The following is a 57,671-nucleotide window of genomic DNA, read 5'->3' as shown; positions in this document are numbered from 1 at the left end:
CGTGAGGACGCCTACAACGACTCGCGCGTCAAGTTCCGCAACGACCGCGGCAACTACGTGACCGTGCAGCAGTGGTTGCGTGAGAAGAACATGAGCAAGGAGACCTACCTCTCCCCGAAGTGGGACAACACGCTGGAGCGCATCGCCGTGCAGCGCGCGCTGGAATCGGCGTATACGCTGAACCATCTGCGCACCGGCAACGATTCCAATATCTGGAGCGCGACCGTCGACGGCAAGGGCTCCTACGGCGAAGTGCTCGCGTGGCGGTGGAATACGAACTTCTCCGCGGCCTTCGACCAGTGGATGGGCGAGAAATCGGATTACATCCGCTACACCAGCGGTGAAGACGTCGACGCAAACGGCTACGGGCACTATATGAGCATCATCGATCCGAGCTCGGGCAACATGGGCTTCGCGATGATCAACGGAGTGGCTGCCGGCGAAATCAACGGCGGCAACGGCGACACGACGCCGCTGAAGCTCAAGGGCAGCTACATGCTGACGATGCCGGTGAGCGACGACGTCGCGCGGAACGCGCAGTTCGACGGGCTGCCGAGCCACTTCGCCGTGGGCAAGACGACACCGGTGACGCTGTGGGCCAGCAGGGGCTCGTGGAATCCGCAGGGCGCCTACTATGCTCCGAGCGATGTGCTCATCATGGGCGCCTGGACCTCCGAGAACACCAACGTGATCACGGCGAGCGGCTACGAGCTCACAGCCGCCGGCCCGGGCACTGCGCATGTCGTGTTCGATTCCACCGCCGGACGCAACTGGTCCGGCGATCTCACCGTCTATCGTTTCACTGACGTGTCTGCGTCGGCGCCGCATGAGACCGATATCAACTGGCTGGCGGATTCGGGCATCACCAAGGGCTACGCCAACGGCGACGGCACGACGCGCTTCGAAGGCATGACGCGCGTCTACCGTCAGGATATGGCCGCGTTCCTGCGCCGTGAGGCGGTCAAGCGCAACATCGGCGACGCCAAGACGTGGAAGCCGTCGGCGGCCGACTGGGCGACGTTCCGGGACGTCAACCACGGCACGCCGCACGCCGAGGACATCCTGTGGCTGGCCCACGCCGGCATCTCGACCGGTTGGAAGGAGGTGGATGGTACGAGCACGTTCCGTGGCATGAGTCCGGTTGTGCGTCAGGACATGGCCGCTTTTCTGCGCCGTCTCGCCAAGTTGGGCGGCAAGGACGGCGGTGTGGCGCCGAAGTATGATTTCCGTGACGTGCGTTTCGCCGATCCGGGCAAGACGCCGCATGCCGACGATATCGCGTGGCTGGCCGGTTCGGGCATCTCCGAAGGCTGGAAGGTCGGCAACGCACGCGAGTTCCGTGGCATGAGCGCGGTCGTGCGCCAGGATATGGCCGCCTTCCTCCACCGGCTCGACAACCAGCTCGCCAAGTAAGGTGGGCGGCATTCCGGGCACGGATTGATGGGGCGTCCCCTCGCGTGGTTCGCGACGCGAGGGGACGCCCCAACCATGTCCGGCCCCCAGATATGGCCCATAAGCGTCCCGATCCGTCGACGCAGTCGGCAAGCCAACCCTCAAACTGGCTAGTTTCCGTCCCGTTCCGTCGACGTGGTCGCCGAACCGGGACGCGGACGGCCCGCTGAGCGTCCCGATCCGTCGGCATGACGGAGGAACGCACCCGCTATGTCCCGGATCGTCGGCGCCGTCGACGACCCGGGACGTAAACTGGCTGTTGAGCGTGACGGACCGTCGACCCGTCCGATGAATCGGCCCGTTACGTCCCGAATCATCTGCGGAGTCGACGGACCCACCCGCACCTCCGCCGACCGGCCCGGCCGGCCCTCCACGGCGACCGCTTACCGCGCCTCGTACAGCGGCGCCACCTGCCGGCGGATCTGGTTGCGGTACATGAACCGCACGTCGGGGTCGGTGAAACCCGGTCCCGGCGCGGGGATGTCCCGCTGGCCAATGTACGTCTGCGTCCACCTCGAGCCCATGCGCAGCACGGCGGCGTGCTTGACGTCGTAGTAGCCTTCCTGCACCGAGATGAACGACCCCGAGCATCCGCGCGCCGCGGCGAGCAGATGCGGATGGTAGCGCGTCGACAGCCAGCGCTGCCCGGGCTGCGCCGGGAATCCGCGTTCGAGCAGATCCTGCAGCGGATACAGCCACGGCTCCCACCCATGCGAAGCGAGCATATGCATCGCGTCCTGCGAGTCGTAGGGGATGCATTCGACGACGCCGATGCGTTCGCCCTGCGGGACGTCCCACGCTTCGAGCACGGCGACCATATGCCCGAGCAGCGCCTTCGGGTCGTCGACCAGATCGAGCTGCATGCACACCATCGTCTGCGGCAGCGGCGCGTCGTCGGGCAGATAGACGCCGTCCAACGCGTTGACGAAGCAGTCGTCGGGCGCGAGCGTCGTCGTCCGGTGTTCCGGGTCGATCGCGTCGCGGCTCGGCACGTCACGGCATGAGAACGCCGTGATATCGCGTGCAATCGCCGCCACATAGGCGCGGTCGCGCTCATCGAGCGGTTCGAGACCGACGCCGCTGACGACGGCCGGCATGCCGTGCCTTTGTGCCCACTGCGCGGCGCTCAGGCGTGCGAGATTCGCGTTCCAGAAGCTGCGCATGTAGCCGCCGCCGATGATGTGCAGATCCTGCGTGCGCTCGTTGAGCAGCCGTATGCCGGCGGCGTAGCGCGCCGCGTAGCCTTCGTCGTCGAGCGCCTGCGTCATCTCGTCGCCGATCGCCGTGACCGGAATCGACTCGATCGGCGTCGACGTGCGTTCGTCGTCGGGCAGCGCTTTGAACAGCCGTTCGCGATCGACGATGCACAGCTGCGCGATTGTGTCGACGACGGTGAGCTTCGGGTGCAGCCCGTAGAGGATCGCGGCAGCCGGCCCCGCGCATAGGCAGTCGAAGATCACTGGAACCTCGGGGTCGACTTCGGCGAGATATTTCACCCATTCGCGCGCGATGAGTTCGTCGCCGTAGTTCGGGAAGCCGGCTTCGCCGATCAGATAGTGTGCGCGCGACCGCCGCGCCAGTTCCGCATCCGACGGCGGCGTGATGCCGTTGTGCCGGTTGTACATCCGCGTGACGCCGTTCCAGAACGTGCGTTTCGCATCCGCCCAAGGGTGCAAGCCGGTGCCGCTCATGTCGACTCCTTATTTATTCCATCTGACTTACTGTGCCGTGTGCTTCTGCGCCGGCGTCGTCGCGCCCGCATGCTCATGCGCGCGCTGTTCGGCGGCGCCCGCCTCGGCCTCCTGCTCGCTGATCGGCGTGATCGACAGCGCACGGTTGTTGATCAGCGCGTAGTTCGTGTTGCGTGGGTCGCGGATCACGAAGGTGCACGCGTTGTCGTCCAACGCGACGGCGACGGCGTCGGTCATCGCGTCGTCGCCGGGGATCGGCGTGCGCAGCGACGTGATCAGCCGGAACTCGCCGTTGTTGAACAGGTCGAGCGGCATCTCGAAGTACACGGTGTGGTGGCCGGGCTTCGTCAGATGCATCCGCGGATTGCGTGCGCCGGTGTCGAAGGTGATGCCGCCGCGGCGGATGTCGTGCAATGCGATCGCCAGATAGAAGTCGTCGGTCTCGTCGAAATCGTATTCGACGGCGAAGCGGAAGACGTCGTCGCTCGTCAGCATCAGCGGCGAGACGCCGTAGGTGCGCAGCAGCGGGCAGCGTTCGTTGAGGCCGTTCGGATACTCCTCACGGCCGTGCGCGCGCGCCTCCTGCTGCTTGCGTTCGTTCTCCTCCTGCGCGGCCTCGAGATTCGCGAGCGTGTAGCTTTCCGACACCGTCTCGCGATCGCCGATCGCGGCGACCTCGCCGTCCTGGATGAACATCGCGCGCGTGCAGTAGCGTTTGACGGCGCTCATGTCATGCGTGACGAGGATGACGGTCTTCGTCGGGTCCTGCCGCACCTTCGTGAAGTAGTCGTCGCATTTGCGTTGGAACGCCTCGTCGCCCACCGCGAGCACCTCGTCGAGCACGAGGATGTCGCCCTGCGCCTTGATCGCCACCGAGAACGCGAGACGCACCTGCATGCCGCTCGAATAGTTCTTGAGCTTCTGGTCCATGAAGTCCTCGAGCTCGGCGAATTCGACGATGTCGTCGTACATCGCGTCGACCTCCTCGGGAGTGAAGCCGAGCAGCGCGCCGTTGAGATAGACGTTTTCGCGGCCGGTGAGCTCCGGGTTGAAGCCGACGCCGAGTTCGATGAACGGCACGAGCTTGCCTTCCACATGCACCGAGCCGCTGTTCGGATAGTAGATCTGCGAGATGATCTTGAGCAGCGTCGACTTGCCGCCGCCGTTGCGGCCGACGATGCCGAAGAACTCGCCGCGGTGCACCTGGAACGTCACGTCCTTGAGCACCTGCTGCTTCTTGTAGCCCTTGATGCCTTTCGTCCAGTTGATGAACGCCTGCTTGAGGCCGGTGGCCTGCTCGGTCGGCAGTTTGAACCATTTCTCGACGTGGTTCACGTCGAGCACGACCGGCTGCTCCATGTAGTTGTCGATCGTGACGACCTGCGCGGCTTCGTCGGCCGCGGCGTCGTGCTGTTCGATTGCCTGCGTCAATTACATCACCTCCGCGAATCGACGGCTGTTCTTGCGGAAGACCCACACGCCGAACCACAGCAGCAGCGCGGTGACCGCGACCGGGATCAGCTTCACCCACCATGAGCCGAAGGTGTTCCAGACCGTCGGCTGCGTCGCCGGCGCGATGAAGTTGTGGCGGATGTCCTGGATCGTCTGCGCGATCGGGTTCATCAGCTCGAGATTGGCGATCGTGCTGTATTCGGGATGGTTCTTCGTGATGAAGCTCAACGGGTAGATGATAGGCATCGCGTAGAAGATGATCTGCTGCAGCACCTCCCAGATGTGCAGCACGTCGCGGTAGAACACGTAGAAGGTCGACAGCATCAGCGCGAGCGCGAGCGCGATGATGTACAGTTCGAGCACGTTGAGCGGCAGCCACAGCACGCGCCACGTGAATTCGACGCGCATGAAGATCGCGAAGATGAGCACGACGACGTAGTTGATGGCGAGCGAGATCAATGAGCCGATCGATGCGGAGACGACGACGATGTAGTTCGGGAAGTGCACTTTGCGCAGCAGGTCGCCGCGGTCGACGATCGAGCGCAGGCCGATGCCCACCGTCTCGGTGACGAACTGCCATGAGCTGATGCCGAGCAGCAGCACGACCGGGAAGGTCGGCGTGCCGTCGGTCATGCGCATGAACTTCGCGAACACGACGTACATGACGGCGAACAGCATCAGCGGCTTGAGCACCGACCACGCCACGCCGAGGAACGATCCCTGGTAGCGCATCTTGAAATCGGTCTTCACCAGGCCGCGCAACACGGTCATGGCGTATCCGTAGCGGTCCTTCAACCGTTGCTTCAACGTATTCACTCGCACCTTCTTCGTTTCGGGTCCAGTCGCTTCATTGTAGCCGTGCCACGGCGCCAGCGTATGCGACCATCATAGGAGGCCGCCTCGGCAGCGGCGGTCCACCCTCGGCGGATCGGCGCCTTTTTCGCTGCACGGACTATGCTGAAGCGTGATTGAAGGCTGCAAACGACCAAGTGACGACTAGCAAGTGAGGACCCATGTCATCGATTCGATTCGCGAACGTGTTGCTGGAGACGAAGCCGCGTGCGCTGAGCTATCCCACGATGTATTACCACACCGACCAGCTGCTGACGCCGGATCCGCGCACCGGCGACTGGACGATCGCGGGCGCCGGCACCGTCGATTTCACGACGTACTTCAACGCGCTGTCCGTGCTCAAGCTGCTCAAGTACACGCGAGCGACGGCGTTCCGCCTGCACATCGACGTCAGGAGCGCGAAGCCGGCCACGGTGACGCAGACGCGCGCCGAGCGTCTGTCGATGCAGCCGCAGCTCGTCGAATCGGTCACGGCCAACGTGCCCGGCGACAACAAGTGGCATGAGGTGACGCTCGACATCACTGTCGACCCGACGACCGTCATCGCCGGATTCCAGATCGCGACGCAGGCGAAGACGACGATCCGCAACGGCTGGTACGAGGTCGAGTTCGACGGCGATCCGCGCGACGTCGAACTGGCGATCGCGACGACGACGTTCCGCAAGGAGAAGTTCATCGAACGCAACATCGAGCTCGTGAAGACCGAGCTGCTCGGCTCCGACCATGATATCGCCAAGCATCTGACGATGCATGTCATCGACAACGGCAGCACGCTCGACGCGGCGGCGCTGAGCGACGAACATGTGACGGTCACGCCGAACGAGAACGTCGGCGGCGCCGGCGGCTTCGCGCGCGGCATGATCGAGTCGCTCGAGCAGTCGACGCCGGCGACGCATGTGCTGCTGATGGACGACGACGTCGAAGTCTCGCCGGAAAGCATCCTGCGCACCTACAACCTGCTGCGCATCGTCAATGACGAATACGCCGAGGCCTTCGTCTCCGGCGCGATGCTCAACATCGAGGACACGCAGGACCAGAAGGAGGACACCGGCTTCATCTCGACGTACGACGGCTCGTGCGTGCCGGCGAAGCCGCCGCTGCAGGTGACGAAGTTCGTCGACGTCGTGTACAACGAGTGCTACGACGAGCAGCTGAGCGTGCCCGCGGACGCGCACCGCTACGCCGCGTGGTGGTACTGCGTGATCCCGACGGCCGTCATCGAGCGCAACGGCCTGCCGCTGCCGGTCTTCGTGCGCTTCGACGACGTCGAGTACGGCATCCGCTGCAATCCGAAGTTCATGACGATGAACGGCATCTGCGTGTGGCATGCGAAGTTCGACATCCGCTACAACGCCGGCGTCGAACGCTACCAGACGATCCGCAACCAGATGATCGGGCAGATGACGACCGGCCTCGTGCCCGATACGAAGACGATGCTGCACAGCCTGCACCATATGGTCGATCTCGAGTGCCGCAAGTTCAACTACACCGACGCCGAGCTCGCGCTGCAGGGCTTCGAGGACTTCCTCAAGGGGCCGAAGTTCATCATGCAGCCGGTCGCGCAGGAATGCTTCATGCGCGCGAACCGCGAGAAGGAGCAGCTTGTGTCCTTCGACGAGCTGCGCGCGCAGGCGCGCCAGCTCGGCATCGACGATTTCGATCCGGACATGCTCACCCGTCAGGTCATCGACTTCGACGAGCCGCGCACGCTCAAGCAGCGCGCCTTCGATTTCCTGACGCACAACGGCCAGCGTTTCGGGGCCGGGACGCTCGCCGCCAGGAAACTCGAAGGCGACGCGGCGGCCGACCATGTCGAATACACGGTCATTCCGAGCGCCGGATGGCTGTATCCGGCCGGCATGATCCACAACGAGAACATTATCGTCGCGATCGACTGGGCGACGCGCAAGGGCGTCATCCGCGTCAAGGACGTCAAGCGCTACCAGGAGGTGCAGAAGCGCTACAAGCGCGATCTGGCCTACTACAAGAAGCACGCCGACCGCCTGTCGCGTGAGTATCTGGCGGCGGCCCCGCGGATGGAATCGGTCGAGTTCTGGAAGGCCTATCTGCAGATGGACTGAGTCTCCGGGGCGCAGCGCTCACAGGAGGATGACCACATCTGCCGGCGGAATCCCTGTACTCGTGAGCGGAGCGCCGATCCGTGGGTGGAGAGCTCCCCATCTGGCTCAGGCCCTTTCGCGCTGCGGTACGCTACGGAGCCCCTCACCGTACCGGAGTGCGTGAAATTCCGCACTCCGGTACGGTGAGGGGCTCCGTAGCGTACCGCAGCGCGAAAAGGGTGGGCGCGCGCGGCGTGGGGTGGTGCCGGGAGACAGAAGGGCGTACCGCACTGTGGTATTTTATGCACTCCGGTACGGTGAGGGGTGCGGTTCATACCGCAGTGCGGGGGGGCAAGATGGGGCAATATAGGTCAAAAGGGTTATAGGCCAAAAAGTGTGTCTGGAATCGTGCCTCAGGCCCTGAGTGGCTATACTCGGGTGCTCGACAACGCCGAAGGCGGGAACCTGTGATCAGGTTCTCGCCTTGCTTGCGAGCGGAGGATGCGAGATTCGAACTCGCGAGGCTGTTACACCAACACGCTTTCCAAGCGTGCGCCATAGGCCACTAGGCGAATCCTCCATCGTTCGATGCCATACTAAAGCGGTATGACATGCAACTTGCCTAGGATATATCATCTTGGCTCATGTATGCAAGTCCGGTGTGTCGTGTGGCCGGGGATTGTGAGCGGTGCCGCGATTGGTCGCTCGATTTCGCCGCAAGATCACGTCCCAGGATGAACCGGTGTACTGAATGTGCCATCATGCATGATAGGAATTTGCGTACACGATGACGCCGTGGATATGTGGCGGCGATTTGATGGATCACGAGGATGGGAACTTACCTGAGTCGATCACATATCAGGTAATATTGTATTGATGTTTGAATATGTATTGTTCTGATTTGACAATCCTCGCGGGGGGGGGGGGGTACGCTTTTTTACTGCCTGAAACCATTGGGGGAGTTTGCACGATGGCTTTGGAGTGGTGGGTCACTAATAGAGGAACAATGAGATGAGGAGACATATCCCGTGGAAATGGGGACGTGGGCCGATTGGGTGAGTGCGATTGGAGGACTCCTGGCGGTTATCGCCGCGGTCATTTCATGGAAGGTAAGCGATCTGCGCTGCAGGTGCAGCAGGATCAGAACGAACGTGAAAAAGAGGAGCAGCGGCTCGACATGGTTCGTCGCCGTCGCGAACAGGCCTCGCTCGTCGTGGCGTTTGGCGCGAAGCTGCCTGAGCGTGGCGATGACGAGGTATGGAGCCTGTTCCTCTACAACGGTGCGGAGCGTCCGGTGTTCGACGTCGTTGTCGAAAGCCAGCATCTGAAAGGCGGCGCGAAGAACTACAAGCTTGAGCTGGGCATTCTGCCTCCCGGCACGTACGTCGTCCCGTCGCATCCGAAATACCATTGGGGTTCGCTCATCAACCTCGACCACACTGATGAGCGCGTGGAGTATCTCGTCAAGGGTGAAGGCATGAAGATGGTCACGTCGATCAGCTTCGTCGACGCCGAGGGCACCCATTGGATCAAGGAAGGCCGCGAACTTCGCGAGCTGCCTGCGGGTGAGTGACCGGCGCGTGGCGTCTGCCGTGCTTGGCTCTGCATGGTGTTGTTGGAGCGCCGGACGGCGCTCCAACAACACCGACCATTATCAATAACGCAATATAGCAAATAGAAAGAGAGGGAACACCGATGAGCAGGATAAGGAAGTCCGGTCGTGGCATCGCGGTGTTGTCCGCCATCGGGTTGTCGTTGGGGTTGTTTGTGCCGTCGCCGGCGATGGCGGCGGTGCAGTCGCCGTTCCGTGATGTGGATCTGACGACGCCGCATCTTGATGACATCCGCTGGCTTGCGGATGCGGGCATCAGCACCGGTTGGCCGTTGGGTGATGGCACGAGCGTGTTCCGTGGCATGAGCACGGTTGTGCGTCAGGACATGGCCGCGTTCCTGCGGCGTGAGGCGAAGCGGTTCGATATTGCGAACGCGAAGGCGTATACGCCGTCGCAGACGGATTGGCGTCGGTTCAAGGATGTCAACCGCAGCACGCCGCATGCCGAGGACATTCTGTGGCTTGCATCCACAGGTATCACGACCGGGTACGCGGATGGCACGTTCCGTGGTATGACGCCGGTCTATAGGCAGGATATGGCTGCTTTTCTCAAGCGGCTTGCCGATAAAAGCGGCAAGGACCTGTCCTATGTGACGCCGAAGACGGATTTCACGGACGTGTCCTCGCGTACCCCGCATGTGTCCGAGGTGCAGTGGCTTGGCGGTTCGGGAATCAGCCAAGGCTATAAGAACGCGGACGGATCATGGCGTTTCGGCGGTATGACGCCGGTGTATCGTCAGGATATGGCAGCGTTCATCCATCGGCTGGACAATCACATTAACTGTGAGGCGAAGGTTACACCCGTCGTCGTGCAGGAAGCATGGGACGAACAGGTTGTGGATACACCTGCATGGGATGAAGTAATTCCGGCGGTGACCAAGGTTGTGCATCATGATGCAGTAACTCGTGAAGAACCTGTGTACGAGATGCAAACTGTACCTTGTGTTGTCTTTACTGATGGATATAAACTTCCGTATTCTACATTTATGTCCATGTCAGCCAAAGAACAATTTGCACTTGGTATGGCACATGGCACATGGACTGCATACGATGACACCATTCAGGTCCAAGTCGGCACCAAAACAGTCGTCGTCACTCCCGCATGGGATGAAACCGTGGTCATCACTCCGGAACAAACCGTGCATCACGAGGCGACATACAAAACCGTCCATCACGATGCAGTTATCGAAAACCGTACCGAATTCTCTAACTGCAGAATTTGATAACGAGGGTTGGTGATCAACCCTTTTGGGACGAGGCCTCCACCTTTAGGCGGAGGCCTCAAAATTGTTGTCGTAGTTATCCACATTTCTCCGTAGGATGTGGATAACTACGGCCATAGCCGACCGACCTATCGAACATCAGGAATGGGGACCTCATCCATGGCACAACACTCCCATCGCAGAGCGGCCTCGTTCGCCGCGTGCATCCTCGCGGGCGCATTGACATTGACCGGGACATCTGCCGGTGTCTCGGCCGCCTACGCCGACGATCCGGCCGCCGCTGACACCGTGCGGACGATGCCGACGGACACCGGCGCAGGCGCGGCCGCCACGCCGCAGATGGAGGTGCCCGACGAGGACGTGCCGCCGAATCCGGAACATATGTGGAACAACGCCGATACCTCGCAGGACCCGGGTGCGGGGGACGGCACGGCGCCGCAGTCCGGTTCGCGACTGCGCCGTGCCGCGCCGCAGGCGCAGTGGGGCTGGGGGACGACCGGTCCGAACAACGCCTATAAGACCTTCCGCCAGTCGGACGGCACGGTGATGAACCCGGTACTCAAGGTGATCGACGTCTCCGAGCATCAGGGGAGCATCGATTGGAACAAGGTAAAGAACTCGGGCATCGACGGCGTCATCCTGCGCATCGGCTACGGCTACGGCTATGAGGACGCCCGGTTCGCCCAGTATCTCGCGCAGGTGCGCGCACTGAAGATCCCCTTCGGCATCTACCACTACAGCTACGCCTACGACACCGACTTCGCCCTTGAGGAAGGCAGATGGACGGTGGAACTGCTGCGCAAGTACGGGGTCACCGACAACGCGTTCCCGATCTTCTACGACCTAGAGCAGGATGATTGGGGCGGCCATAAGATGCCGACGGCGGCCTCGCAATACGAGCGCATCGCGCGCACTTACTTCGGTGAACTGTCCACGGCCGGTTACCGGGACGTGTACATCTACAGCTATCTCAACAACATGAACACGCGGCTCAACACCACATGGCTGCAGGCGCGCACGAAGTGGATCGCCCAGTACAACACGGAACTCGACTACGAGTTCCCCAACTACAACGGCACGCGTGGATGGCAGTACACGTCCAAGGCCTCGGTGTCCGGCATCGGCGGCGTCGTGGACATGAGCGTCTTCGATCGGTCGCTGTACCGTGACGTGACGTTCCGCACCCCGCATTATGACGATGTCGTATGGCTGTCGCAATACGGCGTGACGACCGGTTTCCCCGACGGCACCTTCCGTGGCATGAGCGCAGTCGTGCGCCAGGACATGGCCGCGTTCCTGCGCCGTGTGGCCGCGAACCGCAACATCGGCGACGCCAAGACGTGGAAGCCGGGCACCGACGACTGGAAGACCTTCACCGATGTGAACAGCCAGACGCCGCATGCCGAGGACATCCTGTGGCTCGCGCACGCCGGCATCGCCGACGGCTACGCCAACGCCGACGGCACGCAACGCTACGGAGGCATGACGACCGTCTACCGTCAGGATATGGCCGCGTTCCTCAAGCGGCTCGCCGATCTGGCCGGCAAGTCGGGCGGCGTGACGCCGCGCACCGATTTCACCGATGTGCATGCGGACACGCCACATGCCGCGGAGATCCAATGGCTCGGCGGCGCGCGCATCACCGACGGCTACCGCAACGCGAACGGCTCATGGCGCTTCGAAGGCATGACGACCGTCTACCGTCAGGACATGGCCGCGTTCCTGCACCGTCTGGACAACCGTCTCGCCTGAGCCGGTGAACGACGACGACAAAGAACGCGGACGGCGACGGGGTAGTGATCCCCGTCGCCGTCCGCGTTCGTCTGTGCGTACATCCGCGCACTCAGCCGCGGAAGATCCGCTCCCACATCGCGACGCTGCCGAGATCGGCGGCCTTGTAGTCGGCGGCCAGCTGGTCCCAACGCTTGAAGAACTCCTTGGACAGGAACAGGCCGCGTTTGAACTGCTTGCGGAACAATGCGTTGTCGCGGCGGCACCAGGCGGCCGAGTTGCCGTCCGCCGACGTCACGAGCACCGACGACGCGCCGCGGAACGCGCGCCATGTGGCGTCCTTCGCCGTGATCGCGCGCTGCGGACGCTTGTCCGCCGTGCCGTTGCGCCTCGTCGTCAGCGATTCGAAGACGGCGCGGAAGCATTCCTGCTGCACCTGCCGCTTGCTTTTCGGCTTGCCGTGCGGCTCGTATTCGACGGCCGCTTCGGGGAAGTCGGTGAGGTTCGCGCGCGTATCGGTGTCACTGAAGCCGCGGCGCGCCTCGCGTGCCGTGGCCAACGCCGTCGGCAGCGCATCGATCATGTACTGCGGTCCGCGCATGACGTCGCGCATCGCCAGATGCCGCAGTTTGACGCCGGAGTAGACGAGCCGCAGCCCCAGGTTCGCGTCGCCGTAGGCCATCTGGTACATCATCTGCCACGTCGGACGGTCGATGTGCAGCAGCGCGCAGACCCAGCGGTTGCGGTTGTTGAAATACTCTTCCCAGGAACGTCCAGGATCCTTGTCATGCCAGGCCTGATGCCATACCGCGACTCCCGGCAGGCTCACCGTGGCGTAGCCGTGCTCCTTGGCGCGCAGGCCGTATTCGATGTCGTCGAATTTGATGAAGGCCGGCATCGACAGGCCGATCTCCTCCATGACTGCGGTCGGGACCAGACACAGCCACCAGCCGTTGAAATCGGCGTCGAAACGGCGGTGCAGCTTCGGGCAGTCGCGCAGCGGGAACTGCGCGTAGTCATGGTTGTATTCGGCGCCGACGCACGGGAACATGCGCACTTCGTTCTTGTCGAAACGCTCGCCCTGCGCATACATGACGGTGCGGTTGTCGAGATGCAGCATGCCTCCGCCGACGATCGTCGGCGTCGAGCAGTAGTCGGCGAACTGCACGGCGCGGATGACCGATTCCGGCTCGCTGATCGCGTCGTCGTCGAGCAGCATCGTGTAGGCGGCGCGTCCGGCCTTGAGCGTTTCGAACATGCCGCGCGAGAAGCCGCCGGAGCCGCCGAGGTTCGCCTGCCGGATATAGGTGAGCTGGTCGCCGAGCGCGGCGCTCACGTCGGCGAATCCCGGCTGGTCGCAGACATGGTCGGTGCCCTGGTCGGTGCAGTAGATCGTGTCGAGACGCGCGCGCACGTTGCCGTCGGCGGCGATCGCGCGCAGCTGGCGCAGGCAGTAGGGGGCGCGGTTGAACGTCGCGATCGCGATCGAGAACGGTCGCGTCCCGGCTTCGCGGCGAGCCGACTTCGGCACCGCCCACTGCGCGTCGGCGACGTGCAGGTCGGCGTCGATGTCCGCCTTCGCGTCGAACCAGAAGAAGCCGCCGTCGAGCAGGCCGTCCATCGCGATGTCGACGCTGACCGTCGTCGCCTTGTCCGGTGCCTCGACTGGGATCTCGCGTACCGGGTGGATCAGGCCGCGGCCGGTGGAGCGCATCAGCTGCAGCATGCCGGCACCGCGCACTTCGGCGGTGAAGCGGACCGTGTCCACCTTCGTCCAACGGCGCCAGTAGCTCGCCGGGAACGCGTTGAAATACGTGCAGAACGACGCATGATGGCCCTTATGGACGGTGACGGCGGTGCGGCCGTCGACCGAGAACACCTGCGACGATGTGTCGGCGGGCGTGCGCCGGTTCGCGTTGAGCAGCCGTCGCAGCTCCGCCTCGTTCATCGCGTCGAAGTCGAGCGAATAGAAATCGGCGAACGCGTTGACGACGTCGTCGCTGAGCGCCGGCCGCGTCCACGCGATCGCGTACAGCGGCATCGTCATGTCCGCGTCGGTCGTCGGGAACACGACGCGGTCGACGGTCTCCCAATCGCGTTCGTCGTGCCGGTCGTCGTGCTGTGGTGAAAGTGTCACTGCCATACCCGCCCATAGTAGTAGGGGAGGCGGCCGTCGGCGGCGCGCGGACTTCGCCGTGCGCCGCCGGCATGCTCATCGCTTCGGCAGATCCATGAATCCCATGCCGCGCAGATAGTTCCTGCCCATCATCATGTCGTACTGCACGACGCGGTAGTCGTTGAGCAGCTGCTTCGCCTTCTTCGAGAAGTGCTTCGGATCCATCTCCTTGCCTTCGGCGTCGAGATAGGTGATCGACGCGTCGGCCGACCATGTGCCGCCGTTCGTCACGGCGCGCGACAATGCAGGTATCTCCTTGTGCAGCTCGGTGAGCAGCGCGAGATATGGCGAGACGCGCGCGTTGAGCTGCTGCGCCGTCTGCGCCATGAAATAGTTCGACGACGAATACGCCGCGTCCGCCGCCGGCAGTTGCACGTCGCGCGCCGCCGACGCCTTGTTCGACCAGATGAAGTAGTCCGTCTCGTGCAGGGCGAGGCTGTTCTTCGGGTCGTCGACGGCCGTCGTGTAGATGCCGGGCAGATGGTCGCCGTAGAAGACGACGGTGATCGGCTTATCGATCATGTCGAGCTCGTCGAGGAACTGCCGCGTCGCCTCGTCGGTGCGCTGCAGGCCCTTCGCGTAGTTGGCGATGACGCCCTTCTCGCCGTCCGGCACCTCCGATTCGTTCGCGGCGAAGAACTCGTTCTCGTCGCCGTAGATGCCCGGATACGGCGCATGGTTCTGCATCGTGACGAGTTCGATGAACTGCGCTGGCTTGTCCGCGGACGCGTTCTTCTTCACTTCGTCGACGACGTTGCGGTACGCCTGCTCGTCGGTGACGTTGCCCGACTTGCCGCTCTTGCCCTCGTAGGTGCCGGCGTATTTGATCTTCGGGTTGCTGTCGAGCGTGTACAGATGCGAGAAGCCGAACTTCCTGTAGTTCGCGTTGCGCAGATAGAAGCGTTGCAGGAACGGGTGGAAGGCGACCGAGCAGGAGTCGGAGCCGCAGGCGTCGTTCCACATCTGGTTGAAGGAGAACACCTCCGGACGCGTCGGCAGCAGCTGCTGGTACGGCGAGAGCAGCGACCCGTTGAAGTTGGCCATCGACAGGCCGGTCATCTGCTGGAACTCGATGTTCGCGGTGCCGCCGCCGTAGCCGGGCGACAGCATCAGGCCGCTCGTCGTCGTGTCGCCGAGCGCACGCACGTTCGGCATCGGGTCGACGTTGAAATGGACGCCGGGGACGCGGTTCGGGTCGGAGAAGGTCTCCGAGAGCACGTTGATGACGGTCGTGTCGGTCAACGTCGCGTCGCGTTCGGCGTTGATCGCCTTCGCCTGCTTCGCATAGCGGTCGTTGATCGTCCTCATCATCGCCTCGTCGTAGCCGGGTTCCTCCTCCATCGCCTTGACGCGCGTGAGCGACAGGAAGGTCGTCGCGGCGCCGTTCGCGCGCGCGTCGTCGCCGACGTTCCAGATGATCGGCGAGTAGCCGATCTCATTGACGAACTCACGAATCGACGAATGCGCCGACGACAGTCCGCCGGCGTAGCTGACGATCAGCCAGATGCTCAACACCGGCGCGGCGACGCGGCAGATGTTGCCGAAGACGTTCTTCATGTTCCTGATCGGATGAAGCCATGAACAGTGGATGAACGCGCGCCGGCGGTCGAGGAACTGCAGCACGATGCAGACGACGACGAACCAGACGATCAGCGGCACGCCATGGTCGATGATTGGACGATACTCGTCGGTGACGAAGGACGCGACGTTGTCGCCACCGCCACCGCCGCCGAGGAAACCCAGGTCGGAAGGCAGGATTGGCTCGGTGCGCATCGCGTACTTGATCTTGCAGGCGAAGGCGTAGACGCCGGCGAGCGCGCCGAAGACGGCGGTGCCGACCCAGAAGCGGTTGATGACGGTCACGCATACGAGATAGGCCATCGCGAGCGCGAAGAAGTTGAGGATGCCGGCCGTCGACGACAGGCTGTGGTACGAGCTGTCGAGGATCTGGCGGAAGAACGAATGCTCGAGCTGCGGATCGTACATGTGCTTCGTGTCGATGCTCCACAGCAGCATCATGTCGGCGACGAGCACAAGCGAGAACATGACGCACAGATACGCGCCGTACGAGAACTTCGGACGCTTGTTCCAGACCTGATAGAACTTCGTGTCGGTGAAGCGCTTCCACTGCCGCTTGACCGTCCTGATCGGATGGAAGCCGCCTCGTGCGGATCCATCGTCGGTGGAGGCGGCATCGGCGGATTCATCGGACTTGTCGGACCTGTCGGAGCCGTCGTGTGCGGAGTCTTCGGCGTCCTTCGCGGACGTGTCACCCTTGGCATCGGCGTCCGCGACGACGTCCTTGGAATCGTCGTGCTTTGCGGCCGCGTCGGCTTGCTCGGACTGTTCGTCCGCGTCGTCGTCGGCGTTCGCCTCCGAGGCCTCATCGTTCGCGTCGTCGTCCGGCGTTTCGGCGTCGACGATCGTCACCTCTTCGACATCGTCGTCTGCGGCGTTCGCTTCATCGTCGGCGGCGTCTTCGGCGTCCAGATCGATGATCTCGACGTCGACGGCATCGCTTGCGGCGGCATCCTTGACGTCGCCGCCGGTGTCGGCGTCGCGATCGTCGTCGTCAATACGACGGCTCGTCGATTTCGGCTGTTCGGAATCGCGCATCGTGCTGGGCCTTTCTGAACAAGATCGCAACAGCGAGGACACTGCATGCGGCACAACGGTAACGGGGAACGGCATCCGGGACATACGGCGCGGCGGATCGTACGGCGTCGCACGGGCGCCGCGTTCCCGATTCATGACAGGCCATTGTAACGTCGCCGCCTGATTACTCCGGCCATATTCCGCCGACCCGCATGCGCCGGCCGCCGCACATGCGGGCGGCCCGGCGGTATATCGATGCGCCCATATAATGGCGGCTATGCAATATTCAGTGACCGCGATCGTCGTCTCCCACAACCGCGTGCAGCTGCTCGGGGAATGCCTCGACGGCATCCTCGGACAGACGCGCCGCCCCGACCGCATCATCATCGTCGACAACGCGAGCACCGACGGCGCGCGTCAGGTCGCCCGCGACTTCGCCGACCATTCGCCGATCAGGACAGAGGTCGTCGCGCTGCCGCGCAACGTCGGCGGCGCCGGCGGTTTCTGCGCGGGCATCGCCGTCGCGGCCGGCAAAGGGCGCCACGACTACAGACCGACGCCCGGCGTCGTCGAATACCTGTGGCTGATGGACGACGACACGGTGCCGACGCCGAACGCGCTCGCCGCGCTGCTCGACGCCTCCGACCTGTGCATCGAGACGAACGGATGCGTGCCGACCGTTCTCGGCTCGAAGGCCGTGTGGGTCGATGGCCGCGAACACCGGATGAACCGGCCGCGTCCGCGCGCCGCGCTCGCGAAGGGCGCGCGACGCATGCGCGGCGGCGCATTCCAGGTGCGTTCGCTCTCCTTCGTCTCCTGCCTGATCAACGTCGGCGCCGTGCGCGGCCTGCACCGGCTGCCGATCAGCGCGTTCTTCCTGTGGAACGACGATTTCGAATACACAAGCGCGCTGCTGCGCAACGGCGTCGGCTACTACGTGCCGACGAGCGAGGTCGTCCACAAGACGAAGAAATTCGGTTCGTCCGACGCCGACCCCGGCGCGCGTTTCTACAACGAGGTGCGCAACAAGATCTGGATGTTCCGATTCTGCGGCGGCGACTTCACGCCCGCCGGCAGGCTTACGCTGCTGCTGAAGACGGCGCGCCGCTGGGCCTTCACCTGGCTGCGCGCCGGCGACCGTGCGCAGATCACGCAGTGCCTGCGTGACGGATGGCGTGACGGCTGGGCGACGCGCCCCGAATCGAATCTCGCGATCTTCGCCGGCGCCTATCCGCCGATTGCGACCTACATCGGCTGGATCGAGGACTGAACGACGACTTCGCGATTGCGCTCACGACGTCGCGAGCGCAATCGCGAAGTCAGTGCGTTGTCATGACGATATCGACATAAGAGACGGTGCCGACGTCACCGCGTGGGCGGCGCAGGTGGCTCGGATTGCGCGCCGTCCGCGGCATGCCGGCTCGGTGCCGCGCTGTGGCGGCCGCGCTTCGGCGGCTTCGGCGGTTTCGGCGAAGCCGCGATCTCGGTGTTGTGCCGCGATGTCATCGAACGATATGCGCGCTTGCGCAGCGACGTCGGAATCACGCGGTAGATGGCGCGGATGACCACGTTGCGCAGGAACTGCCACGGCGTCGTGAAGCCGTCGCGCAGGAAACGCCACTGCAGCCGCAGCTCGTCGCGGAACATCTCGCCGCCGCCGCGGCGTTCGTAGGCCGCCTCGTTCGTACGGTAGAGCACGAGCGTCTGCGGCACGTTGAGGAACTGCGCATGGGCGAGCATCAGACGCTCCCACAGCATGTAGTCCTCGAAGCGGCCGGAATCCTCGGGGTAGCCGCCGGCCGCGAGCACCGTCGACTTGCGGAAGACGACGCTCGGATGATGCACCGGCGACTGCATGCGCGCGTAGCGCTCCAGTTCGGGCCCCTCGGCCGGCAGCATGCGGATCTGGCCGGGCTCGTCCTCGTCGTCGCTGAATTCGCGGATCGCGCTGCCCATCACATCGATCGGGCGGCGCCCCCGCGCGCTCGTATGCGCGGCGTTCGAACGGCGCACGAACAGCGGGATGAGCGTCGCGAAACGGTTCGGCAGCGAGACATCGTCACTGTCGGCGCGCGCGACGATGTCGTATTTGCAATGCCGCAGGCCGACGTTGAGCGCATGCGCGAGGCCGCGGTTCTCCTCAAGCGGCACGATCGTCACCTGCGGCACCGGCTCGTCGGGATGCTCGGCGGCGAACCACACGGACATCGTCGACTGCAGTGTATCGAGATAGCGCTGCACCGGATCGGGCACGGCGCCGTCGCGCACGATGACGATCTGCGACGGCGGCAGGATCTGCTCGATCGTGCTCGACTGGACGGAACGCTCCACTTCACGCAACGAATTGCCCCCGTACACCGCCATCAGCAGCGTGAAGGGGGGCATCGTGTCCCGGCGTTCCGTTTGGTTCATGCAACCTATCGTAAACCACGGCCGTGGCGGCGGGTCATGCGGCGGCGGGCGCATGGCGGCCGCGGGCGTGGGAATCGGCGGCCTCGCGCGCCCCGTGCGCGGCGCCGGACCCCGTGTGCATACCGCGTTTTAAGCTGGTGCCGAATGCGCGCCGTGGCTTGCCATGACGGCGTGCGCAACGGGAACGTCCATGCGGCAGCGCCCGCGGACGTCTTCGATTCGTATGTTTTTCGGAAGGACATCTATGACCTCGAACGAGCGCAACGCCATGCCCGACCTCGTGATCGTCGGCGCCGGCATCTTCGGTCTGACGATCGCGCAGCAGGCGGTCGAGAAACTCGGCGCACAGGTGACGATCATCGACGTGCGCGACCATATCGGCGGCAACGCCTACTCGTATATGGATCCGGAGACCGGCGCCGAGATCCACAAGTACGGCGCGCATCTGTTCCACACGTCGAACGAGCGTGTTTGGGACTATGTGAACCGCTTCACCGACTTCACCGACTATGTGCACCGCGTGTACGCGACGCATGACGGCGAAGTGTTCCCGCTGCCGATCAATCTGGGCACGATCAACCAGTTCTTCCATGCGAGCTATACGCCGGCGCAGGCGAAGGCGCTCATCGAGGAGCAGGCGGGCGAGCTCGCCGGCACCGATCCGGCGAATCTCAACGACCAGGGCATCTCGCTGATCGGCCGTCCGCTGTACGAGGCGTTCATCAAGAACTACACGGCCAAGCAGTGGCAGACCGACGCGAGCGAGCTGCCGGCGAGCATCATCAAGCGCCTGCCGGTGCGCTTCAACTACAACAACCGCTACTTCAAGGACACGTGGGAGGGTCTGCCGAAGGACGGCTACACGACGTGGCTCAAGCGCATGATCGACGATCCGCGCATCAGCGTGCGTCTGGAGACCGACTTCTTCGACGAGTCGCAGCCGCTCAACAAGAAGGCGCTGCTCGAAGCCGGCGTCCCCGTCGTCTACACCGGTCCGGTCGACCGCTACTTCGACTACGATCTCGGCGAGCTCAAGTGGCGCACCGTCGACTTCAAGGAGGTGCGCTACGACGAGGGCGACCACTTCGGCTGCCCGGTGATGAACTTCTCCGACGCCGACGTGCCGTACACGCGTGCGATCGAGTTCAAGAACTTCAACCCGGAGCGCGCTGCCGAGCAGAACCCGGATAGGACCGTCGTCTGGGAGGAGTACTCGCGCTTCGCCGACCGCGACGACGAGCCGTACTATCCGATTAACACCGATGAGGACAAGGCGCTGTACGCGAAGTACAAGGCAAAGGCGGCCGAGGAGCCGAAGGTCGTCTTCGGCGGACGTCTGGGCACCTACGCGTACTACGACATGGACCAGGTCTTCGACCAGGCGCTCACGTCCTTCGCAACCGAAGTCGCACCGCTGATCGCGCAGCAGTGAACGGCGCGTTCCTGACGTCGGCGTCGTTCTCAACCCAAGAGAACCGGCGAGGGCCGGGCATGATCCATTCCGAATCGTGCCCGGCCCTCGCCGTTTTGGCTTCAGCCCCGCCACTGTTCGCCGTTCGCTCGTCGCCGCGTCACTGCGATGACATCACCGTGATGACGTCACATCGATGACGAAAGGGCTCGCCGGCGGGTCGCCGTTGTACAGCAGCCGCCGCTGCCGCGGATCGTTCGCGAGCGCATGCACCGGCGTCGAGCCATCGCGGAACTCGATGACGTACGGCGTCGTCGACCCCTCGGTCGGCGTGAACTCGGCGGTGAAGGAGCCGTCGTCGCCGACGTGGGTGACCGCCTCCTTCACGCCGTCCGCGCTAATGGCGCGCACGTTGAAGGCGTCGAAGACGGCACGGCGCGTGCGGTCGCCGGCGTGCGTCGACGGCGCCGCGTCGATGCTGCCGCGCACCGTGAGCGGCTCGTCGCGCTGGAAGACCATGTTGTCGCCGTAGAAGCCGGGCAACGTGACCGTCATGCCGCTGCCGCGCTGCGTCGCGACGACCAGCGGTTCGCCGTCATGCGGGTCGTCCTCGCCGCTGTGCGCGAGCACGCCGATGACGACGCCGCCGATGACGGCGACGACGGCGAGCACGGTCCAGACGATCGCCGTGCGCCAACGTGCGCGCGTCGCGTCGGTGTTCGCTTCCGCGGCGGAGTCGTCGTTCGTGGACGCGTCGTTTGTTTCGTGTTCCCCGGGCTGCTGTCTGCTCATGTCTCCATAGTGACTCACCGAGTTGACGATGGAGGATGCGCCGTCCATGTCGGACGACGACCTTGTCCGCCGCCGGGGATTCGGTCGTCGTGTGATGCTTTGCGGTGCGGCCTGCACCGCTGATGTTCGCCGATGCGCGGCTTCGCGATTACGGGCGGTGCATGCCGCGCCGATGGCGTTCGCTCGGTCGCGTTTTGCGATAACGACTGGCGCGGTTTGTGACCGGAGCGTTCGCCTGCATCGAGTTTTGTGAACATGCGCGGTGCGATTTGTGCCGATGATGGTCGCTTACGGGAGCTCCGGCGATCATGGGCGGTGCAATTGATGACCGGGATGGTCACTGGAGCTGGATGGTGCGGGATCAAAGCGGGGAGATTTGTGTCGGTTATGTGATGGTTGGCAGCTGAATGGGTGTGGTTGGGACGGCCGATGGCGTTCTACAGGGTTTCGCGACACGCCGTAGAGGTATTGGAATCATTGAGTTTTAGAGAAGTGGTTTGTGTTTGGTGCGGTGGTGGTGTAAGTTTTCTTCTTGCTGCCGCTCACGGCTTGCCGGTCTGGTTGATTGGTGTGGTTGTGGGTGTGTGTGGTGGTTTGAGAACTCAATAGTGTGTACTGTACTACTTCATCACATGGCCTTTGTTGGTTGTGTGGTGGTCTTTGATTGCCAGTCCGATGCCCGCCCGTGTGGTACCCGAGGGGGTTTGATGGGTGTCGGGGTTTTTGTGTGACCGTCCTTCCTTATTGGATGGTCCGTCTTTTTCTTTTGGGGCCGTTTGGCTCTTCATGAAGGTTTTTTGTGGAGGGTTCGATTCTGGCTCAGGATGAACGCTGGCGGCGTGCTTAACACATGCAAGTCGAACGGGATCCGGCCGGGCTTTGCTTGGCTGGTGAGAGTGGCGAACGGGTGAGTAATGCGTGACCAACCTGCCCCATGCACCGGAATAGCTCCTGGAAACGGGTGGTAATGCCGGATGCTCCGCACCTTCGCATGGGGGTGTGGGAAATGCTTTTGCGGCATGGGATGGGGTCGCGTCCTATCAGCTTGTTGGCGGGGTGACGGCCCACCAAGGCGTTGACGGGTAGCCGGCCTGAGAGGGTGACCGGCCACATTGGGACTGAGATACGGCCCAGACTCCTACGGGAGGCAGCAGTGGGGAATATTGCACAATGGGCGCAAGCCTGATGCAGCGACGCCGCGTGCGGGATGGAGGCCTTCGGGTTGTAAACCGCTTTTGTTCAAGGGCAAGGCGGGTCTTCGGGCCCGTTGAGTGGATTGTTCGAATAAGCACCGGCTAACTACGTGCCAGCAGCCGCGGTAATACGTAGGGTGCAAGCGTTATCCGGATTTATTGGGCGTAAAGGGCTCGTAGGCGGTTCGTCGCGTCCGGTGTGAAAGTCCATCGCTTAACGGTGGATCCGCGCCGGGTACGGGCGGGCTTGAGTGCGGTAGGGGAGACTGGAATTCCCGGTGTAACGGTGGAATGTGTAGATATCGGGAAGAACACCAATGGCGAAGGCAGGTCTCTGGGCCGTTACTGACGCTGAGGAGCGAAAGCGTGGGGAGCGAACAGGATTAGATACCCTGGTAGTCCACGCCGTAAACGGTGGATGCTGGATGTGGGGCCCTTTCCACGGGTTCCGTGTCGGAGCTAACGCGTTAAGCATCCCGCCTGGGGAGTACGGCCGCAAGGCTAAAACTCAAAGAAATTGACGGGGGCCCGCACAAGCGGCGGAGCATGCGGATTAATTCGATGCAACGCGAAGAACCTTACCTGGGCTTGACATGTGCCTGACGATCCCGGAAACGGGGTTTCCCTTCGGGGCGGGTTCACAGGTGGTGCATGGTCGTCGTCAGCTCGTGTCGTGAGATGTTGGGTTAAGTCCCGCAACGAGCGCAACCCTCGCCGCATGTTGCCAGCGGGTTATGCCGGGAACTCATGCGGGACCGCCGGGGTCAACTCGGAGGAAGGTGGGGATGACGTCAGATCATCATGCCCCTTACGTCCAGGGCTTCACGCATGCTACAATGGCCGGTACAACGCGATGCGACATGGTGACATGGGGCGGATCGCTGAAAACCGGTCTCAGTTCGGATCGCAGTCTGCAACTCGACTGCGTGAAGGCGGAGTCGCTAGTAATCGCGGATCAGCAACGCCGCGGTGAATGCGTTCCCGGGCCTTGTACACACCGCCCGTCAAGTCATGAAAGTGGGCAGCACCCGAAGCCGGTGGCCCAACCGTTTTTCGCGGGGGGAGCCGTCTAAGGTGAGGCTCGTGATTGGGACTAAGTCGTAACAAGGTAGCCGTACCGGAAGGTGCGGCTGGATCACCTCCTTTCTACGGAGTTCTGTGGGGCGCCCGTGTGGCGTCCGTTTCGGGACGATGTGTTTCCCGCCCTTGTGGGGGTGGGGGTCGTCCCTGCTGGTGTGGAAGAGATCAAGGATCTGTTGCCGGCCCTGTGGGTCGGTGGTGGTGCGGTGCATGCTGTTGGGTCCCCGGACCGCCACGCCCCTTGTGTGGGGTGGGTGTTCCGCGCCCATGGGTCCGGTGCGGCGTGTTCGTCGTGTCGTGCGGGCTTGTGGTGTGGTGGTGGTTTGAGAACTGGAGAGTGGACGCGAGCAACGGCCGCATCCGTTTGGGTGTGGTTGGTGTTCGTACTGTGAATGAACCGAGGCGCATCGGTCCGTTGTGGCTGGTGCGGCCTGGACGCATCCCTGTTGTGGGGTGTGTGTGTTCGTTCGTTTGTTTCGTGTCGGCCATGCCCTGTTGTGGGGTGTGGTTGATGTGTGTGATGATCTGATAGTCGAGTGTTCCAGTTGGACACAGTTTTGTGTTTTTCGTTGTGTGTTCGCGATGGCCGCCCATGGGTCCCTGTTGGGGCTGGTGGTCGGGTTGTTGTGAAGGGCGCAGTGGTGGATGCCTTGGCAGACAGTACCGATGAAGGACGCGTGGGGCCGCGATAGTCCTCGGGGAGCCGCCGACATGGCTTTGATCCGAGGGTTTCCGAATGGGGCAACCCGCCAGCCGTCATGGGCTGGCACCGCATGTTGTGCGGGGGGTACGCAGGGAAGTGAAACATCTCAGTACCTGCAGGAGAGGATACTCCGTGAGTAGTGGCGAGCGAAAGCGGATGATGGCTAAACCGTGGTCGTGTGATACCCGTCGGGGGTTGCGGCTTCGGTGTCGTGGGAGCGTGTGTCCCGGTGCCGACGTGCCGGGCGTCAGTGATAAAACCGTGTGTGAGGCGAACCGGGTTGGATACCGGGCCGTAGAGGGTGATGGCCCCGTAGCCGAACGCGCATGGTCTGGCGATCGCGTCTCCCGAGTAGCGCGGGCCTCGTGGAATCCCGTGTGAATCCGCCCAGACCGTTGGGTAAGCCTGAGTATAGCTGTCTGACCGATAGTGGACGAGTACCGTGAGGGAAAGGTGAAAAGCACCCCGGGAGGGGAGTGAAAGAGTTCCTGAAACCGTGCGCCTACGAACCGTCGGAGCCTGGATTCGTCCGGGTGACGGCGTGCCTATCGAAAAATGAGTCTGCGAGTCAGTGGCATGTGGCGAGCATAAGCCGTGTGGCGTATGCGTAGCGAAAGCGAGTCTGAAAAGGCGTTTTTCAGTCGCGTGTCCTGGACCCGAAGCGGGATGATCTAGCCCTGGGCAGGTTGAAGCGTGGGTAAGACCGCGTGGAGGACCGCACCCACTTAGGTTGAAAACTGAGGGGATGACCTGGGGTTAGGGGTGAAAGGCCAATCAAATTCCGTGATAGCTGGTTCTCTCCGAAATGCATTTAGGTGCAGCGTCGGTTGATTGCGCGCAGGGGGTAGAGCTACTGGATGCTTGCGGGCCCGTACCGGGTACCAACAGCAACCAAACTCCGAATACCTGTCGCGTGTATGCCGGCGGTGAGTCGGCGGGGGATAAGCTCCGTCGTCGAGAGGGAGACAGCCCAGACCGTCGTCTAAGGTCCCCAAGCGCGTGCTAAGTGGGAAAGGATGTGGAGTCGCATAGACAGCCAGGAGGTTGGCTCAGAAGCAGCCATCCTTGAAAGAGTGCGTAACAGCTCACTGGTCTAGTGGTTCCGCGCCGACAATGTAGCGGGGCTCAAGCACGCCACCGAAGACGCGGACGCCAGTTTGTCTGGCGTGGTAGGAGAGCGTCCCTTGAGGGTCGAAGCCGCCGGGGAACCGTGTGGTGGACTTCAGGGGAGTGAGAATGCAGACATGAGTAGCGAGAGCAGGGTGAGGATCCCTGCCGCTGGATGACCAAGGGTTCCAGGGCCACGTTCGTCGTCCCTGGGTGAGTCGGGTCCTAAGGCGAGGCCGACAGGCGTAGTCGAATGGATGAACGGGTCGATATTCCCGTACCGGCCGCATGACCGATCAGCGGTCCCTTGACCGATCGCGTGTTTCCATCGGATCCGTCCTTCCTTCGGGTTGGTCGGTGATGTTCGGGTTCGCGCGTGGCGTCCTGGGGTCGAGCGCATGGAGTGACGCGGACGGGTAGCCGGCCGGGGAGGTGGTTTTCCCTGGTCAAGCGTGCGGCCCCGCCCCCAGGCAAATCCGGGGGCAGCATGGGGCGAGGCGTGATGATGGGGGCCTTGATGGCCCGATATCCGGTGATCCCGTCGGCCGAGAAAAGCTTCGGCGCGAGGTGGGCGGCCGCCCGTACCCCAAACCGACACAGGTGGTCAGGTAGAGTATACCGAAGCGAGCGAGCGAATCCTGGTCAAGGAACTCGGCAAACCGCTCCCGTGCCTTCGGCATAAGGGAGACCCCCCGCGGTGGGACGTCCTTGCGGCGTCGAGCGGTGGGGGGTGGCACAAGCCAGGGGGTAGCGACTGTTTACCAAAAACACAGGTGCATGCCAAGACGCAAGTCGCCGTATATGCACTGACGCCTGCCCGGTGCCGGAAGGTTAAGAGGATCCATCAGCGCTTTGCGCGAAGTGGTGAATTCAAGCCCCGGTAAACGGCGGTGGTAACTATAACCATCCTAAGGTAGCGAAATTCCTTGTCGGGTAAGTTCCGACCTGCACGAATGGCGTAACGACTTCCCCGCTGTCTCGACCAGGAGCTCGGCGAAATTGCAGTACGAGTAAAGATGCTCGTTAAGCGCAGAAGGACGAAAAGACCCCGGGACCTTTACTATACCTTGGTATTGGCATCAGGTGCGGATTGTGTAGCATAGGCGGGAGACTGTGAGGCATGCACGCCAGTGTGTGTGGAGTCGGCCAGTGAAATACCGCTCTGTCCCCATCTGATGCCTAACCCGGACAAGTCAGCCTTGTCGGGGAGAGTGCCTGGCGGGTAGTTTAACTGGGGCGGTTGCCTCCCAAAGAGTAACGGAGGCGCTCAAAGGTCCGCTCGGCCCGGTTGGCAATCGGGTGTCGAGTGTAATCGCACAAGCGGGCTTGACTGCGAGATCGACGGATCGAGCAGGGACGAAAGTCGGAGATAGTGATCCGGTGCCGGCGTACGGACGCGGCATCGCTCAACGGATAAAAGGTACCCCGGGGATAACAGGCTGATCATTCCCAAGAGTCCATATCGACGGGATGGTTTGGCACCTCGATGTCGGCTCGTCGCATCCTGGGGCTGGAGCAGGTCCCAAGGGTTCGGCTGTTCGCCGATTAAAGCGGCACGCGAGCTGGGTTCAGAACGTCGTGAGACAGTTTGGTCTCTATCCTCTGCGCTCGTTGGAATCCTGAGGAGGCCTGCCCATAGTACGAGAGGACCTGGGTGGACGAACCTCTGGTATGCCGGTTGTCGCGCCAGCGGCACGGCCGGTTGGCTACGTTCGGGAGGGATAACCGCTGAAAGCATCTAAGCGGGAAGCCCGCTCCAAGATAAGGATTCCTGACACCCCTCCGGGGGTGTGTGAGACCCCACATGAGACCATGTGGTCGATAGACCGGACGTGGAAGCCCCGCAAGGGGTGGAGCCGACCGGCACTAACGGTCGAAGACGACCCCCACCGCGACCCATCGCGCGGCACACGCGTGCGGGACACGCGACCATCGGGAGTCACACGGCAAAGCATCGAACACGCGAACAGACGACGACACATCGTCCCGGTACGAACACGCAGCGCGTCCACCATCCGGTCCCCAAACCAACCACCAACCGGCCCGACGGGTCGGGAACATGGATAACAGAACAACAAGTCTTGCGGCGGTCACAGCCCAGGGGAGACGCCCGGCCCCATTCCGAACCCGGAAGCTAAGACCTGGCACGGCGATGGTACTGCACCCGACAGGGTGTGGGAGAGTAGCACGCCGCCGCACCCACACTTCACACGAAAGCCCCGAATCGGCACACCGGTCCGGGGCTTTCCCATACCCACACCCCGAAACCAGCGGACAACCCAACAACACCCCAACCAACAAACCTTCGCCTTTTTGCGAATGCATGATGCATCGCATGGACCTACAATGGAACACGACTGCATTGTCCTGTCGTGGACGGATCACGGCAGCCATCGAATCGGGGAATGATGCGCAAACGTGTGACGCTCAAGGAGATCGCCAAGGAGGCCGAAGTGTCGCCGGCGGCGGTCTCGCTCGTACTCAACAACAAGCCGTCGCGCATCGCCAAGGAGACGCAGCAGCGCATCCGGGAGATCGCCGCACGGCTCAACTATGTCGTCAATGAGAACGCGCGCGGCCTCGTCACGAACGAGACGCATCTGATCGCGCTCATCGTTCCGGACATCGAGAATATGTTCTTCGCGTCGCTTGCCCGGCATCTCGAGGAGGCGTGCCACGAAGCCGGCTATGCGCTGTTTTTGTCCAATTCGAACGATCTGCGCGCGAACGAAAGTGCGCTGATGACGAACTACCTCGCGCGCGACATCGACGGGATGCTGCTCATCCCGTCACTGGAGTCGTACCGCCATACGCGGCAGCTGCAGCGTCAGATCGCGGACGCGCATTGCCCCGTCACGCTCATCGACCGTCTCGTCACGGCACGCATCTGCGACGGCGTCGCCTTCGACAATACGCAGGGTGGCAGGCTCGCGGCGCAACGACTGCTCGAGGCGCGCCATCGTCGCTTCGCATGCATCAGCGGGCAGGTCGATGACGTCAACGCGGGCAATCGCATGCGCGGATTCGTCGACGTCCTACACGGCCATCACATCACCGATGATGACATCCTGGTGCTCAACGGCAACTACCGTTTCGGCAGCGGCTATGCGCTTGCGGACCGTGTGCTTGATTTCGGCGCGACCGCGCTGTTCTGCTGCAACGACCTGATGGCGATGGGCGTCATGCAGCGGCTCGCCGAGCTCGGCCTGCATGTGCCCGAGGCATTGTCGATCATCGGATACGACAACATCCTGCGGCGCTTCGGCATGGCGTCCAGACTCACGACGATCGAACAGGATGTGCACAAGCTCGCCGTGCGCAGCTGGGAATGCCTGTACCGCCATATCCGGCGGCACGACACCGGGAAGGACTGCGTCACGGCGACGCGGACGTCGCTGCTCACCCCGCAGCTCGTCGAGGGCGAGACCGTCGCATAGGCGCTCCGCGCCTCGGCGGCATCGACACCGGAAGAGAACACGCCACTCCCATTCCTCTTTTGGCGGAACTTCGCACGATGGTCTATGATGAACGTAGTTCTTTGATAAAACGTTTTACCAAAGAGCGGCAGCCAACAGTCCAACTTCGTCGACGACGACGTGGTATTTCAAGGAAGAAGGAAGGACGAAGCGATGAAGAAGCTCATTTTGGATCTGGATACCGGTGTCGATGACGCGCTCGCCATCTCCTACGCGTTGGGCAGCCCGGAAATCGAACTCATCGGCATCACCGGCACCTACGGCAATGTGCTCATGGAGCAGGGCGTGCGCAATGCACTCGCGATAACCGACCTGCTCGGACATCCCGAGGTCCCGGTGTACAAGGGCCTGCCCCATGCGAGCACGAAGGATTCGTTCGAAGTGCTCCCGATCTCCTCATTCATCCACGGGGACAACGGCATCGGCGACGTCGCCATCCCGGATTCGGACCGCGAGGCCGAAAGCGAGCCGGCCGTCGACTTCATCATCGACGCGGCGAAGACCTACGGCGACGACCTCGTCTATGTGCCGACGGGTCCGCAGACGAACATCGCCGCCGCGTTCAAGAAGGCGCCGGAGATCGCCGACCAGCTCGGCTCGATCGTGCTCATGGGCGGCTCGCTGACGGTGCCGGGCAACGTGAACGCGTGGACCGAAGCCAACATCTCCCAGGATCCGGACGCCGCGGATTACGTATTCCGCCACACGAAGCATGCGACGATGGTCGGTCTCGACGTGACGTTGCAGACGCTGCTCACCTACAAGGAGACGCAGACCTGGCGCGATCTGGGCAATGCGGCGGGCGCGTTCCTCGCCGACATGACCGATTTCTACATCAAGGCCTACGAGACCACGGCGCCGCACCTCGGCGGCTGCGGGCTGCACGATCCGCTCGCCGTCGGCGTCGCCGTCGATCCCACGCTCGTCACCGTCCATCCGATCAACATGAAGGTCGACGTCGAGGGTCCGACCCGTGGCCGCACGATCGGCGACGAGGAACGTCTCAACGATCCGCACAAGACGATGGGCGTCGCGCTCGGCGTCGATGTGCCGAGGTTCCTCGACGAATTCATGACCCGCATCACGAACGTCGCGCGTCAGGCCGTCTGAGCCCCGCGCCTACAACCGCCATCATTCCCGTATCAAACAAGGACCAATCATGAGTGCCACAACTGACAATGTCGTCAAGCAGGACGCACCGGATCTCGAAGCGCAGAACAAGATGGCCGTGCGCGCCCTCATCCTGCTGCTCATCACCTTCATCCTCGGCACGCTGTGCCTCCAAGGCTTCAACCTGGTGTTCACCAACATCGGCAACGACGTCGGGGCGCCGGAACAGGCGGCGCTGATCACGAGCCTGCCGAGCATCGTGCTCGGCATCGTCTGCTTCATCTACGGTTCGCTCGGCGATTTCGTCTCGCTCAAGAAGCTGATCGTATTCGGTCTGGTCACGCTGTTCGTGGGATCGCTGTTCGGATTCATCGCGAACTTCTTCTTCACGAAGAACCTGTGGACGGTGATCATCGCCCGCATGCTGCAGACCGCGGGCGAGCAGGTCTCGGGCTCCGTCTATCTGGTCATCGCCACGAAGTACCTGAAGAAGGAACTCAAGGTGATCTTCTTCGGCCTGTTCACGGCCGGCTATCAGATCTCCGCGGCCATCGGCGTCTTCGCCGCCGGCCTGCTCACCTCGATCGCATGGCAGTACCTGTTCCTCATCCCGGCCGTCACCATCGTGTTCCTGCCGTTCCTGCTGCACCTGCTGCCGAACCGCCGCGGCGGCTCGCAGCACGTGGACTGGGCCGGATTCGTCATCTTCGGCCTCGCCTCGGCCTTCCTCTCGCTGTTCTTCTCGTACAACAAGTGGTGGATGCTCGGCGTGTGCGCCGCGCTGTTCGTGATCTTCGCGGTGTACATCAACAAGGCCGACGATCCGTTCATCACGCCGGCGTTCTTCAAGAACACGCGCTGGCTCGCGGGCATCATGCTCATCGTGCTGTTCTACTTCACCAACTACTGCGTCTCGCCGATCTTCAACGGCATGGGCGGCGCGCTGTACGACATGGACGTGACGCAGGTCTCCCAGTACATTGTGTGGGCCTTCATCGTGGCCGCCGTCTTCGGTACCACCTCGGGCTGGATCGTCGGCAAGATCGGCCGCACGCCGGCCATCGTGCTCGCATCGCTGTTCATGATGTGCGGATTCATCGGTTCGGCGCTGTGCGTGAACACGAACTTCGCGCTGCTCACGGTCTTCGCCTGCATGTTCTACGCCGGCTGCGGCCTGATGTACTCGCCTGTCGTCTCCACCGTGCTGGACACGCTGCCGGTCGATGAGTCCGGACGCGGCGTCGGCATGAACGATCTCGTGATGAACGTGACCGCCTCGATCGGCATCGCCGTCTTCGGCGCGCAGCTGGGGGCGACGACGCTCGGCGGCGGATCGCTCATCGGCGCGACCGGACCGGCCGCCGTCTACTCGAACCTGCTGCTCATCGCCGCCGGCGTCGTCGCTCTCGGCCTCATCTGGTTCGTCGTGTTCCATAAGAAGATCTACGCCGGTGAGAGCGCACAGGAACAGAAGACCGTCGACCAGCCGCAGGAGGTCCAGGAGGTGCTCGACCCCGTCAAGTGACGCGGTCTGGGGCGTCCTCCGCCGATATGACGCGAGGACGCCCCGTCCTCCATGCGACGCACGACCGATCGCACGGCACAATGAACGCACAGGAAAAAGGAGAGCTCATGAACACCACGCAGACACTCGATCTGCTTGACCGCATCCATGGTTCGGTATCGGTTGTCGGATCGATGAACGCGGATTACACCGTCACCACCGAACGTCTTCCCGGGCCGGGCGAGACGGTCACCGGAGGGCCGTTGCAGGTCCTGCCCGGCGGCAAGTCCGGCAATCAGGCCGCCGCGGCGGCGAAGCTCGGCGCCACGGTCCGCATGTTCGGGGCCGTCGGCTCCGACGCCAACGCCGATTTCCTGCTCGGCAGCCTCGCCGACGCCGGCGTGAACATCAACGGCATCCGCAAGGTGTTGGGCCCCAGTGGCACCACCGTGATCACCGTGGACTCGACGGGCGAGAACACGATCGTCTACTCCCCGGGATCCAACGCCAACGTCAGCGTGGAGTACGTGGAATCGCAGCGGGAGCTGCTCACCGCGTCCTCGGTGCTCGGCCTGTGCCTGGAAAGCCCGTTGGAGACGGTGACCGCATGCGCCAGGATGTGCCACGAGGCCGGCGTCAAGGTGCTCGTCAACGATTCGCCCTTCCTGCCGCAGCTGCCCGCCGAGCTCATCGCCAACGCCGACATCCTGCTCGTCAATGAGCATGAGCTCGCACAGCTGCTGCACATCGACGAACCCGAGGACGACGACTGGGACGGCTTCGACTGGGCCTACGCGCAGGGCAGGCTGCACGACTTCGGGTTCCGGCAGGCGATTGTCACACTGGGCGGCGACGGCTCGGTCGTGCTCGACGAGGACGCGCAGGAATCCATCGTCCGCATCCCGCCGGTGCGTGTGGCCGCCGTGGACACCACCGGTTGCGGCGACTCCTTCATGGGCACGGTGCTTGCGGCGCTCGCCTCCGGCATGACGCTGCGGGAGGCCGCCTGGCTCGCCTCGTACGTATCCGCCTATGCGGCGACCGGCTACGGTGCGCAGGCGTCCTACGGCACGAGCGTGCAGATTCGCGACATGTTCGCGTTGAAGCGCTGAGGCAAACGCTCGTATGCATGGGGGGCGGCCGTCCCGATCGGGGACGGCCGCCCCCCCATGCATACGAACAGGGCGTCACGCGTAGATGTTGCGCGTGCGCATGTCCTCGGGTAGCCCGTTGAGCAGATTCGAGACGGAACGCGATTCGAAGACCGAACGGATGCCGGCGGCGAGCAGCGGCGCCGTCGAAAGCACCGTCATGTTCGGCAGGCGCTTCTCCTCGGGGATCGGCACTGTGTCCATCAGCACGATCTCCTTCGCGCCGCTGTCGCGCAGACGCTCGACCGCCGGTCCGGACAGCAGGCCGTGCGTCGCGACGAGCGTGACCGACTTCGCGCCATGCTCGTGGAGCGTGCGTACGGCCTCGCAGATCGTGCCGGCCGTGTCGATCATGTCGTCGACGACGACGCAGTCGCGGCCCTTGACGTCGCCGATGATGCCGTGGGCGACCGCATGGTTCGGACGCGTCGTGTCGCGGGTCTTGTGGATGAAGGCGAGCGGCAGGCCGCCGAGCTTCGCCGCCCACTGCTCCGAGACCTTGATGCGGCCGGCGTCGGGGGAGACGATCGTCGTGTTGTTGAGCGGCAGACGGTTGCGCATGTAGTCGAGCAGCACCGGCATCGCCGTCAGATGGTCGACCGGGCCATTGAAGAAGCCCTGCTCCTGCGCGGCGTGCAGGTCGACGGTCATGACGCGGTCGGCGCCGGCCGCGTCGAGCAGCGAGAACATCAGCTTCGCGGTGATCGGCTCACGGCCCAGATGCTTCTTGTCCTGACGAGAATAGCCGAAGAACGGCGCGACGACGGTGATCGACCGCGCCGACGCGCGCTTGGCGGCATCGATCATGATCAGCTGTTCCATGATCCATTTGTTGATCGGCTGCGTATGCGCCTGCATGATGAACACGTCGGCGCCGCGGACGGGTTCGGTGAACCGCACGTACATCTCGCCGTTCGCGAAGTCATAGGCCGTCGTTGGCAGGACCTCGGTGCCGAGATAATGCGCGGTTTCCTCAGCTTGTTCCGGATAGGCGCGTCCTGTGACGAGTGCGAGTCGTTTATCGGGTGTGCCTTCGAGAACTGCAGACATGGTTCGCCTTTCAAATGCGTGGGAGTACCCGTGGTTCAAGCAACACCAATATAACAATGTGTCTGTATGTGCATCGGGCGCCGTTCGGCCGTCAGCGCGACGCGAAGGGCGGCGTGCGAGGCCTTGCGCGGCGAAACGCGCGGGAACCATGCGGCGCCGACGGCCGGATGTGTCCTGCTTCGCGGCTATGCTATGAAAGTTGCTCTAAACCGGGTGTGCCTTTGGCTGCCCGGAACACGGCACAAACGCATACACACTCCTGTCACGGAACGTCCGTGGCCGAAAGTCCGAAGGAGGTGGGTGATGTCTGCGCATAAGTACGAAATGATGTTCATTGCCGATCCTGAACTGGATGATAACGGTCTGAAGAAGCTGACTGATCAGCACATGGAGATCGTCACCAAGGAAGGCGGTTCCGTCGAGAACATCGATATCTGGGGACGCCGCAAGCTCGCTTACGAGATCGATGGCAAGAACGAAGGCAACTACGTCGTCGTGACGTATAGCTGCGAACCGCAGGTCAGCGACGAGCTCGACCGCGTCATGAACCTGAACGAAGCGATCGTTCGCACGAAGATCATCCGTAAGTAATTCCGCTGTAGGTTTGTGCACTAAGGATAGGCAGGCAAGACATGGCAGGTGAAACCATCATCACGATCACGGGCAATCTGACCCGCGATCCGGAACTGCGCACCGTGGGCAGTGGCTCGACGGTCGTCAACTTCACCATCGCTTCGTCCACGCGTACGTTCAACCGGAACACCAACCAGTGGGAGGACAGCGACACGCTGTTCATGAACTGCTCGGCGTGGGATTCGGCACGCACCTCGCTTGCGTCGAACATCGCGAACACACTGTCCAAGGGCATGTCCGTCATCGCCCAGGGCCGTCTGACACAGCGCTCGTATCAGGCGCAGGACGGCTCGCAGCGCACCGTCGTCGAACTGCGCGTCGAGGACATCGGTCCTTCGCTGCGTCGTGCGACTGCACAGGTCCAGCGTCAGTCCGCAAGCTCCGGCTTCGTCGGCAATCAGCAGGGCGGCTACAACAACGCCCCCGCCGGCAACGCGAATCGTGGAGGATATCAGGGCGGTGCCGCCTACAACGGCGGCGCGAGCAGCTACGGCGCTCCGCAGCAGCCGCAGCAGGCTCCGGCCACTGACCCGTGGGGCGAGTCCTCGCAGTCCTCGAGCTCGAGCTTCGGCAGCTTCGGGACGAGCGAATTCGGTGGCAACGGCGACGAGGACGATTTCTAAGCCCCGGGCCGCATCCGAGTCCAACATCGCAATACCACAGCATCACATCATTTCATTTATAAGGAGACCATAGATGTCACGCAAGAGGCCGCAGCCGCCGGTGAAGCCGTTCAAGAAGAAGCCGAACCCGCTCAAGGCTGCCAAGGTTACCGAGATCGATTACAAGGACGTTGCGCTGCTGCGCAAGTTCATCTCCGATCGCGGCAAGATCCGTTCCCGTCGCATCACCGGCGTCACCGTTCAGGAGCAGCGCGAGATCTCGAAGGCGATCAAGAACGCCCGCGAGATGGCTCTGCTGCCGTACGCCACCAACGGCCGCTGATTCTAGGAGGAGTTGAAGATGGCAACCACCAAGGTTATTCTCAAGCAGTCCGTCAACAATCTGGGTCATGCCGGCGACATCGTTGAGGTCAAGCTCGGCTACGCCCGCAACTACCTGATTCCGCAGGGCTACGCCCTCGCCTGGTCGAAGGGCGCCGCCGCTCAGGCCGAAGCCATGAAGCGCGCTCGCCTCGCCAAGGCCGTCGCCACCCGTGAGGGCGCCGTCGAGGCCAAGGGCATCATCGAAGGCATCGCGGTCGAGATCCCGGCGAAGGTTTCCGAGTCCGGCAAGCTCTTCGGCGGCATCTCGAATGAGCAGATCGCCAAGGCGCTCGCCGACAAGGTCGCGGTCGATCCGAAGGCGATCACCGTCGAATCGATCAAGACGACCGGCGAATTCCCGGCCACCGTCGCCCTGCACCCGGAGATCACCGCGAACTTCTTTGTGAAGGTCGTCGCCGAATGACCCCGCCGGTCGCATCGATGACGATCCGATTCGTCCGATGCGGCCACCACAGACCTGATACCGTCTGAGCTTAAGCATACGAAAGTCCCCGCAGCCGATCGGCTGCGGGGACTTTCCGTTTGTGGCTATCCGCGGTCCGTGGACGCTCAGTCGTCGCCGTCGTCGCCGAGCTCGATCGTGAGCTTGTCGCCGTCCACGCTGAAGGTGCCGGTCATCTGATTCATCGACGTGCTGCCGTCCTCCGGCTCCCAGCCGTCCGAATCCTTCTCCTCGTAGGTGTATTTGACCTCGACGCCGTAGTCGGTCGAGAAGGTGCCGTAGTCGGTGTCCACCTGCACATCCGGGTAGTCGCTGATTGACCACGTGAAGTTGCGCACGTTCTTCTCGTTGTAGGCGTACACGCTGAACGGGCAGCCCTTCGGATCGAGATCGGTGGACTTCTCGCATTCGTCGAGCTTCTCGTCCACCTTCTGCTGGATCGCGTCGGTCAATGCGTCGGTGGCCTCGACGGAGAGCGTCGCGCGCGCGTCCGACGATGAGTCGTCGCCGTTCGCGATGATCTCCGTCGTCTTCGACGACAGATACTTCGACTTGCCCGCCGAGACGCCGTAGGTGCCCGGATAGACGGTGAACGCCCAGGCGTCGTCGGACGCGTTCTTCGCGTTCTTCTCGGTGACCTCGACGCCGTTGACGGCGATCGCCGAGATCGCCTCCGGCTTCGTGACGACGATCGTCGTCGTCATCGGCTCGGCGACGCCCCAGTCGGTGAAGAACACCGCCTTGCTGCCACGCTTGATCATCTTGAGGTCATGCGAGACCTCCTTGCCGTCGAGCGTGTACGAGACGGTGACGATCTTCGAATTGCCGTTCGCCTTCTCCTTGATGACCTGCGCGTTGGAGATGCGTCCGCTCTTCGGCGCGGCGTTGCTCGTCAGCAGCTTCATCTGGTCGTTCTTGACCTGCGGCTTGGCGATGCTGTTCGCACGGTCGAAGTCGCCCGATTCGATCGCCGCGATGTACTGCTTCGCCGTCGCCGACGCGCTGAACGTCGACGAATTGAGCACCGAGAAGACGATCGACAGCACGATGACCAGACCGACGACGACGCCGCCGATGATGAGCCACATCTTCGTCTGCGGTGACATCGGCTTGCGCGTCGCGGTGGTCGCCGGAGCGCCCACCGCCGGCATGGCGCTGGGCACGGCCGGCCCCGTCGGTGCGCCGCTCGTCGGCATTGCAGGGGCGACGCCCGGCGCGGGCATCGCCGCGGGCGCTTGTGCGGCGCCGGGGACGCCGGAAGCGGGCATCGCGAAGGCCGCGGTCGTGTTCGAGACGCCGGCAGGCGTCGCCATCGTCACCGATTCGGCGACGATGGCGACGTTCGGATCATGACGCGTCGAATGCAGCCCCTGACGCACGGTGCCGCCGGCAAGGATCGGCCAGATGCCGGACAGCGACTGGATGACCGTCGGACCGAGCAGACGGGCGACGGCCTCGATGATGAAGGACCACAGCGCCGCGATCAGACAGAACCACAGCGCCGGCACGATCTGGTAGCTCATGTTGGTGGTGGAGCCCGCGATACCGCTGACACCGCCCTGCACCGCCATGAACAGATACGGCGTGATGAGCCAGAATGCCAGCCAGAACACTGGAGCCTGCCAGCAGAACCGCCAGGCGGCGTAGTACGGGTCGTAGGCGTTGCGTGCGGCGGCGCGCAGCGCGACGTAGAAGCCGCACAGCAGATAGAGGACGAACATCAGCCACAGGGCCCACGTGTAGTCGAAGGTCTCCATCACATCCGAGCTGAACAGCGAGATTGATATCGGGCTTGCGCCGCTGGGGCCGATCTCGATGGCGCCGAAGGAGCCGATGACGACGCTCCAGGAGCTGAGCGCCGGCAGCACGACCGGCAGGAAGGCCCACAGCGCTCCCGCGCCTGGCTCGAGGCCGCTCATCTTCGACGACGCGATGATCATGACGATGAGCGCGACGACGGTCGACACGACGACATAGCAGGCCGCCGATTCGACGACGGTGCGGCGGAATCCGCGGACACGATGCGCCCACGTCCACGCGGCGGTGAAGACGTTCGACTCATCGGCGGTCGTGTCGGCGAGGAAATAGCCGATGAGCGCGCCGATCGTCGCGAGGATGAACACCATCGCGAAGGTGCGGAACGTCGCTCCGGACACGGTGATGAAATTCGAGTCCTCGGTATAGGAGTAGCGCATGATCGCGGTGAGCAGCAGCACGACGAGGCCGGAGACGACGCCGACGGCGAAGGAGCTGACGACGCCGGCCCAGCGGAAGCGGATCGCCGCCTTGCGCGCCATCATGAACGCGCCGAACGCGCAGCCGACGATGAGCGCATAGCCGATCCACGACAGCGGCACGTAGGAGGAGCCGGAGCCCATCACGTCGCCGTTCACGCCGCCCTTCAGGCCGAGCGCACCGGAGACGCCAAGCGCGAGATAGGCGCCCAGACGATGGAAGAAGTTGAGATTGGTCAGCGGCTCGCTCAGATCGTTCGAGTCAATCAGATTCTGCAGCACGCCCCACGAAATGAGCATGCCGAACAGCGCCATGACGATCGCGGCGCCGATACCGATGCCGGCGGAGGTGCCGAAGGCGGCGAGCTGCTGCGGCGTGATCTGCATCGGAGCCTTCGGCGTGGCCGGCTGCGGCGCCGGTGCGGCGGCCATCGGGATGCCGGGGACGGGCGGCACCGTCGGTGCGCCGGGAGCCGCGGGCATCGCCGGCGCGGCCTGCGGTGCGGGCGCGGGCTGCGGGATGGCGGGCATCGGAGCCGCCGCGGGAGCCGGAGCGGCAGGTGCGGCCGGCGTTGCAGCGTACGGCGGCAGCGTCGCCGTCGGCTGATAGCCGGGAGCCGGTGCGGTGGGATAAGCGGGCGCGGCCGGCGCGGCCGGCTGCGGAGGAACGGCGGCCTGCGTCTGCTGGTTCACCGGCGTTCCGCACGACGGGCAGAACTGTGAGCCAGCTGGGACGACCGCACCACATTGTGGACAGTGCATCTGGGTGCTCCTTCTCTTTCATGCTTCGGGGGTGCTTCCCCATAGTGCCGATTGTAGACCAGAGGCCCATGCGCAGGCCGAATCGGGACGGATGTCCATATATATTGGGAGGGAACGGGAATCGGCAGCGATTCCTTGGAATGCATGGACGACGCCGGACGGTCGGACGGACGCGGCGTCGAGGAAGGGAAGGACCGACGATGCAATGTCCACAATGCCATCAGCAGGTCGACGATGGGGAAGGATTCTGCTGGAACTGCGGCGCTCGCCTGCAGCAGGAACAGCCGATGGCGGACGCGACGCGCGTCGCCGGCATGACGACGCCGCCACCGGCCGCCGCGGTGCCGCCTGCACCCAGTGCGCCGGGCGCGGCGGAGACTTCGGTCCTGCCACCCGCACCTGCGCCGGTGTACGGCGCGCAGGAGCCGGCGTATGATCCGTCGATGTACGAGGAGACGGTCGCCGGGCCGATCGTCGGCACGTCGTCGGTCGTGCCGCCCGCGGTGCCAATCGGGGATGCGACGGCGCCGACGGGCGCCGCGGTGCCGCCGCCGGCCATGCCGCCGATGACGCCGCCGAACGGCGACGGTGGCGGCAAGAAGCCGAAGTCGAACCGCGGATTGATCATCACGCTCATCGTGCTCGTCGTTATCATGCTCGCGGCGATCGGATTCTGGATCTGGCAGTCGGCGCATGCGAACGACACCGCCGAGCCACAGGACTCGTCGTCGCAGCAGCAGACAACGGACGACACATCGTCGGACGACGCGGACGACTCCGATGACAAGAGCGACGCGGATGCCAAAGACAAAAAGGACGACAAGGACAAGAAGAAGGACGCGAAGTGCACGGCGACGCCGGACGTCGACGTCGACGACCTGACGGCGAACGGCGACTCGCTCGTCGCGACGCTCTCGCTGACGGCGAAATCGTGCGAGACGGGCAGCTACGCCGAGCCGAACATCGAAATCACCGTGAAGAACGACGACGGCGACGTCATCGCCGCGGCCGTCTATGACTTCTCGAAGAGGCCGATCACCTTCGAGGACGGCGAGGCGAGCACGCAGATCGCATTCAACTCGCGGCAGCACTGGCAGCCGGCCGACGAAATCTCGTCGCCGACGAACGCGAAAGTCATCTGGCAGACAAACCAGAAGGGCGAAGGCAAGGCGTCGGGCGACGTATCGGGCGCACTCGGCGGCGCGTCGATCGACACATCCGACAACGAACGCTACGCGCAGCTCGCACTCAAACGGCAGCTCAACGACGACGCATCGCAGACGTCGCAGTTCTATTCGGACTACACGACGCAGCTGTCGAGCAAGAAATACAACATGAACATCAACGGCAAGGCGTGGAAGTACACGGACATCTACGAGCAGTTCCTCAAACTGCACTACAAGCATCCGAACGCGATCCTCATCTGGGCCGCCGACTACTACAACTACACGAAGCACGGGCATGCGGCCGACTACTACGTGATCCTCTCCGGCGAGACCTTCTCCCGGGCGGACGACGCGACGGCCTGGTGCTCGGCGAACGGATATGCGGCGGAGGATTGCGTCGCAGTAGATCTGGAGTGAAATAACGCGGGCGCTTTGCGGGGCCGATGCTTTTGTGCGTTTTTGAGTGCACTGAGATTCTCTTATGTGCTTGAGTGCTTGAGTGCGCTGATATGGGCAGTACTGCAGTGCGTTGGGCGAAAGGCGGCGCGCGGACGACGAAACAAAATGACTATTCGTCGTCCGCGCGCCGCCTTTCGCGGTTTTTGCAGTATATGCGCGGTTTTGCAGTATATGCGCGATGCTGTGTGGTGCGTGCTGCGTGCTGCGTGCTGCGTGCTGTGTGGTGCGTGGGGCGTGGGGCGTGCTGCGTGCGTGGGGCGCGCGCGTTATTGACGGGGAGGGGAAGGGAATGAGTATTCGTACTGGGGTGTGTTCGTGGGGGCGTTATTGATGAGTGAGGGGAGGGGAAGGGGATGGTTGGGTGGTTGGGAGTGGTGTTGCTGGGTTTTACTCGAATGACACCGGGCTTTGCTCGAATGAGAGGAAGGAGGGAGGAAATGTGAAGGAATTGTGAAGATGCGGGGATTTTTTGGGGGGAGGGGGTGGATGAAGGAGTGAGGCCGGGGATTTTCTGGGGTTGGGGGTGATTGGAGGAAACGTTGGAAAATGGGGGTTTTGGGAAGCGACACGCCGAGGGTTGCGGACTTGGGGAATCTGAGTATATTTATCTCTTGGTTCACGAACCAACGCCCCTTTAGCTCAGTTGGTTAGAGCAGCTGACTCTTAATCAGCGTGTCCAGGGTTCGAATCCCTGAGGGGGCACCACAGAAGGCTTCGGTCGATATCGACCGAGGCCTTCATCGTTGTCGCCGTCCGTGGCGGATAGGCGGCTTTCGGGGCGGAGCTCATGGGGGCGCTCGCGGAAGACAGTGGGTCGATGCATTGCTCTGAGCGGAACATAGTTGGGTGCGGCACATACGATTGGACATGGAAACATCGAGGACCAGGCCGCGGGCGGATCGTGCGGACCGCACGGCCGCTGACGCGGCGGCAGCACAGAAAGGAGGAGTCGAATATGCGAGAACAATGGGAATCGACGTTCACGGCCTTGGACAGGCTGATGGCGCAGCACGATGACGAATCGACGGTCGCCATGATGGACCAGATGCATCATCAGTACAGCGAATAATGTGAGAAAAATGCGGCAGGTCGCACCGCAGTGAACAGCGACCATGAGGAAGCTCGCGGGCGAACGACCCGGCGAGTTTTTTTATGCGTCATGCACAGCGTCGTGCGTGATGGCATAGCCGGCGGTGTGATGGCGTGGCATGGCGTCGAGAATATGCGCAGATGCGAACGGTCGCAGATGCGGCGGCGCGTGGAAGACGTCGAACGTCGCGAATCCGTGCCAACGTTTGCGCCGCCGTGGGCACTTCCATCGGCGTCGCAGGGTGGGCCACGGTGCGGACGGGGCATGGGGCGCAGGGCACTCCTAGGCGTACGCTGAACTAGCTCGTTGCATCCTCGGGAGGCTGCGAGACCGTTCGAGAGTAGAGAATACAGAAATAAGGAAATTCCTCGTGGAATACTCATTGTTCACCAAGTTGGCGGCCGAATTCGTCGGAACCGCCGTGCTCATGATCTTCGGCAACGGCGCTGTGGCCAACGTCGAGCTGAAGAACACGAAAGGACACAACGCAGGCTGGCTCAACATCGCGATGGGCTACGGCTTCGGCGTCATGTTCCCGGTGCTGATGTTCGGCGGCGTCTCCGGCGCGCACATCAACCCGGCGATGACGCTCGCGCAGGCCGTCAACGGCATGTTCCCGTGGAGCCAGGTGCTGCCGTACATCTGCGCGCAGATCCTCGGCGCCGCCGCAGGCCAGCTCATCGTCTACATCTGCTATTACCCGCACTACAAGGAGACCGAGAGCGCCGAGGCGATCCTCGGCACCTTCTGCACGACCGACGCCTATGCGACGCGCCGCAACTACTTCATCAACGAGTTCGTCGGCACGATGATCCTCGTCCTCGGCGCGCTGTGCTGCCTCGAACTGCAGTGGGGCAAGACGAACTACGCAGCCGCCTCGATCGTCGTCGGCTTCATCGTCTGGGGCCTCGTCTGCTCGCTCGGCGGCCCGACCGGTCCTGGTCTCAACCCGGCCCGCGACCTGATGCCGCGTCTGCTGCACCAGATCCTGCCGATCCCACACAAGGGCTCGTCGCGTTGGAACGAGGCGTGGATCCCGGTCGTCGCGCCGATCCTCGGCGGTATGCTCGGCTGCTGGCTGTTCAACGTGCTGTTCGCGATCTGATCCACCGGTTTCCCGGATCCGATCCGTTTTCCGAAGCGGCCCGTGGTCATCCCACGGGCCGCTTCGTGATGTTCCGGCGCCGATGCTTCGCCGTCGTTGCTATAGTGGGTGCAACGATTCGCGGCCACGTCCGCGACCGTCGTGGCGACATGGGCGACGGCACATATGATGAACGACGCAAGACGATGCGGACTTACGGAAGATCGACGGCAACGACAGTGCAGGCATACGGGAACGGATGAGTCATGGGTAGTGCGAACATGAACAGGACCTCTCGTCGGCGCCACCACAGGCGTCTGCGCCGACGCTACCTCGTGCGCCGCATCGTCGCGGCCATCGCGCTCGTGCTGCTCGTCGTCGGCGTCGCCGCGAGCACCGGCGCGTCGGTGGCGCGCGTCACGGCGGCGCTGGAGGAAGGCGGCGCCGCGACGGCGAGCATCGATTTCACGAAGGCGCTGCGCATGGCCTTCGCGAACGGGCAGATCAAGGAGCCGGAGCCATCGCAGCCGCAGCCGAAAAGCGACGAGGATCGTCGCAAGGAGGCCGCACAGCGCGAACTCGACGCGCTCGCCGCGCCGATGTCGGCCGAGCAGCGCAAGCAGATCTACGCCAAGGCGAAGCAGCCGGCTGAGCACAGCGGCGCGCAGGCGACGAAGATGACGTACTGTGTCGCGACGAACGGCGACGTCGGCGACAAATCGGCCTTCGCGAACACCGTCGACCGCGTGCTCAACGATCCGCGCGGATGGCCGCGCGCCGGCGTCGTCTTCCAGCAGGTCGCCGACGGCTGCGACATCACGGTGACGCTCGCCGCGCCGGAGAAGCTGCCGACGTATTCGACGTACTGCTCGAGCGAATACAGCTGCCGTGTCGGCGCCGACGTCATCATCAACAAGAAACGCTGGGACGGCGCCGTCGACCACTGGTTCCAGGAGGGCGGCACGCTCGCGGGCTACCGCACGATGGTCATCAACCACGAGGTCGGCCATGCGCTCGGACACATCGACAACGAACAGGCGTGCGGCGGCGACGGCAAGGCGGCGCCGCTGATGCAGGAGCAGTCGATGTTCCTCAACAGCTGCACGATCAACCAGTGGCCGCTCGACAGCGAACTGTGGACGAACTTCGTCGGGTCGCCGGCATGACGTCACCACGACCATATGACTCCATGACCATGCGAAGGACTGCGAACGACAATCGAAAGGCGGGCCGCGGATGAGCGGAAGGTTCGCGCCGACGCCGTCGGGGCGCATGCATCTGGGCAACGCGTACGCGATGCTCGCGGCGTGGCTGTCCGCGCGCGCACGCGGCGAGGAGATGCGGCTGCGCATCGAGGACATCGACGTGCCGCGCGTCATGCCGGGCGCCGACGCATGGATCCGCGACGATCTTGCGTGGCTCGGGCTGGACTGGTCGGGCGACGTCGTCTACCAGTCGCGGCGTACCGCGCTTTACGACGAGGTCTTCGCGACGCTGTGCGACGCCGGGCTGCTCTACCCGTGCTTCTGCTCGCGCGCCGAGATCCGCGCCGCGTCGGCGCCGCAGGAGGGCGACCGATTCATCGTCTACCCGGGCACCTGCCGGCGGCTGCACGACGAACACCCCGACGAGGCGGCCGCGCGCGTACGCGCCGGCGAGCGCCACGCATGGCGGCTCGCGGCGCCGCACGCCGGCGCGCGCGACGGGCGCATCCTCTTCGACGACCGCGTCTACGGCGCGCAGGACTACGACCTCGGCTCCGCGCTCGGCGACGTCGTGCTGCGCCGTTCGGACGGCCTGTACGCGTATCAGTTCGTCGTGACGCTCGACGATCTGCTGATGGGCGTCGACGACATCGTGCGCGGCCGCGACCTGCTGCGGTCGACGGCGCTGCAGATCTGGCTGCGCCAGCGGCTGCTCGACTGCGGCATCGGCGGCGGTCCCGATGGTTCTGGCGGAGACGTGCGGTGGACGCCGGCGCAGACGCCCGACTACGCGCATCTGCCGCTGCTCGACAACGCCGCCGGCGTGCGGCTCGCGAAACGCGTCCGCTCGCTCGACCTCGGCCATCTGCGCGAGCAGGGCGTGCGCCCGCAGGCCGTCGTCGGCTACTGCGCGTGGGCGCTCGGGCTCGTCGAGCGTCCGCGCGCGATGGATGCGCCGGAGGCGCTCGCATGTTTCGACTGGCGGCGGGCGTGCGCCGTGCGCGGCCGCGATCTGAAGGTGCCCGACGACATCGGCGCGCGGCTGCTGGCGATGTGAGCGGCGCATGTCATCGACGCGTGAAGATGAGTGGGACATGCGCGGGCATCCGGCATATGCGATGCCGGATTGAGGTAAGGTAAGGTCGTGCGGGACGGACAGAGGAAAGCGTGCCGTACGACCTCGGGAAACGAGTGATGGGAACGTCATGACGGCATATATGGATTACAAGGACCTCGCGAACGAGACGATCGACGAGGCGCGCGCCGGTCGGATCGCCGACGGTGTGCACCGTGTGCTCGACCGCATCGCGCGCGCGGAGATGCTGAACGGACGCGAGGAGGGCTCGGTCACGTTGCTCGCGGCGACGAAGACGCGTGACGTCGGCGAGATCATGGCCGCGATCGACGCGGGCGTGCATATGATCGGCGAGAACAGGCCGCAGGAGATCGCCGCCAAGATCGACGGGTTGCGCTACGCCTGCGGGCAGCGCGGCATCGTGCTCGGCGCGAACGACGTGGAGACGGTCGAAAGCCTCGACCTGACCGACGATCCGGAGGCGCTCGACCATCTGCCGCTGCATCTGATCGGACAGCTGCAGAGCAACAAGATCAACAAGGTGCTGCCGGACGCCGACGTCATCGAATCGGTCGATTCGCTCGAGCTGGCGCACAAGATCGGGCGGCGTGCGGCAGCGCGCGGCGCCGACGTCGGCGTACTGCTCGAGGTCAATGAATCGGGCGAGGCGACGAAGTCGGGTTGCGACCCCGACGAGGCCTTCGAACTGGCATTGCGGATCGCCGAAATCGACGGGCTCGAACTGCAGGGGCTGATGACGGTCGGCGCGCATGTGGACGACGAGGCGGTCGTGCGTCGCGGCTTCGCACATCTGCGCGACCTGCGCGACCGCGTGCGCGACTCGCACGCCGAGGGCACCGAACATTGCGCCGAACTGTCGATGGGCATGAGCGGCGACATGGAGCACGCGATCGCCGAAGGCGCGACGATCGTGCGCGTCGGCACGGCGATCTTCGGCGAGCGCGCGTTCAAGTAGACGACGAGGGACGATGGCGTCCGCGGCGCGCGTCCTGCGCGGGACGCCGCCGTTGTAGACTGTGCCGTATGAGACTTGCACGTTTTTCCAAGGAGGACACGCCCCAGTATGCCTTCGTGCAGACCGACGAGGCGGATGACAAGGACTATCTCGTCGTGCTCGAGGGCTACCCCTTCGGCGGCCAGGTGAGGCCGACCGGCGAGCGCATCCCGCTCGACGCGGACGGCGTGCGGCTGCTGTCGCCGGTCATCCCGTCGAAGGTGTACGGACTGGCGAAGAACTACGAGGCGCACGCGAACTACATGTTCGAGCAGGGCCAGTCGACGGTGCGGCATGCGCCCGAGGAGATGGTCGTCTTCATGAAGCCGTCGACGTCGGTCATCGGACCGGACGACCCGATCGTGTTCCCGGCGTGCTCCGACGACATGAACTTCGAGCCCGAGGTGGCCGTCGTCATCGGCCGCATCACGAAGAACGTCGGCGTCGACGAGGCGATGGACCATGTCCTCGGCTTCACCTGCGTCAACGACGTGACGCTGCGCGACCTGCAGGGCGCCGACCCGATGTGGACGCGCGCGAAGGGCTTCGACACGTCGTGCCCGCTCGGCCCGTGGATCGTGACGCGTGACGACTTCCATTGGCGTGACGCGGCGATCTCGTTCACGCTCAACGGCGAGGACGTCGAGAAGGCGAGCGGCACGACGGCCAATCTGATCCATTCGATCCCCGAGCAGATCGCGTTCATCTCGAGCTTCGCGACGTTGCTGCCGGGCGACGTCATTCTCACCGGCACGCCGGACGCGTCCGGCAGCCTCAAGCCGGGCGACGAGGCGGTCGTGCACGTCGACGGCATCGGCGACCTGCGCAACGTCGTCGTGCGCGCGTGAACGACGGAGGTCGGCCGAGCATTTCCTCCTCCGCCGCCTAGCGCGTCGCGCTGCGATGGGGCATCAGGTAAGGCTGTCCGCTGAAAGCGGGCGGCCTTCTTTGTATTCTGCGTCAGAATTGCAGAGGATGGTCCGTCGAAGCGGTAGCCTTCATCGAATCACGAAACTTGAGTGAGATTCGCTCAAGTTTTGGGAATAAGTGATCTGCGGCGTCGGTTGACAATATCAGACAAATGAAGCCGTGGGTGCGCGGACGCTCCCCGGACGTGCGCAATGCACAGCCCGAGAGCGCGACGCGCCCATGTGCAGCAATGGAGGATGATATGGAACAGAAATTCACGACAATGGCCCAGGAGGCGCTCGGTGACGCGATCCAGAGCGCTTCGGCGGCCGGAAACCCGCAGGTCGAGCCGCTGCACCTGCTCGACGCGCTGCTGCGTCAGGAGCACGGCGTCGTCCGTGGCCTGATCGAGGCGTGCGGTGGCAACGTGCAGACGATCGGCGCCGCCGTGCGCAACGCGCTCGTCGCGCTGCCGAGCGCGTCGGGATCGTCGACGACGCAGGCGCAGGCGAGCCGTCAGCTGACGGCCGCGATTGCGAAGGCCGAGGCCGCGATGAAGGAGATGGGCGACGAATACGTCTCCACCGAGCATCTGCTGCTCGGCATCGCCGAGGCGACGCCGAACGACGCCGCGAAGATCCTCGACGCCAACGGCGTGACCGCCGCGAAGATCCGCGAGCAGATCCCCGGCATCCGCGGCGGCGCGAAGGTGACGAGCCCGGACGCCGAGGCCTCGTACAAGGCGCTCGAGAAGTTCTCGACCGATCTGACGGCGCGCGCGAAGGAAGGCAAGCTCGATCCGGTCATCGGCCGCGATCAGGAGATCCGCCGCGTCATCCAGATCCTGTCCCGCCGTACGAAGAACAACCCGGTGCTCATCGGCGAGCCCGGCGTCGGCAAGACCGCCGTCGTCGAAGGCCTCGCGGAGCGCATCGTGGCGGGCGACGTGCCGAGCACGTTGCAGAACAAGCGCCTGATCAGCCTCGATCTGGGCTCGATGGTCGCCGGTTCGAAGTACCGCGGCGAGTTCGAGGAGCGCCTCAAGAGCGTCCTCGACGAGATCAAGCAGTCCGACGGGCAGATCATCACGTTCATCGACGAGATCCACACCGTCGTCGGCGCCGGTTCGGCCGAAGGCTCGATGGACGCCGGCAACATGCTCAAGCCGATGCTCGCGCGCGGCGAACTGCGCCTGATCGGCGCGACGACGCTCGACGAGTACCGCGAGCACATCGAGAAGGACCCGGCGCTCGAACGCCGCTTCCAGCAGGTCTTCGTCGGCGAGCCGTCGGTCGAGGACACGATCGCGATCCTGCGCGGCCTCAAGCAGCGCTATGAGGCGCACCACAAGGTGACGATCGGCGACGACGCGCTCGTGGCCGCCGCGACACTGTCGAACCGCTACATCACCGGCCGTCAGCTGCCGGACAAGGCGATCGACCTCGTCGACGAGGCCGCCGCGCATCTGCGCATGGAACTCGATTCGCAGCCGGAGGAGATCGACGAGCTGCAGCGCAAGGTCACGCGTCTTGAGATGGAGGAGATGCAGCTCAAGAAGGCCGAGGACCCGGCGTCGAAGGAACGGCTGATGAAGCTGCAGTCCGAACTCGCCGACAGTCGCGAGCAGCTGCATGGCCTCAAGGCACGCTGGGACGCCGAGAAGGCCGACCGCAACAAGGTCGGCGACCTGCGCGCCAAGCTCGACGAGAAACGCGTCGAGGCCGACAAGGCGACGCGCGCCGGCGACCTCGCCCAGGCGAGCCGCATCCTCTACGGCGAGATCCCGCAGATCCAGAAGGAGCTCGCCGCCGCGGAGACGGCCGACGAGCAGGCCTCCGAGTATGCGCACAAGGAGGAGCCGATGGTTCCCGACCATGTGGACGCCGATTCAGTCGCCGAGATCATCTCGGAATGGACCGGCATCCCGGTCGGCCGCCTGATGCAGGGCGAGAACGAGAAGCTGCTGCATATGGAGGAGTACCTCAACGAGCGCGTCATCGGCCAGCCGGAAGCCGTCGAGGCGGTCTCCGACGCGGTGCGCCGCTCGCGCGCCGGCATCTCCGACCCGAACCGTCCGACAGGTTCGTTCCTGTTCATGGGACCGACCGGCGTCGGCAAGACCGAGCTCGCGAAGGCGCTCGCCGAGTTCCTCTTCGACGACGAGAAGGCGATGGTCCGCATCGATATGAGCGAGTACATGGAGAAGTCGTCCGTGTCCCGCCTGATCGGCGCGGCCCCCGGCTACGTCGGCTACGAGGAGGGAGGCCAGCTCACCGAGGCCGTGCGTCGTCGTCCGTACTCGGTCGTGCTCTTCGACGAGGTCGAGAAGGCGAACCGTGAGGTCTTCGACATCCTGCTGCAGGTGCTCGACGACGGTCGTCTGACCGATGGCCAGGGCCGCACCGTCGACTTCAAGAACACGATCCTGATCATGACGTCCAACCTCGGCTCGCAGTACCTCGTCAATCCCGACCTGAGCGAACAGGAGAAGAAGGACGCGGTGATGAACGCCGTGCACACGCAGTTCCGCCCGGAGTTCGTCAACCGTCTCGACGACCTCGTGATCTTCCATCCGCTGACGCGTCAGGAGCTCGGCAAGATCGTCGACCTGCAGGTCAAGCAGGTCGCGTCGCGCCTGACCGACCGCCGCATCACGCTCGACGTGACCGAGGCCGCCCGCGAATGGCTCGCCGACACCGGCTACGATCCGGCCTACGGCGCCCGTCCGCTGCGCCGCCTCGTGCAGACCGAGGTCGGCGACCAGCTGGCGCGCATGCTGCTCGCCGGCAAGGTGCACGACGGCGAGACGGTGCTCGTCGACCACACCGGCGGCGAACACCTCGAGCTGTCCGTGCATCAGCAGGATCCGATGGAGGGCGACGCCAATCCGCTCGACACCGAGGTGAAGATCGACGGCGGCGCGCAGTCCGACGACAGCGCGAAGTGAGCCGTGTGAGGCGAGTCGCATGAGGTCGCGCGGCTGAGCGTGGCCCCGCCGTCATCGTCCACCGGTCGCGGACGATGACGGCGACAACATGACGACAATGACGACGGAGCCCCGGTGGGCACCTGTGAGGTGCCCACCGGGGCTCCGTCGTATTCGGAAGCGCTCAGCGGTCGATGTGCGCGTGCCGCAGCCGCAGCGCGTTGAGCAGCACGGCGAGCGACGACAGGAACATCGCGAGGCCCGCCAGGCTCGGGTCGAGCGTCCAGCCGGTGAAGGGGTAGAGGACGCCGGCGGCGATCGGGATGCCGATGAGGTTGAAGACGAAGGCCCAGATCGCGTTCTCCTGGATGTTGCGCACCATCGCCTTCGACAGCCGGATCAGCTGCGGGACGCAGGCTCCGCCGGGCTCGTCGGTGACGACGTCGGCGTGCACGAAGTCCGCGTCGGCGTCCTTCGTGACGACGACGGCGATGTCGGCGGCGTTGCGGACGGCGACATCCTCGTGGCCGTCGCCGACGAACAGCAGCGCCGCGTCGTCGCCGTCGATGTCGAGCTTCGCGCGGCGTTCGCCGATGCGCCGCACCGCGTCGTCGGTGTCGGATGCATCGACGACGTCGACGCCCAGCCCGGCGTCGAGCAGCGCGTCGATGGTTTCACGTGAAGCGTCGGCGAGCGTCGACGAGAAGACGACGGCGCGCACGTCCTGCGCCTGCTGCAGCGCGCTCGTCGTCAGGACGCGCATGCCGGCGCGGTGCGCGCGGTCGGTCGCGAAGGTCGCGGCGAGCGGCGCCGCCCAGCCGAGCGCGACCGGGCAGGCGATGATCAGCACGCCGATCGCGATGAGCAATGCGCGAGCGAAGGCCGGCTGACGGCCGAAGATCAGCCAGACGACGAAGGTCCACACGGCGATCAGGAAGACGATCGGCACGAGGATGCGCGACAGGCGGTCGACCTTCGTCTGCAGCGGGAACGCGGCGCGGCGCGGCAGCCAGCGGTCGCTCATCAGACGCGCGAGCAGCACGAGCGTGATGATGACGCCGGTCACCTGGAAGTAGACGTCATGCATCGAATCGGGCAGCAGGTCCTCGGCGAAGCACACGAGCAGGCTGTAGACGTAGGCGGCGCCCGAGCCGACCGACGCGAGCGAGTTCATGTTCGGCACGCGCCGGCGGATCGCCGACCAGCCGTCGATGTGGATCGGGTAGCCGCTGTAGAACATGACCGGCGTGATGATGATCGCCTGCAGCCACGGCGCGATCAGCCAGCCGGGGACGATCGACGGGCGCATCATATGCAGCAGGTCGGGGATGATGACGAGCAGCGTCAGCACGGCGGCGACGACGACCTGCGTCGTCAGCAGGCGGATGCTCGCGGCGTTGTCGGAGCGGCGCGTGCGCAATGTGTCGCCGGCGTGCACCGGCTCCTGCTCCGGCTGGTCGCGGAACGCGCCGGTCTCGGCGTCGGCGGCGCGCGCCCGGGCGCCGAAGAAGAAACGGATCGTCAGGAACGTCAGCAGCAGCGCCACGACGACGCAGATCACCGCGATGAACAGATTCAGTCCCATATGGTCGCTCCCTGGGTTTCGTGACCCTGCCGATGACCGGCAACACCAACTCTTTCGACATCACCACTGTACGCGAGGGGGACGGCGGCGCCGGCCGATTTGACGTGGCGCACGGCTACGCTGGCGTACATGAGTGAAGAAGCTTCCACGTTCCGCAAGACCGCATCCGCTTCCCGGCACGACGAGGACGCCGCGCCGACCAACGTCGACGAGGCCGCATTCGCACTGATGGAGCCGCGCGACCAGCTCAAGACGCTGCTGCGCGCCCATATGGCCGACCGCCCGTTCTCCGAGCTGTCGCCGATCACCTTCGACCACCGCGGCGCGTCGCTCATCGGCCACATCATGCTCGACACGCTCGAGGAGCAGGGCTATTCGATCGACGATTTCGACGCCGTCGGCGCATTGACGGCCGCCGCCGTGCCGATCGTCTGCTCGTTGATGCACGCCGCCGCCTCGCGCGGCGAGGCGCTCGACGGCTTCGTCATGGACTTCGTCTATCCGGCCACGAAGGGGCCGTCGATCCAAGGCAAGCGCGTCGTCCTCGTCGATTCGTGGCTGTCCGAGAAATCCTATGTGCAGACGTCGTCGCTCGTCACATTGCGCAACGGCAACGAGCTGAGCCTCGACTTCAGCATCGTCGACGCGCAGGGCGCCGACGTCGTCGCGATCACGTCGCTGATCGGCGGCGTCGACATGGAGAAGCCGACGGTGCGCGTCGTCGACCCGGTCAGCGGCGAGGCCACCGAAGTGCCGTTCGTCGAGACCTTCCACGAGTCCGAGCTGCACTGAGCGGCGCCGGACATGACCTGTATGGCCCAGTTGACGCGAAGGCGAGCGTGAGCAGATGCACGAACCGAATCCGATCGACGTGGCGGCGAAGGCCTCCGGCGAGCCGACCTTCCGTGAGGTGGGCGTCGGGCCGTGGGAGCAGGAGCATCCCGGCGAGCCGCGCCCCGACGACGCGCGCTACGACGCGGCGCTGCTCGACGACGGCGACCGGCGCAACGTCCTCGACCGCTACCGCTACTGGAGCGTCGACGCGATCCGCGCCGACCTCGACCGCCGCGGTCGCCATCTGTTCGAAGTGGCGATCGAGAACTGGACGCACGACTTCAACATCGGGTCGATGGTGCGCACGGCGAACGCGTTCACAGCGAATCGCGTGCACATCGTCGGTCCGCACAAATGGAACCGCAAGGGCGCGCTGATGACCGAGCTGTACCAGCACGTCGTCAACCATCCGTCGATCCGGGACTGCGTCGACGACTGGCGCCGGCGCATCGCCGACGAGCGCGACGAGGCGCGCTCGCGCGTCGACATGATCGAGCGTGCGCGCGACGCCGGCGACCTCGACGAGCGGAGCGCGGCGCGCGAACTGCTGTACGCGCGCCGCGACCTGCGCACCGCCGAGGACGCGAAGGTCATCGCGATGGACATCATCGACGGCGCCGTGCCGATCGAGACCTACCGTTTCCCCGAACGCTGCCTGCTGCTGTTCGGCGCCGAAGGGCCGGGACTGTCCGACAAGGCGCTCGAACTCGCCGACGACGTCGTCTACATCAGCCAGTTCGGCTCGGTGCGTTCGATCAACGCCGGCGCCGCCGCCGCCGTGACGATGCATGCGTGGATCACACAGCACGCGGCTGTGTGATCGGATGGGCACACACGCGGCTGTGTGATCGGTCGTCGTGATCGATGGTGGCCGCCGCCGACGTCAGCCGTATCGTGGGCGCGCACCGCATCGGCCGTCGCGCGCTTGCTACGATGCGAGCATGATGGAACTCAACGGCGTCTGCAAGTCATTCGGCGCCAAACCGATACTCGACCATGTGAGCTTCACAGCGCCGGACGGCGTCGTCACCGGCTTCGTCGGCCCCAACGGCGCCGGCAAATCGACGACGATGCGCATCCTGCTCGGCCTGATCGCGCCGAACGAGGGCGCCGCGCTCGTCGACGGCGTACCCTACGCGCGCGCCGCCGCGCCGATGGCGAGCGTCGGCGCCGTGCTCGACGCGCGCTGCGCGCCGAAGAACCGCACGGCCTACGCGTATCTCAAATCGCTCGCGTACACGAACAACATCCCGAAGTCGCGCGTCGACGAGGTGCTCGACCTGACCGGGCTCGCGAGCGCGCGCACGACGAAGGCCGGCCGTTTCTCGCTGGGCATGGGCCAGCGGCTGGCGATCGCCGCGGCGATGCTCGGCGACCCGAGGAACCTCGTGCTCGACGAGCCGGTGAACGGCCTCGACGCCGAAGGCGTCAAATGGGTGCGCGACCTGTGCCGCAACAGCGCGGCGGCCGGACGCGCCGTGCTGCTCAGCTCGCATCTGATGAGCGAGGTGGCGCTCACGGCGGACACGCTCGTCATCATCGGCCAGGGGCGGATCCTTCGCTGCACGTCGGTCGCCGATTTCGTCGCCGAGCATTCGCGGCCGCTGATCTCGGTCGTCACGCCCGACGTCGACAAGCTGCAGCGGATGTTCGCGCATTCGCCGGGCGTGCGGATCACCGAGACGGCGCTCGCCGACGGCTATCCGCACGACGCGCGCGCATTCGCCGTCGAGGGCGCCGACCTAGAGGCCGTCGCGCGCGGCTTCGCCGCCAACCAGATCGTCGTCTACCGTTTCGCGCGCGAGCAGGTCTCGCTCGAGCAGGCGTACATGGAGCTCACGCACGCGCACGCGCAGTACGTCGCGACGCCGATCGGCCTGCAGCCGGTGGCGGCGATGCCCGCGCAGCCTGCACAGCCGGTGCCGCCGGCCGCGGCGATGCCGAATCCCTCCATGCGGCCGTCCGCGCCGACCCAGCCTGCGCCGGCCCCGACCATCCCGACGACGAACGGAGGTGCGCGATGAGCGCGACCGCAACGACCCAGCCGCGCGCGCCGCGCACGGCGCGACTGACCTTCGGCGGCGCGCTGCGCGCCGAATGGTGCAAGATCTGGAGCGCGACATCGACCTATGTGCTCGGCGTGCTCACGATCGTCTTCCTGCTGCTCAACAGCCTGATGATGGGTTGGATGCTCTCGCTGCTCGCCGGCGAGAACATGCCGGTCGCCCGGGCGGACGTCTGGTCGACGGCGAGTTCCGGCGCCGGCAACGTGCTCGTCATCGTCGGCATCCTCGGCGTCATGGCGTTGACGAGCGAGTTCAGCTCGTCGTCGATCGTCTCGTCGCTGACCGTGAACCCGCGCCGTGCGATGTTCATGCATGCGAAGGCGCTCGTCGTCGCCGCCGTCACCTTCCTCGCGTCCCTCGTCGGCGTGCTGCTCGCGTGGGGTGTCGCCGCATTGATGCTCGGCTCCGATGTGACGGCCGTCGCCGGCGACGCGCCGGCGGCGATGCCGGTCGTCACGTTGCTCGGCCTGCCGGCGATGATGGCCTTCGCGGCCGTGCTCGCGATGGGGCTCGGCGCGATCTGCCGTTCGACGGTCGGCGGCGTGCTGTGCGTCATCGTATTGTTCACGATCGTGCCGTCGGTGCTGCAGATGGCGCAGCTGCTCGGCCGCCGCTACGTCTGGGTCACGTCGGTCAACAACTGCCTGCCGGCGAACGCGTTGTCGACCTTCCTTGGCGCCGGCGCGAGCTCCTTCTCGAACAATGCGGCGGCGGCGCTGATCGTCGACGGCGCGCATCCGTTCCAGCCGTCGTGGGGCGTGGCCGGCCTGATCTTCGTCGTCTGGAGCCTCGTGCTCTACGCCATCGGCGTGCTGATGATGTGCCGACACGACGTGAAGTGATGCACGGTGCGCATGACGCGACTTGTGGGCGGCGATTCCCGGACGGCGATGCCGGGAATCGCCGTTGTTCCGTCCCGCGCCCGATGAACGAGCCTCGTCACATTTGGTTCGTATAGTGGGAGGCATGCCTACATTCACACGTGAAGAAATCATGCATTTGGGCGACCTCGCCCGAATCGCGCTCACCGACGAGGAAATCACCCGCATGCAGAGCGAGCTCAACGTCATCGCCGAATCGATCAATTCGGTGCAGGAGGTCGCGACCGACGACGTGCCGCCGACCGCCAACCCGGTGCCGCTCGAGGCCTATCTGCGCCCCGACGTGCCGGTCAAGCCGCTCGACCAGTCCGAAGTGCTCGCCGCGGCGCCGGCGACCGAGGACGGCATGTTCGTCGCGCCGCAGATCCTGGGGGAGGAGTGAGATGACCGACCAGAACGAACTCGTCAAGCTGTCCGCAACCGAGATGGCGGCCAAGCTGCGCGCCAAGGAGATCTCGAGCCGCGACCTCGTGTCAGCCGAGCTCGACGTCATCGACGCCGCCGAACCGAGCATCAAGGCCTTCCTCAAGGTCGCCGGCGAGGCCGCGCTCGAGCAGGCCGACGCCTTCGACAACCTGTCCGACGACGAGAAGGCCGAACTGCCTGAGCTCGCCGGCGTCCCGATCGCGATCAAGGACATGATCGTGACGAAGGGCATCGAGACGACCGCCGCCTCCCGCATCCTCGAAGGCTGGATCCCGCCGTACGACGCGACCGTCATCGAGAAGCTCAAGGTCGCGCACATGCCGATCCTCGGCAAGACGAACCTCGACGAGTTCGCGCAGGGCTCGTCGACCGAGCATTCCGCCTTCCAACGCACGTCGAACCCGTGGGACGTCGACCGCGTCCCCGGCGGCTCCGGCGGCGGCTCCGCGGCGGCCGTCAGCGCCTTCGAGGCGCCGATCGCGCTCGGCACCGACACCGGCGGCTCGATCCGCCAGCCCGGCGCGCTCACCGGCACCGTCGGCGTCAAGCCGACCTACGGCGGCGTCTCCCGCTTCGGCGCGATCGCGATGGCGTCGTCGCTTGACCAGATCGGCCCGGTCTCGCGCACTGTCCTCGACTCGGCGCTGCTGCAGGAGATCATCGGCGGCCATGACCGCCGCGACTCGACGTCGATCCCCGAAGGCCCGCGTCCGATGGTCGCCGCCGCGCGCGACGGTCTGGACAACCGCGACCTCAAGGGCATGAAGGTCGGCCTCGTCAAGGAGCTCAACGGCGACGGCTTCCAGCCGGGCGTCGAGGCGCGCTTCCACGAGGCCGTCAAGAAGCTCGAGGCGATGGGCGCCGAAGTCGTCGAGGTCTCGTGCCCGCACTTCAAGTACGCGCTCGGCGCCTACTACATCATCATGCCGTCCGAGGTCAGCTCGAACCTCGCCCGCTACGACGGCATGCGCTACGGCCTGCGCGTCATGCCTCCGGAGGACGTGCCGCAGACGGCCGCGAACATGATGGCATACACCCGTGAGGCCGGCTTCGGCGACGAGGTCAAGCGCCGCATCATCCTCGGCACCTACGCGCTGTCCGCGGGCTACTACGACGCCTGGTACGGCTCGGCGCAGAAGGTGCGCACGCTCATCATCGACGACTTCCGCAAGGCCTTCGAGCAGGCCGACGTCCTCGTCTCCCCGACGAGCCCGTCGACGGCGTTCAAGTTCGGCGAGAAGATGGACGACCCGCTCGCGATGTACATGAACGACATCGCGACGATCCCGGCGAACCTCGCCGGCGTGCCGGCGATGAGCATCCCGGCCGGCCTGTCCGACGACGGCCTGCCGGTCGGCTTCCAGTTCATCGCGCCGCAGCAGCGCGACGAGGTGATGTACAAGCCGGCCGCCGCGCTCGAGGCCGCGCTCGAGGAGGACTGGAACGGCCCGATCTGGCAGTCGCTCAAGACGCCGTGGCTCGATGGACTCAACAAGTAAGGGTGACAGGAAGAGAATATTATGGCTGAAAAATTGATGAAGTATTCCGAAGCCGTCAAGAAGTTCGATCCGGTCATCGGTCTCGAGACGCACGTCGAGCTGTCCACGAACACGAAGCTGTTCTGCCCGGCCCCGATCTCCTTCGGCGCCGAGCCGAACACCGAGCTGACGCCGGTGAGCCTCGGCCTGCCGGGTTCGCTGCCGGTCGTCAACGCGGCCGCCGTCGACTACGCCATCAAGCTCGGACTGGCGCTGCACTGCCAGATCCACGAGTGGAGCCAGTTCGCACGCAAGAACTACTTCTACCCGGACATGCCGCGCGACTACCAGATCTCGCAGTACGACAAGCCGACGAACGGCGAGGGCTACCTCGACGTCGAACTCGAGGACGGCACCGTGTTCCGCGTGCCGATCGAGCGCGCGCACATCGAGGACGACGCCGGCAAGAACACGCACGTCGGCGGCGCCGACGGCCGCATCGAGGGCGCCGACCATTCGCTCGTCGACTACAACCGCGCGGGCGTGCCGCTCATCGAGATC

At 64.4% G+C, this 57,671-nt stretch carries 38 protein-coding genes, 2 tRNA genes, 3 rRNA genes and 3 pseudogenes (2 of these 46 only partly in view); 34 read left to right on the top strand and 12 right to left on the bottom strand.

Annotated elements, in window-relative coordinates:
• On the top strand, positions 1 to 1,413 hold the 3' portion of the coding sequence (locus tag BcFMB_RS01785) for an S-layer homology domain-containing protein (RefSeq protein WP_099720883.1). 345 nt of this gene lie to the left of the window's left edge; the window shows 1,413 of its 1,758 coding nt (coding positions 346-1,758); its start codon lies off the left edge, out of view; it ends in the stop codon at positions 1,411 to 1,413.
• 422 nt (positions 1,414 to 1,835) lie between these two features.
• Here BcFMB_RS01785 and BcFMB_RS01780 read toward each other — a convergent pair whose 3' ends face one another.
• The 3 genes from BcFMB_RS01780 to BcFMB_RS01770 form a co-directional block, all read right to left on the bottom strand.
• On the bottom strand, positions 1,836 to 3,143 hold the full coding sequence (locus tag BcFMB_RS01780; protein ID WP_099720882.1) for a polysaccharide pyruvyl transferase family protein: 1,308 nt from the start codon (positions 3,141 to 3,143) through the stop codon (positions 1,836 to 1,838).
• 27 nt (positions 3,144 to 3,170) lie between these two features.
• Entirely contained in the window at positions 3,171 to 4,502 is a 1,332-nt protein-coding gene (locus tag BcFMB_RS01775; RefSeq protein WP_099721686.1) for an ABC transporter ATP-binding protein, read from the bottom strand.
• 72 nt (positions 4,503 to 4,574) lie between these two features.
• A complete protein-coding gene (locus tag BcFMB_RS01770; protein WP_335617952.1) occupies positions 4,575 to 5,411 on the bottom strand; it encodes an ABC transporter permease in 837 nt (278 codons plus the stop codon).
• Positions 5,412 to 5,608: 197 nt separating this feature from the next.
• Here BcFMB_RS01770 and BcFMB_RS01765 point away from each other — a divergent pair, with 197 nt between their 5' ends.
• The gene (locus BcFMB_RS01765) at positions 5,609 to 7,528 is read left to right on the top strand and encodes a glycosyltransferase family protein (RefSeq protein ID WP_099720881.1); all 1,920 of its coding nucleotides are present in this window, start codon (positions 5,609 to 5,611) and stop codon (positions 7,526 to 7,528) included.
• 474 nt (positions 7,529 to 8,002) lie between these two features.
• Here the strand turns inward: BcFMB_RS01765 and BcFMB_RS01760 are convergent.
• Positions 8,003 to 8,087: transfer RNA gene (locus BcFMB_RS01760), tRNA-Ser, on the bottom strand.
• A 522-nt stretch (positions 8,088 to 8,609) separates the two neighbouring features.
• On the opposite strand from BcFMB_RS01760, the gene BcFMB_RS01755 reads away from it, so the two are divergent.
• The 3 genes from BcFMB_RS01755 (at position 8,610) to BcFMB_RS01745 (ending at position 12,094) form a co-directional block, all read left to right on the top strand.
• Positions 8,610 to 9,080, top strand: coding sequence for a hypothetical protein (locus tag BcFMB_RS01755; protein WP_157775021.1), 471 nt, complete (start codon positions 8,610 to 8,612; stop codon positions 9,078 to 9,080).
• Between the two features lie 122 nt (positions 9,081 to 9,202).
• Positions 9,203 to 10,342 (top strand): S-layer homology domain-containing protein, encoded by a 1,140-nt coding sequence (locus tag BcFMB_RS01750; protein ID WP_099720879.1) that lies wholly within the window; start codon positions 9,203 to 9,205, stop codon positions 10,340 to 10,342.
• A 159-nt stretch (positions 10,343 to 10,501) separates the two neighbouring features.
• Positions 10,502 to 12,094 carry a glycoside hydrolase family 25 protein gene (locus tag BcFMB_RS01745; RefSeq protein ID WP_198405430.1) on the top strand — a complete coding sequence of 531 codons (1,593 nt, stop codon included), beginning with the start codon at positions 10,502 to 10,504 and terminating at the stop codon, positions 12,092 to 12,094.
• A 91-nt stretch (positions 12,095 to 12,185) separates the two neighbouring features.
• On the opposite strand, the gene BcFMB_RS01740 is transcribed toward BcFMB_RS01745, so the two are convergent.
• Both BcFMB_RS01740 and BcFMB_RS01735 read right to left on the bottom strand, forming a co-directional pair.
• Complete coding sequence (locus BcFMB_RS01740) at positions 12,186 to 14,216, bottom strand: glycosyltransferase (protein ID WP_232513841.1); 2,031 nt, start codon at positions 14,214 to 14,216, stop codon at positions 12,186 to 12,188.
• 69 nt (positions 14,217 to 14,285) lie between these two features.
• Positions 14,286 to 16,865 carry an LTA synthase family protein gene (locus BcFMB_RS01735; RefSeq protein ID WP_099720877.1) on the bottom strand — a complete coding sequence of 860 codons (2,580 nt, stop codon included), beginning with the start codon at positions 16,863 to 16,865 and terminating at the stop codon, positions 14,286 to 14,288.
• Between the two features lie 256 nt (positions 16,866 to 17,121).
• On the opposite strand from BcFMB_RS01735, the gene BcFMB_RS01730 reads away from it, so the two are divergent.
• Entirely contained in the window at positions 17,122 to 18,114 is a 993-nt protein-coding gene (locus BcFMB_RS01730; protein ID WP_099720876.1) for a glycosyltransferase, read from the top strand.
• A 95-nt stretch (positions 18,115 to 18,209) separates the two neighbouring features.
• On the opposite strand, the gene BcFMB_RS01725 is transcribed toward BcFMB_RS01730, so the two are convergent.
• Positions 18,210 to 19,256, bottom strand: coding sequence for a glycosyltransferase (locus tag BcFMB_RS01725; RefSeq protein ID WP_232513840.1), 1,047 nt, complete (start codon positions 19,254 to 19,256; stop codon positions 18,210 to 18,212).
• 244 nt (positions 19,257 to 19,500) lie between these two features.
• On the opposite strand from BcFMB_RS01725, the gene glf reads away from it, so the two are divergent.
• A complete protein-coding gene (gene glf / locus BcFMB_RS01720) occupies positions 19,501 to 20,688 on the top strand; it encodes a UDP-galactopyranose mutase (protein WP_099720875.1) in 1,188 nt (395 codons plus the stop codon).
• Between the two features lie 153 nt (positions 20,689 to 20,841).
• Here the strand turns inward: glf and BcFMB_RS01715 are convergent, their stop codons facing one another.
• Complete coding sequence (locus tag BcFMB_RS01715; RefSeq protein ID WP_099720874.1) at positions 20,842 to 21,459, bottom strand: hypothetical protein; 618 nt, start codon at positions 21,457 to 21,459, stop codon at positions 20,842 to 20,844.
• A gap of 796 nt (positions 21,460 to 22,255) precedes the next feature.
• Here BcFMB_RS01715 and BcFMB_RS01710 point away from each other — a divergent pair.
• The 7 genes from BcFMB_RS01710 (at position 22,256) to BcFMB_RS01680 (ending at position 32,744) form a co-directional block, all read left to right on the top strand.
• Positions 22,256 to 23,798 (top strand): 16S ribosomal RNA (locus BcFMB_RS01710).
• A 551-nt stretch (positions 23,799 to 24,349) separates the two neighbouring features.
• Positions 24,350 to 27,431 (top strand): 23S ribosomal RNA (locus BcFMB_RS01705).
• 193 nt (positions 27,432 to 27,624) lie between these two features.
• A 5S ribosomal RNA gene (rrf, locus tag BcFMB_RS01700) occupies positions 27,625 to 27,741 on the top strand.
• The 16S, 23S and 5S rRNA genes sit together here, the layout of an rRNA operon.
• Positions 27,742 to 27,947: 206 nt before the next feature.
• Positions 27,948 to 28,979, top strand: a complete 1,032-nt coding sequence (locus BcFMB_RS01695) for a LacI family DNA-binding transcriptional regulator (protein ID WP_232513839.1) — start codon at positions 27,948 to 27,950, stop codon at positions 28,977 to 28,979.
• A 192-nt stretch (positions 28,980 to 29,171) separates the two neighbouring features.
• Positions 29,172 to 30,128, top strand: coding sequence for a nucleoside hydrolase (locus BcFMB_RS01690; protein ID WP_024540209.1), 957 nt, complete (start codon positions 29,172 to 29,174; stop codon positions 30,126 to 30,128).
• Positions 30,129 to 30,177: 49 nt separating this feature from the next.
• A complete protein-coding gene (locus tag BcFMB_RS01685; RefSeq protein ID WP_024540210.1) occupies positions 30,178 to 31,653 on the top strand; it encodes an MFS transporter in 1,476 nt (491 codons plus the stop codon).
• Between the two features lie 107 nt (positions 31,654 to 31,760).
• A complete protein-coding gene (locus tag BcFMB_RS01680; RefSeq protein ID WP_099720873.1) occupies positions 31,761 to 32,744 on the top strand; it encodes a ribokinase in 984 nt (327 codons plus the stop codon).
• Between the two features lie 75 nt (positions 32,745 to 32,819).
• Here the strand turns inward: BcFMB_RS01680 and BcFMB_RS01675 are convergent, their stop codons facing one another.
• The gene (locus BcFMB_RS01675; RefSeq protein WP_099720872.1) at positions 32,820 to 33,833 is read right to left on the bottom strand and encodes a ribose-phosphate diphosphokinase; all 1,014 of its coding nucleotides are present in this window, start codon (positions 33,831 to 33,833) and stop codon (positions 32,820 to 32,822) included.
• 303 nt (positions 33,834 to 34,136) lie between these two features.
• Here BcFMB_RS01675 and rpsF point away from each other — a divergent pair, with 303 nt between their 5' ends.
• From rpsF to rplI, 4 genes are all read left to right on the top strand, one after another.
• Positions 34,137 to 34,424: a 30S ribosomal protein S6 gene (gene rpsF / locus BcFMB_RS01670; protein ID WP_024540213.1), complete on the top strand. Its 288-nt coding sequence runs from the start codon at positions 34,137 to 34,139 to the stop codon at positions 34,422 to 34,424.
• A 41-nt stretch (positions 34,425 to 34,465) separates the two neighbouring features.
• Positions 34,466 to 35,089: a single-stranded DNA-binding protein gene (locus tag BcFMB_RS01665; RefSeq protein ID WP_099720871.1), complete on the top strand. Its 624-nt coding sequence runs from the start codon at positions 34,466 to 34,468 to the stop codon at positions 35,087 to 35,089.
• 73 nt (positions 35,090 to 35,162) lie between these two features.
• Entirely contained in the window at positions 35,163 to 35,411 is a 249-nt protein-coding gene (gene rpsR, locus BcFMB_RS01660; RefSeq protein WP_024540215.1) for a 30S ribosomal protein S18, read from the top strand.
• Positions 35,412 to 35,429: 18 nt separating this feature from the next.
• Positions 35,430 to 35,876 carry a 50S ribosomal protein L9 gene (gene rplI, locus BcFMB_RS01655; protein ID WP_024540216.1) on the top strand — a complete coding sequence of 149 codons (447 nt, stop codon included), beginning with the start codon at positions 35,430 to 35,432 and terminating at the stop codon, positions 35,874 to 35,876.
• Between the two features lie 146 nt (positions 35,877 to 36,022).
• Here the strand turns inward: rplI and BcFMB_RS09460 are convergent, their stop codons facing one another.
• Positions 36,023 to 38,842 carry a hypothetical protein gene (locus BcFMB_RS09460; RefSeq protein ID WP_232513838.1) on the bottom strand — a complete coding sequence of 940 codons (2,820 nt, stop codon included), beginning with the start codon at positions 38,840 to 38,842 and terminating at the stop codon, positions 36,023 to 36,025.
• Positions 38,843 to 38,845: 3 nt separating this feature from the next.
• Positions 38,846 to 38,911: pseudogene (locus BcFMB_RS10030) on the bottom strand (zinc-ribbon domain-containing protein); the annotation flags it as partial.
• Between the two features lie 200 nt (positions 38,912 to 39,111).
• Here BcFMB_RS10030 and BcFMB_RS01640 point away from each other — a divergent pair.
• The 8 genes from BcFMB_RS01640 to clpB all read left to right on the top strand — a co-directional run bounded on the left by BcFMB_RS01640 (position 39,112) and on the right by clpB (position 49,861).
• Positions 39,112 to 40,494, top strand: a complete 1,383-nt coding sequence (locus tag BcFMB_RS01640; RefSeq protein WP_157775017.1) for a zinc ribbon domain-containing protein — start codon at positions 39,112 to 39,114, stop codon at positions 40,492 to 40,494.
• Between the two features lie 670 nt (positions 40,495 to 41,164).
• A tRNA-Lys gene (locus tag BcFMB_RS01630) sits at positions 41,165 to 41,241 on the top strand.
• Between the two features lie 755 nt (positions 41,242 to 41,996).
• A complete protein-coding gene (locus BcFMB_RS01625) occupies positions 41,997 to 42,731 on the top strand; it encodes an MIP/aquaporin family protein (protein ID WP_024540220.1) in 735 nt (244 codons plus the stop codon).
• Positions 42,732 to 42,976: 245 nt separating this feature from the next.
• A complete protein-coding gene (locus BcFMB_RS01620) occupies positions 42,977 to 43,876 on the top strand; it encodes a DUF3152 domain-containing protein (RefSeq protein ID WP_099720869.1) in 900 nt (299 codons plus the stop codon).
• A gap of 70 nt (positions 43,877 to 43,946) precedes the next feature.
• A complete protein-coding gene (locus tag BcFMB_RS01615; RefSeq protein ID WP_099720868.1) occupies positions 43,947 to 44,972 on the top strand; it encodes a glutamyl-Q tRNA(Asp) synthetase in 1,026 nt (341 codons plus the stop codon).
• Between the two features lie 148 nt (positions 44,973 to 45,120).
• Positions 45,121 to 45,966: a YggS family pyridoxal phosphate-dependent enzyme gene (locus BcFMB_RS01610; RefSeq protein ID WP_099720867.1), complete on the top strand. Its 846-nt coding sequence runs from the start codon at positions 45,121 to 45,123 to the stop codon at positions 45,964 to 45,966.
• A 68-nt stretch (positions 45,967 to 46,034) separates the two neighbouring features.
• Positions 46,035 to 46,853 carry a fumarylacetoacetate hydrolase family protein gene (locus BcFMB_RS01605; protein ID WP_099720866.1) on the top strand — a complete coding sequence of 273 codons (819 nt, stop codon included), beginning with the start codon at positions 46,035 to 46,037 and terminating at the stop codon, positions 46,851 to 46,853.
• 323 nt (positions 46,854 to 47,176) lie between these two features.
• On the top strand, positions 47,177 to 49,861 hold the full coding sequence (gene clpB / locus BcFMB_RS01600; RefSeq protein ID WP_099720865.1) for an ATP-dependent chaperone ClpB: 2,685 nt from the start codon (positions 47,177 to 47,179) through the stop codon (positions 49,859 to 49,861).
• Positions 49,862 to 50,024: 163 nt separating this feature from the next.
• On the opposite strand, the gene BcFMB_RS01595 is transcribed toward clpB, so the two are convergent.
• Entirely contained in the window at positions 50,025 to 51,425 is a 1,401-nt protein-coding gene (locus BcFMB_RS01595) for an HAD family hydrolase (protein ID WP_099720864.1), read from the bottom strand.
• Positions 51,426 to 51,554: 129 nt separating this feature from the next.
• Here BcFMB_RS01595 and BcFMB_RS01590 point away from each other — a divergent pair, with 129 nt between their 5' ends.
• The 8 genes and pseudogenes from BcFMB_RS01590 to gatB all read left to right on the top strand — a co-directional run.
• Positions 51,555 to 52,217 carry a type I phosphoribosyltransferase gene (locus tag BcFMB_RS01590; protein ID WP_099720863.1) on the top strand — a complete coding sequence of 221 codons (663 nt, stop codon included), beginning with the start codon at positions 51,555 to 51,557 and terminating at the stop codon, positions 52,215 to 52,217.
• A gap of 55 nt (positions 52,218 to 52,272) precedes the next feature.
• Positions 52,273 to 52,719 (top strand): annotated as a pseudogene (locus BcFMB_RS10025) (RNA methyltransferase); the annotation flags it as partial.
• A gap of 93 nt (positions 52,720 to 52,812) precedes the next feature.
• Positions 52,813 to 53,079: pseudogene (locus BcFMB_RS10020) on the top strand (TrmH family RNA methyltransferase); the annotation flags it as partial.
• A 121-nt stretch (positions 53,080 to 53,200) separates the two neighbouring features.
• On the top strand, positions 53,201 to 54,283 hold the full coding sequence (locus tag BcFMB_RS01580) for an ABC transporter ATP-binding protein (RefSeq protein ID WP_099720861.1): 1,083 nt from the start codon (positions 53,201 to 53,203) through the stop codon (positions 54,281 to 54,283).
• Positions 54,280 to 55,167 (top strand): ABC transporter permease, encoded by an 888-nt coding sequence (locus BcFMB_RS01575; RefSeq protein ID WP_232513837.1) that lies wholly within the window; start codon positions 54,280 to 54,282, stop codon positions 55,165 to 55,167. The genes BcFMB_RS01580 and BcFMB_RS01575 overlap by 4 nt, the downstream gene beginning before the upstream one ends.
• 124 nt (positions 55,168 to 55,291) lie before the next feature.
• Entirely contained in the window at positions 55,292 to 55,588 is a 297-nt protein-coding gene (gene gatC / locus BcFMB_RS01570) for an Asp-tRNA(Asn)/Glu-tRNA(Gln) amidotransferase subunit GatC (protein WP_024540231.1), read from the top strand.
• A 1-nt stretch (position 55,589) separates the two neighbouring features.
• The gene (gene gatA, locus BcFMB_RS01565) at positions 55,590 to 57,131 is read left to right on the top strand and encodes an Asp-tRNA(Asn)/Glu-tRNA(Gln) amidotransferase subunit GatA (RefSeq protein WP_099720860.1); all 1,542 of its coding nucleotides are present in this window, start codon (positions 55,590 to 55,592) and stop codon (positions 57,129 to 57,131) included.
• A 21-nt stretch (positions 57,132 to 57,152) separates the two neighbouring features.
• On the top strand, positions 57,153 to 57,671 hold the beginning of the coding sequence (gene gatB, locus BcFMB_RS01560) for an Asp-tRNA(Asn)/Glu-tRNA(Gln) amidotransferase subunit GatB (protein WP_024540233.1). The gene runs 981 nt beyond the window's last position; 519 of the gene's 1,500 nt are visible here — the first part of the coding sequence; it begins with the start codon at positions 57,153 to 57,155; its stop codon lies off the right edge, out of view.

The organism is Bifidobacterium choerinum (genome assembly GCF_002761235.1).
Taxonomy (GTDB): Bacteria; Actinomycetota; Actinomycetes; order Actinomycetales; family Bifidobacteriaceae; genus Bifidobacterium; species Bifidobacterium choerinum.
This window is presented reverse-complemented; position numbering and strand designations above follow the sequence as displayed.

Coding starts and splice junctions, on each gene's coding strand:
- BcFMB_RS01715 (WP_099720874.1), bottom strand. CDS start 21,459: ATGAGCAGACAGCAGCCCGGGGAACACGAAACAAACGACGCGTCCACG.
- BcFMB_RS01615 (WP_099720868.1), top strand. CDS start 43,947: ATGAGCGGAAGGTTCGCGCCGACGCCGTCGGGGCGCATGCATCTGGGC.
- BcFMB_RS01580 (WP_099720861.1), top strand. CDS start 53,201: ATGATGGAACTCAACGGCGTCTGCAAGTCATTCGGCGCCAAACCGATA.
- BcFMB_RS01745 (WP_198405430.1), top strand. CDS start 10,502: ATGGCACAACACTCCCATCGCAGAGCGGCCTCGTTCGCCGCGTGCATC.
- BcFMB_RS01665 (WP_099720871.1), top strand. CDS start 34,466: ATGGCAGGTGAAACCATCATCACGATCACGGGCAATCTGACCCGCGAT.
- BcFMB_RS01740 (WP_232513841.1), bottom strand. CDS start 14,216: ATGGCAGTGACACTTTCACCACAGCACGACGACCGGCACGACGAACGC.
- BcFMB_RS01775 (WP_099721686.1), bottom strand. CDS start 4,502: ATGGAGCAGCCGGTCGTGCTCGACGTGAACCACGTCGAGAAATGGTTC.
- BcFMB_RS01590 (WP_099720863.1), top strand. CDS start 51,555: ATGAGTGAAGAAGCTTCCACGTTCCGCAAGACCGCATCCGCTTCCCGG.
- rpsF (WP_024540213.1), top strand. CDS start 34,137: ATGTCTGCGCATAAGTACGAAATGATGTTCATTGCCGATCCTGAACTG.
- BcFMB_RS01765 (WP_099720881.1), top strand. CDS start 5,609: ATGTCATCGATTCGATTCGCGAACGTGTTGCTGGAGACGAAGCCGCGT.
- rplI (WP_024540216.1), top strand. CDS start 35,430: ATGGCAACCACCAAGGTTATTCTCAAGCAGTCCGTCAACAATCTGGGT.
- BcFMB_RS01730 (WP_099720876.1), top strand. CDS start 17,122: ATGCAATATTCAGTGACCGCGATCGTCGTCTCCCACAACCGCGTGCAG.
- gatC (WP_024540231.1), top strand. CDS start 55,292: ATGCCTACATTCACACGTGAAGAAATCATGCATTTGGGCGACCTCGCC.
- clpB (WP_099720865.1), top strand. CDS start 47,177: ATGGAACAGAAATTCACGACAATGGCCCAGGAGGCGCTCGGTGACGCG.
- BcFMB_RS01610 (WP_099720867.1), top strand. CDS start 45,121: ATGACGGCATATATGGATTACAAGGACCTCGCGAACGAGACGATCGAC.
- rpsR (WP_024540215.1), top strand. CDS start 35,163: ATGTCACGCAAGAGGCCGCAGCCGCCGGTGAAGCCGTTCAAGAAGAAG.
- BcFMB_RS01575 (WP_232513837.1), top strand. CDS start 54,280: ATGAGCGCGACCGCAACGACCCAGCCGCGCGCGCCGCGCACGGCGCGA.
- BcFMB_RS01620 (WP_099720869.1), top strand. CDS start 42,977: ATGGGTAGTGCGAACATGAACAGGACCTCTCGTCGGCGCCACCACAGG.
- BcFMB_RS01680 (WP_099720873.1), top strand. CDS start 31,761: ATGAACACCACGCAGACACTCGATCTGCTTGACCGCATCCATGGTTCG.
- BcFMB_RS01780 (WP_099720882.1), bottom strand. CDS start 3,143: ATGAGCGGCACCGGCTTGCACCCTTGGGCGGATGCGAAACGCACGTTC.
- BcFMB_RS01685 (WP_024540210.1), top strand. CDS start 30,178: ATGAGTGCCACAACTGACAATGTCGTCAAGCAGGACGCACCGGATCTC.
- BcFMB_RS01675 (WP_099720872.1), bottom strand. CDS start 33,833: ATGTCTGCAGTTCTCGAAGGCACACCCGATAAACGACTCGCACTCGTC.
- gatA (WP_099720860.1), top strand. CDS start 55,590: ATGACCGACCAGAACGAACTCGTCAAGCTGTCCGCAACCGAGATGGCG.
- BcFMB_RS01605 (WP_099720866.1), top strand. CDS start 46,035: ATGAGACTTGCACGTTTTTCCAAGGAGGACACGCCCCAGTATGCCTTC.
- BcFMB_RS01695 (WP_232513839.1), top strand. CDS start 27,948: ATGATGCGCAAACGTGTGACGCTCAAGGAGATCGCCAAGGAGGCCGAA.
- BcFMB_RS01735 (WP_099720877.1), bottom strand. CDS start 16,865: ATGCGCGATTCCGAACAGCCGAAATCGACGAGCCGTCGTATTGACGAC.
- BcFMB_RS01690 (WP_024540209.1), top strand. CDS start 29,172: ATGAAGAAGCTCATTTTGGATCTGGATACCGGTGTCGATGACGCGCTC.
- BcFMB_RS01640 (WP_157775017.1), top strand. CDS start 39,112: ATGCAATGTCCACAATGCCATCAGCAGGTCGACGATGGGGAAGGATTC.
- BcFMB_RS01595 (WP_099720864.1), bottom strand. CDS start 51,425: ATGGGACTGAATCTGTTCATCGCGGTGATCTGCGTCGTCGTGGCGCTG.
- glf (WP_099720875.1), top strand. CDS start 19,501: ATGACCTCGAACGAGCGCAACGCCATGCCCGACCTCGTGATCGTCGGC.
- BcFMB_RS01725 (WP_232513840.1), bottom strand. CDS start 19,256: ATGAACCAAACGGAACGCCGGGACACGATGCCCCCCTTCACGCTGCTG.
- BcFMB_RS01755 (WP_157775021.1), top strand. CDS start 8,610: ATGGAAGGTAAGCGATCTGCGCTGCAGGTGCAGCAGGATCAGAACGAA.
- BcFMB_RS01750 (WP_099720879.1), top strand. CDS start 9,203: ATGAGCAGGATAAGGAAGTCCGGTCGTGGCATCGCGGTGTTGTCCGCC.